This window comes from Kaistella sp. (assembly GCF_032060305.1).
Lineage (GTDB): Bacteria > Bacteroidota > Bacteroidia > Flavobacteriales > Weeksellaceae > Kaistella > Kaistella yananensis.
The window spans coordinates 1-48,596 of sequence record NZ_DAMBHK010000007.1; the positions used below are offsets into that span (position 1 = coordinate 1).

Sequence of the window (48,596 nt, forward strand, 5' to 3'; positions counted from 1 at the left end):
TTGGAATGTCGATAGGCTTTGGTGAGGTTTATATTGCATTTACTTTTCTTATTTCAGCCATTATTATCATTAATTCTGCAGAATATGTCACCAGGTATTTTTTGCCGCAGCATCACAGCAAACTCCTGAGACTGCAGCTTTCTGCTGAAAACTTCTCACATAAGGAAGGAATTCTCAGGGAAATTAAGAACATCACCAAAGATGTTTCAGCAATTTCGCTCGAGAAAAAAAACAACAGCATTCTTATTACACTCGATATTCACATCAAAAATAAAGATATCCAGAAGCTGGAAACTTATCTTCTCAGCAACAGTGATCTGGAATATTTCAGCTACTGATTTTGAATAAGAATTCCACAAAAAAATCCGTTCTGCATTTACAGAACGGATTTTCTATTTATTGAAGTGAAATTACTTTTTCAGTTCTTCTAAAAACTCATCGTGAGAGATTTTAGTGGCTTTTTTAGTTGCTTTCTCCAGGATTACATCTTTCAGTTTTGCCATTCCAACTTCTGCGGAAATCTGACGAACCTGCTCTTGGTCTTTCAGCATTTCAACTGCATATTTCTGAATTTCTTCATCTGATAAATGGTGGATTCCGTAGATTGCCAACTGGTTTTTCACCAACTGCTCAGCCTGAGAAAGGATATCAGCATACTCCAGTTTAATCTCGTTATCGTTCATCAGTTTACCTTCAAGAATCTGGTATTTTAACTGATTTCTTTCCGCTTCAAGAACTTCTTTAGCTTGCTCTTCAGACTTGATGTTTTCGTTGCTGAACATTAAGAATTTAACCAAGAAATTCTCAGGAAGTTTTACTTCTTCTTTTTCGTTGATCTGCTCAAGAACTTTGTTCACGAAATGTACATCTGCATTTTGCTGGAAATACTCATCCAACTCGCTCTTTACTTTTGCTTTAAGCTCCTCTTCAGATTTAATGTTTCCTTCGCCATATACTTTATCGAATAAATCCTGATCAAGTTTTGCCAAATCCAAACCATAGAAATCTTTCACTTTCACTTCAAGCTGATCGTGGTGAAGATGCTCTACTTCCGCTTTGCTGAAACCTAATTCTGTAGCCAAAGTTTCGTTTTTCAGTAAATCTTCTTTAGAAACTTTTACGGTTTCATCCATTTTCAAAGCTTTAACAAGGTTGAAAGCTTCTTTTTTCTCTGCGTTAATTACAACAGATTTTGGAGCGTGGTTATGCTCTCCTTCTGCATTTTCTTCAACAACCTGGCTGATTTCAAGGGCTACATGAGAATCATCTCCGATTACTTCTTGTGGAACCTGAGTTGCGAAACGCTTCTGCATATTTTCAATGCTTTGTCCGATTTCTTTATCAGAAGCTTCTACCTGATAGTGTGGCGCTTCATACTTACTTAAGTCGACGGTGAAATCTGGCTCGTAACCAACTTCAAAAGCAACAGAAAGCTGCTCTGCATTAAGGTTAAGGTCATCTACCGGTTGTGGTACAGGCTGGCCAACCAATCTAAGTTTGTTCTCGTTTACATAGTTATTCAGTGCATCAGAAACCTGCTTGTTGATTTCTTCAAAAGCGATACCAGCTTCATACTGCTTTCTTACCATGCTCAATGGCACTTTTCCTTTTCTGAATCCAGGAACCTGTGCATTTTTAGCATAATTGATCAGTTGTTTTTCAACTTTATCTTTGTAATCCGACTTATCTATCGTAACTGTAAGTAACGCGCTTACTTCATCGTGGTTTGTCGCTGTAACGTTCATTGTTATGTTTTGAAAATTTAGGTTGCAAAAATAGGAATTATTTTTTAGATTTTAACATTCATATAATACTAAAGAACGTTAAAAATCAATTACTCATGCCAAAAACAGCAACAGCGTCTGTTTCACCGCCTTCCGCTGTTCCGAATGCAGAGCCGGATTGCTCTTCGCTTACCGAAACTGCATCGTGAATTAAAAGCAATTCCAGCTTTGGCGAAGTTGCGTTTACCGCTTTGATAACGTTCCATTTTGTATGGAGTCCGACTTTATTCCCGTCGGTTCTTGTGGAGGACTCGTCGTCTTCCCGTGTTAACTCAACCTGCGAACCCTGAAAATCGAAAATCAGGAAATGTTCGTCTTTAGCAGATTTTATACTTTCGGTTTCATCTTCGTTACCGTTTTTAAAAATGGCTTCAACGGTATAGGTTTTTCCGTCTTCCAGCTTTATGACAGGATTTGTTGCAGCATTTACCGTATAATTATAGGTTTTTACGATTCCTGTAACATCATCCTTAATGTTGAGAATGATATTCGAAATATCTTCCTGCGAAAGTACATCTTCATCTTCATCTGCTCTGCTGCAGGCGATGGAAACCAAAGAAAAGAAAACGATGAGTAAATATTTTATATTTTTTAATGATTGCATGCTGTAATTTTTAGAAGTTGTATTTTACATTGAAAATGATGTTTCTGCCCATTTCATAAGAGAAAAAACGCATCCTGTTAAGGTAATCCCTGTAGTTTTTATCGAAAAGATTCGTCACATTCAAACCGGCAGAAAAATGCTTATTTAATCTGAAGCCAGTCTGTATGCTCCACAATGCATAAGCTGGTGGCGGCGTAGATAAATCGAGGGTTTTCTCTACTTCTTCCCCATTTTCATAAACGTTTATGGTAGGATTGAAAAGCGGATATTCCTTTTGCTGCAGGAAGGTTTGGTTTTCGATTTTGAAATAGAAGTTTTTCCATTCTGGTTTAGAAAACTCAATACTGTTCGCAAAATTCGGCGGCAGCATGAGGATCAAAGGCTGATCATTCGTCTCATCCGTACCTTTTACATAAGCAAAGCGGCCTTTGTAAGTAAACTTTTCATTAATTTTCAGCTGTGCATCGAAATCAACTCCGAACATTCTCGCATCAATCTGTTCATAACTCCAAACCGGGAAAACGCCGCGGATGGTGTTCTGAATACCCGTCGGAATTTGGTTGATAAAGTTTTTGGTAAGAAACAAATAAGGATTCACTGAAAGCTGCAGACCTCCCAAAACATTAAATTTAGAATCGATGTTAAGATTGAACTGGTTGCCTTCTTCATTTTTCAGGCGCATGTTCCCAAGTTCCAGAACCGCGGCAGAATGATGGAGTCCGTCCGCAAAAAGTTCAGCAATATTGGGTGTTCTTGCTGCTTTCGCGTAATTGAATTTGAGACTGAAATTTTCTGAGGGATTTAAATCTATACCCGCGTTAAAAGACAGATTTCTGTACGTTAAAACCGGCTTTGTAAAAACCCTGTTTCCATCGGTTTCTACATAAAATTCTTCGAAATCTCCATCATAAAGGTTATTCCAGTCATTTTCATCGTACCATTTTTTTACCTTATACTTTGTGTGGTCATAACGCAAACCGCCTTCAACATTCAGTTTTGGATTAATTCTGTATTTGAGGACAGAATACATTCCACCCGCATATTTCGTGTAATTGGGAACGAGCCTTCTCGCCATAGTTTCTGGTGTGGAATAATTATACTGGTAGGTTAAATCGATTCCAGTTTCCAGATTCCAGTTTTTTCTTTCAATTAAGTTGGTAATATTCAGATTATTGGTGAAAAGCTCCAGGTCGAGCGACGGAATTTCTGAAAGTTCGCCTCTTCTTAAATCATACTCTTTGCGGTGATTGTACTGAAAACTGTAATCGACAGAAAATTTTCCCAAATCTTTAAATCTTTTGTAAGCTGAAATTTTAGCCAAATGATGCTGGATCTGCTGTTTCGGATTGTCGATCGAATAAGAAAAATCCCTCGTGTAAATGGGCAGGTCAGAATTTAATACCGTATAAAAATCCTCAAGATTACCAATATGGGAACCACGGAAAATACCGATTTCCTGATCCGTCATGCTGTAATCCGCCGATATTCCCTGAAGGAAACTGTTGTTTTGCACCGTAAAACCAAAAGAATTAAAACTCATCCCCGTGTTCATCAACAGATAATCGGGAGTTTCCAGGTCGCCAAGTTTTTTATAGCCTCCGTTAGCTTTCACGGCCCAGCCATTTTCCCAGGTTTTCATCACATTCAGGTCAACACCGATTCCGCGTCCGTTGGAAATCCCGGAGACATTCGCAGACCCTTTCAGCGTATCAATTTTTTTGAAGGTTTCAGGAACCAGCAAAACAACACCGCCGATTGCATCACTGCCATATTTCAGCGCAGATGCACCTTTAATGACATCGATATGTTCGAAATGGGTAATGTCGACATTCGGTGCATGCTCCACGCCCCATTCCTGTTCGGCCATCTTCACCCCGTTATTGATGATTGAAATCCGGCTTCCGTAAAGTCCATGAATAATAGGTTTTGCGATATTATTTCCGGTTTTCAGAGCGCTGACTCCCGAAATTCCCGATAAAACATTCCCCAGATTTTCGGTGGAATTTCTTTCGATTTCTTTTTTATCTAATGTCCTGATAATTAAAGGAGTCGACTTTTTATGCGCGGCGTGAATGGTCACCGTTTCGATATCTGATATATGATGTTCAAGATTAAGGGTAATTTCTAGATTATTATTTACAGTGATCTGATCAGTATAGGCCTCACAATCGGGATGGGTTGCGGTAATGGCATACTTCCCTTTTTTCACGGAACTGAAACTGAAAAACCCGTTATGGTCCGAAGTTTCGGTATAATTTCCTATTTTGATAACGGCGTTTTTGAGCGGAATTTTATCATGAAAATCGATAATTTTGCCCTTAATTTTAAATGTTTGCTGTGCGCTGATGAGCGTTAATCCGAAAAAGATTAACAGGATATTGAAAGTAAATTTCATTTAAATGTAAATTTCAAATTAATTAAATACGAAAAATTTAAAGATTTAATCAAAAACCTTTAACAATACATTTCACTGGAAATGTGTAATTTAAATGAAATTTGAAGGCGGACCCCGAAGTTGGAAAGAGAAGAATTCAAGCTTAGAAAACCGCTGGGTATACGCAGATATTTCTTTCTGAAAATCATCGGGCTGTACAAATTTGAACTGAAAATCCTCCGGAACCAGAGAATGACCGTCGTGAAGCAGATGACAGGACAAGCAGTCGGTAAATTCCTGTGAAAAATGACCTGGCGAATAAGTTTTTTCTGTTTTCTTAAAATTAAATTCCTTGAAAACTTCACCGCTGCTGTGATTGTGAAAATTCTGTGAGAACAAAGCCACGAAAAGATAAACCGCTGTAAAAATTACGGCTGCCAATCGCTGATATGTTTTATTTCTCAACATTCCGCAAAATTAATCAATATTTGCAGATTAAAAAATTAAACCTGAGGTTTACCGCCCATTTGGGTGATGATATTAATTTTAAATGATATTCCAAAGCTGTTAAATGTTAGGCCAATATTTGAGAGAGATTTTGTAAATTTGTCCTGAAATTTTAATATATGGAAGAAAGTGCAGTAAAAAAGATAGCGGTTTTCACCTCAGGTGGTGATGCCCCAGGGATGAACGCCGCATTGAGAGCGGTAGTACGAACTGCAAGTCATTTTAAAATAGAATGTTATGGTGTAAGAGAAGGCTACAATGGTCTTATTAATGATGATTTTACCAAAATGGGACCACGGTCGGTGAAAAACATCATCGGAGCCGGGGGCACCATCCTGAGATCAGCCAGATCTCTGGAATTCAAAACCAAAGAAGGGCGGCAAAAGGCTTACGATAACTTGGTAAAACGCGGAATCGACGGTTTAGTATGCATCGGCGGTGACGGAACTTTTACCGGAGCAAAAATTTTCAACGAAGAATTTGGAATTAAAGTAATCGGTATTCCGGGAACTATAGACAACGATATTTTCGGGACCGACAATACCATTGGTTATGATACCGCGCTGAACACCGCGATGGAAGCCATCGACAAAATCCGGGATACAGCAACCTCTCACAACCGGGTATTTTTTGTAGAAGTAATGGGCCGTGACGCAGGATTTATTGCCTTGAACAGCGGGCTTGCTACCGGAGCAGTTGATATTCTGATTCCTGAACGAAAAGACAGCATCGATGATCTTTTCGAAACATTTGAAAAAGCAGAAAAAGCCGGAAAAACTTCAAGTATTGTAGTCGTTGCCGAAGGTGAAAAACTGGGCAGCATCTACGATCTGGCAAAAGCTACAAAAGCAGGATTCCCGGATTATGATATCCGTGTAGCAATTCTGGGGCATATCCAGAGAGGTGGCTCACCAAGCTGTGCCGACCGGGTTTTAGCAAGCCGCCTGGGATATGGCGCGGTAATAGGTTTAATGGCAGGAAAAACCAACAAGATGGCAGGAATGCAGTCCAATAACCTGGTGTATACCCCTTTTGAAGAAGCCATTAAAAAACATAACGAGATTGATCAGAATTTGCTGAAGCTTTCAGAAATACTGGCGATATAGCAGGAAAACCTGTCTTTAAAATAATAAACGTTAAATAAATTTATAAACAAAGTATTATGTCAACAATCAAAGTAGGAATCAACGGATTCGGCAGAATTGGGCGTCTTGTGTTCCGAGCAATGACCGAAAGAGAAAACATCGAAGTTGTAGGAATCAACGACCTTATCAATGCAGAATACATGGCTTATATGCTGAAGTATGATTCTGTACACGGCGAGTTTAAAGGGACGGTTTCTGTAGAAGGAAACGACCTTATCGTAAACGGTAAAAAAATTAGAGTTACCGCCGAGAAAGACCCTAACAACCTGAAATGGAACGAAGTAGGTGCAGAATATATCGTAGAATCTACAGGATTGTTCCTTTCTAAAGAATCTGCGCATGCTCACATCAATGCAGGTGCAAAAAAAGTAATCCTTTCTGCTCCTTCAAAAGATGATACGCCGATGTTTGTGATGGGAGTAAATCACAAAGAATTAACAGACGATATCAAAATTTTCTCTAACGCTTCATGTACCACCAACTGCCTGGCTCCATTGGCAAAAGTAATTCACGATAATTTCGGAATTGTAGAAGGCTTAATGACAACCGTTCACGCAACTACAGCTACTCAGAAAACCGTTGACGGACCATCAATGAAAGACTGGAGAGGCGGCCGTTCTGCTTTGAACAACATCATCCCTTCTTCTACAGGTGCTGCAAAAGCAGTAGGAAAAGTAATTCCTTCGCTAAATGGTAAACTTACAGGAATGTCTTTCAGAGTTCCTACCGCCGACGTTTCTGTTGTGGATTTAACAGTAAGATTAGAAAAACCAACTTCTTACGAAGAAATCTGTGCAGCAATGAAAGCCGCTTCTGAAGGCGAACTGAAAGGAATTTTAGGTTACACTGAAGACGCAGTAGTTTCTCAGGACTTTGTGGGCGAAAAAAGAACTTCAGTATTCGATAAAGATGCCGGAATTATGCTTTCACCAACTTTCGTGAAATTAGTTTCATGGTACGATAATGAAATGGGATATTCTAACAAATTGGTAGATATGCTGGTTCATTCCGCTTCTTTGTAAGAACTGAACAAACAATCCAAAACAATAAAAACCTCTCAGCTTTGAGAGGTTTTTTATGTTTTTCGGTTAATATCCGTGAAGATTAATGTCTTCCGTTCTTATAAGTTCTACCCTTTTGCCCATCTTTTTCTGGATCACCCGGAAATGCTGCAGTTCGTCGTCCGTGAGCAGAGTAATTGCAGTTCCGGACTCCAACGCACGCCCGGTTCTACCGATACGGTGCACATAATCAAGCGGTGAACGTGGAAGCTCGTAATTGATGACGTATTCCAAAGAATCAATGTGAATTCCACGCCCAATAAGATCTGTAGCGACAAGGATTTGAGTTTCGCCTTCTTTAAAATCTCTTAAATTTCCGGATCTCGAACCCTGGGATTTTTTACCGTGAACAGCGGTTGCAGGAATTTTATTTTTCTTGAGTTTTTCTGCCAGATTGTCGGCACTTCTTGTGGACGAAGTAAAAACTAAAGCCTGCCTGATCTTTTTTTCTTTTAGTAAATATCTTAAAAACGGACCTTTTCTTTCTTCAGCAACATGATAAGCAAGTTGCGTAATCTTATCGAGATCAACTTCTTCGGCTTTAATTTCTACGAGGACCGGATTGATGGTCAGACGTTTTTTGATTTCTTCCACTTTATCGTTCAGCGTTGCGGAAAATAAAACCGTCTGTTTTTTGGAAGGCATCATGGCGAAGAGCTTATTCATTTCATCTTCAAATCCCAGCTGGAACATTTTGTCGGCTTCATCAATAACGAGGTGACTGATTTGAGAAATACTCAATGCTTTATGCTCAATTAAATCAAGTAATCTTCCCGGTGTCGCGACCAAAACTTCTACACCGAACATTCCTTTCATTTGCGGATTGATTGAAACCCCGCCGTAAACTGCCATGGTTCGGATTTCCCGCCTCAGATTTTCTGCAAAAGCCCTGAAAACCTCATCAATCTGAATCACCAGTTCCCGTGTCGGTGCTAAAACCAAAACTTTAATATTTCTGTCTTTTTTAACTTCTTCGTCCTGAAGTTTTTCCAGAATTGGCATTACAAAACAGGCCGTTTTACCCGATCCTGTTTGGGCAATTCCCATCAGGTCTTTCCCCGATAAAATCACCGGAACGGTTTGCTCCTGGATTGGAAAAGGTTTCAGAAAACCAAGTTTTCTTACCGATTTTATAATATTGTGTGACAAGCCTAAAGATTCAAAAGACATATAATTTTAGTTTAATTTGCAAAGATAACCTATTCAAAACAGCATTTCTGCTTTTAGGATTTTACTTTAATAGAGTATCAATAATTTGTAACTTTAATGGCTTGAAGATTGCAATCCTGTAATTTAATTTTTTGAACCGAAATTGTAAAAACACGAATTAATGAAGGCTGAACCCCGATTTCACAACGCTCCGCATTTCAAAAATTTTTGGGAAAAAGGCAATGGAAAAGAACTTTTGGATTGGGCAGATGTTACACCCGATCTCGGTAATTTCGAAAAATATGCGTCACTTTATCATGAGGTGGATGTTTTGAGTGATGATTTGGTGCAAGAAACATACCTGAAACTTCCTTATCCGGAAGCCAGTGCCCTGATTAAGAAATATTCAACCTCAAAGATCTCCGAAAACGCTGATGAGCCAGAAAGTTTAAAAAGATTTTTTCTCCATATGCAGGAGGTCCCAAACTGGTTTGATGAAGATTTAGCCAACAGCGGCGCAAGACTCTGCATGAGAAGCGGAACCAACGCACTGATTATTCTTCGGGATTTTGTCCTCATGGGCGGCTATGACTATGCCTATCTCAACAAACCCTTAATTTTTACGGGAGCACTTAAAAAAGGCGCCGTAAAACGTCTGAAAGATACGCTCGAATTCTGGATTCATGTGACCCGGGAAGATGCTCTGAAAGTCAATTCTGAAGCCTACCAGCTCATTATAAGAACAAGACTCATGCATTCTTACGCAAGACTGAAAATTAAAGAAAAAGGAAAAAACTGGGATTACGAAATTTGGGGAGAACCGATCAACTTCTGGGACATGATTGCGACTTATACGGGCTTCAGCCTCGTGTTGATGCAGGGACTTAAGAAACTCGGCGTTAAGATTTCAGAAAAAGAAGAAGCAGGTGTTTTTCATCTCTGGAAATATATTGGTTATCTTCTCGGGATTCCCACGGAATTCCTTCCGGAAAACAGGCAGCAGGCCGTGGAACAGCTCTATTTATGGAGCACCCTTCAGGATCAAGGAGACGAAGATTCTGTACAGCTTGCTCAGGCACTTCTGGCAGAAAACCTGGAAAGCACGATTTACAAATATCCTTTTCAGCGCAAACTTCTGCTGAATCTTCACCAGAGCATGAACTGGTTTCTGCTCGACAGGGAAATTAACGAAAGGCTGCAGATTCCAAAGGTGGCGGTGACTGCGTTTTTTCCTAAATTCATCATTAAAGCCAATCAGATTGCACAGCAGATTTGTAATCTTGACGATCCCAGGAAATACAGAAAACTGGTTGAAATTGGCCATAAAGACCAGATGAAAGTTCTGGAAGACTATATCAAACACACTCCAAAAGATTTTCAGTATTAAAAAAAACGGTCCGCAAATCTGCGGACCGTTTCTCTCTTTTATTTTAATGTGATTATTTCACCATCATTTTGGTAACAGCAACTCCTTTGTCGGATTTCAGCTGAATTAAATACATTCCTGATTTCAATCCGCTGATGGAAATAGCTTCATCACCGTTATCTTTCGTTACTTTCACTGTTTTTACCAAAGCGCCGGTTAAGTCATAAATGGCCACTGTTCCGTTTTTCGCGTTGGTATATCTCAGGTTTGCGGTTCCGTTCGTCACCGGATTCTGAGTCAGGGTTAAAGAAACTTCATTTTTAACAGATCCGGTTTCATCCGTTGCCAAAGCAGAGGCATTTCCGAAAATCCTGAAACCTCCCGGCTCAATGGTAATCGGCGCCGTGGTACTTGAAACAGAAACTGAAGTATTGTCCATTAAATTCACCCAACTTCCGGTATAAGGAAAATCCGGAACGATGTTTTGCGGCGTTAAAGTAAAGTTGGCAAGAATCACCACATTTTTCAGCGCACTGGCTGCAGCGTTATTCCAGATATAAATCCGCGGCATCAGATTACCGGATTCTACCGTGAAAGTTTTTGTATTGAAAACTTCGTTGGCAAGTCTGAGTTCCAAAATTTTCGCCCAGGTATCGTAAACCGATTTTCTGGCGGCATCAGTATCATAACCTAATCCGAATGCTGTAGGTTTCGGGCTTAGTTTACAGTCGCCGGGAATCGCATCGCTTTCAGTGTTTACGGTAACACCGTCTTCACAGGTATAGATGCTTTTATCAAAACCTAATTCCGCGAACTGCCAAATCATTTTGGGTCCTGGAACATTTAAGAATACGGCCCCATAAGCCTTTTGTCTCTGAAGTGCATTGTTAAGGTCTCTCGTGCTGTAACCCGCGGTAGAAGCACCGAAATTGATGTTTTTGTACATGATTCTTTCTTCATCATGACTTTCGCCATAACTCATCGCTCTTCTCTCGGAGAAACCGTGGGCTTCAAAATCTACCCTGCTGAAATTGCTGCTTGCGGCAAATCCCATGGTATTCTGGTTATAAGCGTTCGTATGTTTATCCCACATCATCACTCCTTTTCCCTCTGCTGTGCGGTAATTTGCCCATTGCGCTTCTTCAGAATCCGTTCCTAAATGTTCAAAAATAATATAGGAAGTAGGATCATAGCTCCACTGTTTGTCAGCATATCCTCTTAAAATATTCACCCTGTCCTGTTGGTAAGCGTTGGTACACGCATCATCACCTGCAGTACAGTTTTGCGTAAATCCTTTCGTTAAATCCCAACGGAATCCGTCAACTTTGTATTCTTTAATCCAATGTTCAATAACACGGTCTACATAATATTTGGTTTCAGCTTTTGAGTGGTTAAAGTCATTAAATACGCTGTAAGAATGTTTTGCTACCTGGTTGAAATAAGGATTATCCGCAGCAGGATCACCAAAACCGTCGCCATCAGGATCTACCATCCACATTCTTTCGATAGGGCTACGTCCGGTCGCATGATTCAATGCAATATCAAGAATAACTGCGATACCGTTCTGGTGGCATAGATCGATAAATTCTTTAAATTTTTCCGGAGTTCCGTACGCTTTGTCAAGGGCATAATGGAAACCGGTATTATAACCCCAGGAATTGTTCCCGTCGAATTCCATCACCGGCATCAGTTCCACTGCGTTAATTTTCAGGGATTTTAAATATGGAATTTTATCAATGAGAGACTGCCATGTTTTCTGAGTAGTGAAATCCCTTACCAGAAGTTCATATACAATTAAATTCTCTTTTGCAGGTTTATTGAAATTGTTTACTACCCACGGATAAGCCGGTTTTGCAGTTTGAATTACAGAAACTTCAAAACTCTGTCCGGCAGGATAAGCCGGTAAATCAGGATAAACCATCGCGTTCTGATTGATATACGGATCATCGTAAGGCGAAAGCACCAAAGGCGAAAAAGGATCAGCTACTTTAATTCCATCAGCAGTTCTGTACTGGAAAGTATAAATCTGCTGCGGTGTAAGACCGGTAATTTCAATCCAGTAAAGATTAGGATTGGTCGTATCTCTTTTCATGAGATAATTCGCACTCACCGTCCAGTTATTGAAACTTCCGATGACGTGGACATAAGCTTTGCCGGGAGCATAAAGCGCAAGACCAACTTTGGTTGGGTCTGCAGGATCATAACTTATTCCTTGTTTCATATAAGCGGGAATTGGTGCCGTTTGAACCGGAAGCGCCAGCGAAACTGTAAAAGTTTTCACAACAGAACTCGCATCAGCTGGATTGGTAGCGGTAACTTCCATCGTTGCATCCTGGGTAACAGTGTACGGAAAATTCAGTGTGGTAGATGGCGCAGCGCTGGTATAAACCACAGCACCATTAGCTTTTACCTGGTAATTCGCAGCCAGAGAAGAAGTTCCGGTGATATTAATCACGGTACCGGAATTTACAACATTGGTACTTCCCGGTTGCGGATTGGTAAGGTTAAACTGAAACTTTCCTACATTCAGCACGATATCCTGGGACTGAACCGAACCATCTACCGTTTTTACCAGAAAACCGATTTTTGAAAGTGGATTGGTACGGTTTCCATAAAAAGATTTCACGGTATTCATCGTGAAAGTATAAGTTCCTGTTGTTCCAGAACTCGAAACATACGTGAGTTTATTGGCAGGATTAGAGGACGACCAGGTTCCGTTCGTCGGCGCATCAGCATTTACATTGTTCGAATCGTAAGACCACGCCCATAAGTAAAGCGCATGCGAAGTTCCTACGCCGAAATTGGCTTCATTTACAGTAAAAGTTACGGTAATCGCATCGGTTTCATCAAAAGTTGCCGGATTTACCGAATACGAAACAACTTGCTGTGCGACAGCAAAATACGGTAAAAGTAGGGCTAAAATGAGGGTGTAAAAATATTTCATTGGATAAAATTTAAGAATGTAAAAATAGTGAAAGTTATGACAAAACCAGCATTTAAACATTAATATTCCAAAGCCGTTTAATACTGCTTTTCATCATCTAAATAATTACTTACGCTGCTGCACTTACTGGCTGCCGTGCATCTTTCTGTAATCGATAAGATTCTTGGTTTCAGCGATTTTAGCAGGATTCTCCAGAACAAAATTTTTACCCGCCAACAGTTCGGTAAGCAAAGTGCGCATCTGTTCGGCAGCGACCTCGGGAAGGTGCGATTTTTTCGCAGCTTCAATCACCTGCTGTTTACCGTTTTGCTGAACTTTTGCGAGATCATCTTTGCTGAAAAGATTAAAGAACTGCTCTTCAATATTGTAATATTTGTAATCGGTTTCGGTGGAAATAATCTCTGGTGCAGGAAAATCCACAAGTTTCACGGTACGGTTCTGTTCATCGATCTGCCATTTGAATTTCTCGAAATCGTAACCCACCAGAACTTTAGCCTGAATAATGACCAGCGCTTTCTTTTTCGACGGTATAAAGTTGAAAATCTTCGAACTTTCTTCGTAATTGTAAATTTCATTGAAATGTCCCTCCGCAGAAACGATTTTGAAAACCTTGCGCATGCTTTCGGCAACCGTATGCGAACTTTCTTTTACTACAGCGGGATCGGCAGTTAATTTTTTAGAAGCCAGAAAAGCGATCACACCGCCAAGAATCAATCCGAGAACCAACATCAGCAAAGTCATCACTGAATTTACCGATTCGGCCTGCGTTAACTGATAAAGAAAAAAACCTAGAAAAATCAGCAGTAAAATCCCGACTGACCAAAGTATAATTCTGAATTTATTTGAAGCCATGCTGTGCGTTTTATTGTAAAGTTAGTAAATACATACTTTTAAACATCAAAAGCAGTGCTACATTTGCCTGGGAAAGCTTATTTTTTTCCAGAGACAGGAGGGGGCAAAATCAGTTCCTCCAGTTTCCCCTTCACTTCAAGTTTTTTGTAATAGTAATTACGCGCCATCATTTTAAGCATCAAATCTTTATCCACGAGATTCCAGAATTGTTCTTCGTGAACTTTTTTGGGTTTACGGATTTCATGAAAAGTGGTTTTCCAACTGTCAGGATTGTGGTCAAATTCGATGATTCCGCAGTGTTCAGGAATCAAATTTGCATCAATCATTCCCATGGGCAAAAGGAAACTGAAGTGGTTGCAGATATAATCTCCACAAGAAATTTTATCGTGTTTCAGGAACTTTTCCTTTGTCTTGGCATTCTTGTAATGTTTTTTGAAATCATTTTTGAAATCGGCTTTCGAGAATTTAATTTCAAACTCATGACTGAAACCTTCGGAACTTACGACCATAATATCCGCTTCCCAATCGGAATGAAAATGATTGGTCAGCACCAAATCTTTCTCGAAATCATAAAATTGGGAAATGAAATTATAAGTAAGCTCTTCTATTTTAATCATCAAATTAAAGAATTAAGACACCAAAAGGCTGCACCCGCGAATATCCGAATGATCGATCCTTCCCAAAACCTGAAATTTGTCATTGCGAAGAAACGAAGTTGATGAAGCCATCTCAAAATCGTTTATTATTTTGCCTAAATCCTGGGTCGCAATAAAACTGCAGGAATGGATATTCGCCAGATCGATGATATTGATAGCGCCGGTTCGGCCGTCTTCAAGGTAAGAAAACGGATCTTCGGTGTTGCGGATTAAAATGCGCATCCATTTCGGACTTTCGTAAATATTTTTTCCCAGCGAATAAGCCTGCGACAATAATTCCGTCATCGAATACTCAGAATAAATGTTTTCGGTTCCGAAACCGTTCTGCAAAATCCGGAGCAGTTCGTCTTTCGTCATTTCCTCTTTACGGCCTTTCATTCCGCCCGTTTCAATAACGGTTAAATTCTCCGAGTTTATATGTTTAAGGAATTCCGCATCACAAAAATCCAGATAATCGAGCAACGCGAAAGAAACACCGAACAGAATAACTTTCTTGTTCTCGGCTGAAAGCTGCTTCAGCAAATCAAAAAGTTCCTGATGATTATACAGAAAGTAGCCGTTTTCCGGTTTAGCCGATTTCTTCATGAGAAAATCGACCATATAAATTAAGGAAGAATGCGGATTTTCAGAATAATTGGGCAGTAAACCCACGAAAATATAGTCTTCCGGTTTACCGATAAACTGTGCGAAACTTTGGTAAATACTTTGTTCGTAAAGTCCAAAATCAGCAATAAAATGCCTGGAACGCGTCATTTGAGTCGTCCCGGAACTTTGAAAATAGTTTTCAGTGTTTGAATTTTTATCTAAAACCAAATGATTTTTGAACATCTCAATCGGCAGAAACGGAATTTTTTCCACAGCATCAATTTCAGCTGGACTAATGTTCAGATAACCAACAAATTTCCGGTAAACCTCCACGTTTTCATATTGATAACGGAAAGTTTCCAGACATTTTTTCTCAAAATCAGCTTCGGTTTGTATGTTGAAAATGTTTTGCATTATTTTTAACCACTAAGTGCACTAAGAACCTCACAAAGAACACAAATGGACTATAACTTTCCGTTGATTACCCGTTTGATTCCATTTTTAAATAATATAGTATTGAAATTAATAAGAAGACCCAATTTGCATTGACTTAATTTAAGATAAGTGAGAACCTGCGCTAAGTGAATATCATTTAGCGCTTCAACAGATTTTATTTCGATCACCAACTTGCGTTCTACCATAATATCGATTCTGTAACCAACATCTAACTTGACTTCGTCGTATATAAGCGGCATCACTTTTTGTTTTTCTATTAAAAGCCCTGATTTACACAGCTCATAATAGAGACATTCTTCGTACGCAGATTCCAAAAGCCCAGGACCAAGGCTGCGGTGCACCCTTAAGCCTGCATCAAAAATCAGCTTTGAAATTTCATTCTCGTTCATGCCTAATCCTAGTGTTCTTTGTGTAAATCCTTGTGAGCTTTGTGGTTTTCATGAGCAAAAGAAAGTAGTTCAAAATTCTGCCCGTTAAAAACACCATAAGTAAAATACGAAATCCAGTCACCGAGGTTGATGTATTTTGCCGTATTTTTATCAGAGTTTAAATCCAGTATCATCGGTAAATGCCGGTGACCGTAGATGAAATAATCAATTTTTTCGGTTCTCAGTTTTTCTTTGGAGTAGATGATGAGAAACTCCTTGTCTTCCCCCATAAATTGCTTGTCTTCTTCCCCGGAAATCATTTTGTTTTTGGTAGAAAAATAAATCGCCACCTTCATCGCGATATCCGGATGAAGCCATTTGAATCCCCACTGCGCAAAAGGATTTGTGAACAGTTTCTTCATTCTCTTGTAGCCTTTATCTCCCGGACCCAACCCGTCACCATGAGCAAGCAGGAAATTTTTTCCGTTAATCTCGAAGTACTGTTTATCAAAAAAAACTTTGCAGCCAATTTCTTCCTCGAAATAATTTTTCATCCAAAGATCGTGGTTTCCAACAAACATATAAAGTTCAATCCCTGAATCTTTGAGTTCAGCCAGTTTGCCCAAAACCCGCACATAGCCTTTCGGGATTACGTGATTCCACTCGTGCCAGAAATCGAATAGATCGCCCATGAGAAAAAGAACCTGCGCGTCGGCTTTAATTTCATCGAGCCAGCGGATGAATTTTTCTTCCCTGATCTTGCTTTCTTTGGCTGTTGGCGCGCCAAAATGCTGATCAGATGCGAAATAAACTTTTTTATCGGGCTGTAAACTGATTTTCATACTTTTGATAATAGATCGAAATTTACCTTTTTAAGCTTGGTCTTCTGCAAACCATTCTCCATAGGAGTTTTCGGTTTCGTGAAGTTTGAGGTAAGCCAAAGTGACATCGCCCGAAAGTTTGTTCTTAATTTTTTCTGCAATATCGTAGAGCATATTCTCGCAGGTCGGCTGGTAGTCGCAGAAAATCACTTTATGGCCTTTCTGTCGCAGATCTGAGCCCAGTTCTTGGTGAGGAGAAGTACCGTTCACCAAAACTGCGTGATCCCAAACATCGATGATTTCAGATTTTACAATCTTCTTGATGTCGCCAAAATCCACAACCATTCCGTTTTTAGGATTTTCCAGATCGTTGATCGGCGTTCCTTTGACAGTAACAAAAAGCTTATAGGAATGTCCGTGCATATTTTTGCATTTACCATCGTAATTGTAAAGGACATGTGCGGTTTCGAAGGTGAAAATTTTGGTAATTCTAATCATTTTGCAAAGATAAGATTTTGAGGTGATAATGTGATGATTTAGAATTTGATGATTTGTACAGGCAAGATTAAAGTCTAAAAAATCCTCCCACAAAAATGCGGGAGGATGAATTAACAATTACAAATTAAACGATAGTATCTTAATGGAACTGTGCTGTTTCGGTAGAATCTTTCATCGCAACTACAGAAGAATTTCCTGCTGTAATCACGGTTTGCAGTGCATCGAAATAGGAAGTTCCCACAAAATTCTGGTGTTTAACCGCACGGAAACCTTCTTTCTGCAAAGCGAATTCTCTTTCCTGAAGTTCGCTGTAACCGGCCATTCCGTGCTTTTTGTAAGCCAGAGCAAGTTCGAACATCGAAGTATTTAAAGCATGGAATCCTGCAAGCGTGATAAATTGGAATTTGTATCCCATTTTTGCCAATTCTTCACGGAACGTTTCCATTTCCGGAACGGTAAGTTTTGCAGCCCAGTTGAACGATGGTGAGCAGTTATATGCCAACATTTTTCCAGGGAATTTGGCGTGGATTCCTTCTGCAAATTTTCTTGCGTAGTCCAAATCCGGATTACTGGTTTCCATCCAGATCAGATCCGCATAAGGTGCGTAAGAAAGACCTCTGTCAATACCCTGCTCTACACCGTTTTTCACTTCAAAAAAACCTTCCGTCGTTCTTTTCCCGGTTACAAATTTCTGGTCGCGTTCATCGATATCCGATGTCAGCAAATCAGCCGCATCAGCATCAGTACGGGCAACAACAACCGTCGGAACTCCGCAAACATCTGCGGCCAAACGCGCAGCAATAAGCTTGTTGACAGCTTCCTGCGTTGGCACAAGAACTTTTCCGCCTAAATGCCCACACTTTTTAGCTGAAGACAACTGGTCTTCAAAATGAACTCCTGCCGCACCGGCTTCAATCATTTGCTTCATCAGTTCGTAAGCATTTAAATTTCCCCCGAAACCGGCTTCAGCATCCGCAACAATCGGAACAAGATATTCTTTCCGGTCGGCTTCTGCCACACCATTTACCGACTGAATCTGATCTGCTCTCAACAGCGCATTATTAATTCTTTTCACCACACTTGGGACGGAATTCGCGGGATAAAGACTTTGGTCAGGATACATTTCTCCGGAAAGGTTCGCGTCTGCGGCCACCTGCCAACCGGAAAGATAAATGGCTTCCAAGCCGGCATCCACTTCCTGAACGGCCTGATTTCCTGTTAGCGCGCCCAATCCGGCTACAAAATCCTGATTGTTGAGTTTCTCCCATAATTTTTCAGACATCATTTTTGCGATGGTGTAATCGAGTTGGTAAGAACCTCTCAGTTTTAAAACTTCTTCTGCGGAATATGGTCTTTCAACACCTTTCCATCTTGGGTTTTCGAGCCAGTCCTGTTCAAGCTGGCGAATTTGTTCCTGGTTTTTCATTGTATTTTGGATTTGATTATTATTGGATTTAAATAAAATTATAAGCTTTTAAGGTTAAAAATTCTTCAAAATCGTCATTAAGGACCAGATCATCGAAAATCTCGGTGGCTAAAGCGAATTTTCCGTTTTTGTAACGCTCTTCACCCACATAATTCTTAATATTTTGAAGTTCTTCTTCCTGCCATTTCAACACCATGTCTTTGGTTAACGTTCTGCCGTCATCAAGTTTTGCCTCATTTTTCAGCCACTGCCAAACCTGAGTACGCGAAATTTCTGCGGTCGCGGCATCTTCCATTAGGTTGTAAAGTGCCGCTGCACCCACACCCATCAGCCAGGATTCAATATAAAGAATTCCGACATTGATGTTTTTTCTTACGCCATTTTCAGTGATTGTCCCTTTTGGAATTTCGAGCAAGTCGCTTTCTGAAATCTGGTATTCTTCGAATTTTTTGTGAATCTGGTTTTTTTCAGGCATCAGGTCATCGAAGATTTTCTTCGCAACAGGAACCAGTCCCGGATGCGCAACCCAAGTTCCATCATGCCCATTTCTCACCTCTCTTTCCTTGTCTGCACGAACTTTCGCATAGGCTATCTCATTCTGCTCTTCATTATTTTTTACGGGAATCTGTGCTGCCATTCCACCCATCGCGTGAACATTTCTTTTGTGGCAAATCTGAATTACCCGTTTCGAATAAGAACTCATAAAAGGTGAAGTCATGGTCACCTGATCTCTGTCGGGAACGAGAAATTCGGGCAGATTTCTGAATTTTTTGATGTAGGAAAAAATATAATCCCAGCGTCCGCAATTGAGCCCGGAACTGTGCTCTTTAAGTTCATATAGGATCTCGTCGAGCTGAAAAGCCGCGGTAACGGTTTCAATAAGAACGGTTGCCTTAATGGTTCCCTGTGGAATCTTGAGGTAATCCTGAGAAAATTTAAAAACTTCATTCCACCATCGGGCTTCTTTGTAATGTTCCAGTTTTGGAAGATAAAAATAAGGTCCGCTACCGTTTTCAATCAGTTTCTTGGCATTTCTGAAAAAGTAGATTCCAAAATCAATTAAAGAACCCGAAGCTTTTTCTCCGTCAATTTCTATATTTTTTTCTTCAAGATGCAGACCTCTTGGACGAACCAACAGAACTGCAGTGTGGTCATTGAGTTGGTAGACTTTGCCGGCTTCATTTTCAAAACTGATGGAGCGGTTTACAGCATCAGAAAGATTTATCTGTCCTTCCATGCAGTTTTCCCAGGTCGGCGAATTGCTGTCCTCAAAATCTGCCATGAATGTTGAAGCGCCTGAATTTAGGGCATTGATGATCATTTTACGTTCCACCGGACCGGTAATTTCCACTCTTCTGTCGAGCAAATCTTCAGGAAGCGCGCTGCATACCCAATCCGTTTCTCTTATTTCTTTGGTTTCAGGTAAAAAAACGGGAAGCTGATGATGATCGAACTCCACCTGTTTCATTGTTCTGGCAGCAAGGAGCTTTTTTCTTTCTTCATTGAATCTTACTTGAAGTTCATAAAGAAACTCAATCATTTCCGAAGTGAAAATATCGTGATGAGGTCTGTCTGCCAGAATTTTAAATGTTGTTGCCGTCTCCATATCAATTAATATTTTGTGATTTTGATTCAACAAATCTAAATAAAATTTTTCACCTACAGCGAACGTTCGCTATTTTTTAAAATAAATAATTATGCGAACAACAGTTCTTTTTTAATTAACTTTGTATCCATCGTATTTCTAAAACTATTTAGAAAGATTATAAATTTAAAACGCAACCATGACGCACGACGGCGAATTCATAAAAACCGTTTTTGGACTGAAAATGAAACAGTTCCGGCAGAAAAGAAACATTTCTTTGCAGGAACTTTCAAATCAAACCGGATTATCAAAATCGTATCTCAATGAGATCGAAAACGGAAAAAAATATCCGAAACACGACAAAATTGCCCAGCTTGCCACCGCACTGAACTGCAGCTATAACGATTTGGTATCCACAAAACTGGATAAAAGCCTGTCACCGATTGTGGAAATCATACAGTCGGATTTTTTCAAGGAAATCCCGCTGGATCTTTTCGGAATCAACAAAAACAACCTCATCAGCATCATCAGCGACGCACCGAAAAAAGTGACGGCTTTCGTAAACACACTCATCGAAATTTCCAAGAACTATAACCTGAGCAAAGAGCGGTTTTACTTTGCGGTAGTGAGAAGTTTTCAGGAACTTTATGATAATTATTTTCCTGAAATCGAGGAAAAAGCCGTTGCCTATTCTATCGAAAATCAAATTCCACATAAACCAAACTCCAGTGATCTGGAAAAAATTCTGACGGAAAAACTTCAATATGAAATCAGAAATCTGGATTTTGAAAAATATGGCGCAACCGGAAAACTCCGGTCTCTTTTTATCCCTGAAAAGAAACTGCTGTTACTGAATGAACTCTTAGACGAAGACCAGAAAACCTTCATTTTTGCCAAAGAAATCGGCTACAACGTCTTAAATCTCAACCCCAGACCCAACACGTATTCCTGGCTTGATTTTACCAGTTTCGAGGAACTGCTCAGCAATTATTACGCATCGTATTTCGCAGGCTGTCTGCTGATACACAAAGGAATTTTAACGGAAAAAATTTCATCTTTTTTTAAATCCCATGAATGGGAACCACAGAATTTTGAGAATCTTATCGAGGAATTTACAAATTCTCCGGAAACTTTTTATTACCGGATGACCAACATTCTGCCTCAGGAGCACGGAATTAAAGATCTTTTCTATCTGTGTTTTACGAAGAAGAAAAATTCAGATAAGCTTGAAATTTTAAAGGAACTTCACCTGAACCAGCAGCAGGCACCACATGCCAACGCGACCAACGAACATTACTGCAGAAGATGGATTGCCGTGAAAAACCTGATGAATCTGAAAGAAAACGAAACCGTAACCGATGCTCAGATTTCCCATTATAAAGACAGCGGACTTACTTATCTGGTCCTGTCAACGTCGCAGAAAAATCCGTTCTCTGATGGAACAAACAGGAGTTACTGCCTCGGAATTTTACTGAATTCAAACTCTTTAAAGAAGATAAATTTTGCGAAAAGCGACCGGATTAAAACTGTGAATGTAGGCGTAACCTGCGAATTCTGCAGCATCCCGAACTGCGAAGTTAGGCAGGCACCGCCGCTCCGTCTGGAAAAAGAAATTTTTAATGAAAAGATGAAGAAAGCCATCCAGATGATTAAAAAAGAGGTGATGTAGATGGTGGTAAAGTAAAATTTGTAACTTTAAAATACCTAAACAATACATGTGATTTTAAATTTACTTTTCCCCAACCGCTGTCTGGAATGTAGCCGAATCATTGGTTCCGGTGAATTGGTTTGTGGGATCTGCATCGGTCAGGTTCTTTTTACCCATCACGATTTTTCCCGGGAAAACCTTCTAAAAGAGCGCTGCTCCTTACTTTTTCCTGTGGAGAATGCATTTGCACTGATGCAGTTTGAGGAAGAAAGTGTAAGCCGCAAAATTGTTCACCAACTTAAATACGGAAGTCGCGAAAAGACAGGAAAAATATTGGCGGAATGGACTGCGGAAAGAATAAAATTTCCCGAGGACAAACCTGATCTCATGGTTTCCGTGCCGTTACATCCGAAAAAACTGAAGGAAAGAGGTTACAACCAGCTTCATCTTTTTACCGAAACTCTCTCAAAAAAACTGGATATTCCTTTTGACCATCAGGTAATCAAAAGAAATTTTTACCGCAAAGCCCAGGCTCAGAAAGACAAATCGCATCGTGCAGAAACCGAAAATCTTTTTTCACTTACACAGGAAATTTCAGACAGTCATGTGTTACTGATCGATGATGTTTTCACCACAGGAAATACGATGAGTTCTGTTGCGTGGGAAATCCTGAAAGCAGGAAACAATAAAGTTTCGGTTCTCGTAATGGCGGTGGACTAAATCCGAGTTGAATTAAATATTATCGCTGGAGTTTTTCGCCATAACTTAAATCGCCGGCATCGCCAAGGCCTGGAGTGATATAACCTTTAGAAGTCAGCTGCTCATCAATAACTCCCACCCAGATATGTGCATCGGGATATTCATTTTTGATGGTTTCTACGCCCTGTTTCGAAGCAATGGCTGCCACGATATGAAGTTGAGAAGGTTTTCCGTGATTCAATAAATCTTTAATCGCTTCAATTAGACTTGCTCCTGTAGCCAACATCGGATCGGCAACAATTAATGGTCTTCCGTCCACATTCGGACAGGTTAAATAATCCTGTTTGATAGAGAAATAATCGTTGGCATCGTGTTTTCGGTAAGCGGCAACGAAACCGCAGTCTGCTTTATCAAGATAATTCAGAATTCCCTGGAACAGCGGTACACCAGCTCTTAAAATTGTGGTAATTACGGGCTGCACCGCAACTTCTTTTACTTTGAGTTTATCCAGAGGCGTGGTAATTTCTATTTCTTTCTGCTCCAGACTTTTGCTGATTTCAAAAGCTGCAATTTCGCCAATGCGCTCCATATTTCTACGGAATCTCATTCGGTCATTTTGCACTTCAACATTTCGGAGTTCATTGATCCAGGTATTTACAAGGGAGAATTGATCGGATAAAACAGTAACCATAGTGCTAATTTATGCTGTAAAGTTCGGGAAAATTTAATGTATTAAAAAGCCTTTCAGAATTTTTCTGAAAGGCCTAAGTTTTTTTTTACTTTTGACGGAAATAGATTTCAATAGGAACACCCGTAAAACCAAACTCTTTTCTAAGTTGATTTTCGGTAAACCTCTTATAACTTTCTTTTACGTACTGTGGTAAATTACAGAAAAATACAAACTGTGGACTTGGCGTAGGAAGCTGTACACAGTATTTAATCTTCACGTACTTTCCTTTAATCGCCGGTGGCGGCGTATGTTCGAAAATCGGAAGCATCACTTCGTTAAGTTTTGAAGTTTTAATTTTCTTCGCGCGGTTTTCGTAAACTTCCATGGCTACTTCCACGGCTTTCAGGATGCGCTGTTTGGTAAGTGCAGAAATAAATAAAATCGGAATATCGGTAAACTGACCGATTCTTTCCTTAATCTGGTTTTCGAAATCGCGGGTACTGTTGGTGCTTTTATCTTCCACCAAATCCCATTTATTCACTAGAATTACGATTCCTTTTCTGTTTTTCTGAGCCAATCCGAAGATATTCATATCCTGAGATTCCCATCCTAAAGTAGCATCCACCATGATGATCACCACATCTGAATATTCGATAGAACGGATAGACCGCATCACGGAATAAAATTCCAGATCTTCTTTCACTTTGGCTTTACGGCGCATTCCCGCGGTGTCTACAAGGACAAACTCATGTCCGAATTTGTTATATAAAGTTTCGATAGAATCTCTTGTCGTTCCTGCGATGTCGGTCACGATATTTCTTTCAACATCCAACAAAGCGTTAGTCAAGGTTGATTTTCCCACGTTCGGTCTTCCCGCAATGGTAATTTTTGGCAAACCTTCGAAAGGATCTTTGTATTCGGTTGTTGGAAATTCTTTAACAATATCATCCAACAACTCGCCGGTTCCGGAACCTGTGGCAGAAGATAAAGTATAGTATTTTTCGATTCCTAACTGATAAAATTCGGTAGCCGCAAGTTCTTCAGTGGCAGAATCTACTTTGTTTACCGTTACATACACCGGCTTGTTGGAGCGGCGCAGCATTTCGAAAATCTCCTGATCTGTGTCCGTTAAACCTTCTTCTACATTCAGCATGAAAATTATGGAAGTAGCTTCATCAACAGCCAGCTGAACCTGTTTGGAGATTTCTTCCTGAAAGATATCTTCGTTATTTACTTCGTAACCACCGGTATCAATCACGGTGAATTCTACTCCGTTCCAGTCAGATTTACCGTAATGGCGGTCTCTGGTAACTCCGGAAGTAGAATCTACGATAGCTTCTCTTCTTTCTAAAAATCGGTTAAAAAGGGTTGATTTTCCTACGTTGGGGCGCCCAACGATCGCAACGATATTGCTCATTAAATTTTGTTTAATAATGTAATTATTAATGGGTTACTCGAACTTTTCGAGCCCAAAAATTTTTGCAAAGATAGTTTTTTTAAATTTAGGATTACAGAAGGAATCTACTAAAACTTGATAGCCCCGATGGAAACGGTATCCTTTTTTGGTGATAGAGCGGAAGCGAAATCACCAAAAAAGATAAAGTGGACAGTGGGTGAAGACATGAAGAGAGAACTAAACCTTGTTGCTCCCCATAAAAAAAAGCCATTTCACTGAGAAAATGGCTTTTTATGTTTAATGAATTTCTGAACTAAACTCTCTCGATTTCTGCGCCGAGTGCTTTCAGTCTTCCGTCGATATTTTCGTACCCACGGTCGATCTGCTCGATGTTGTGGATGGTTGAATTTCCTTCTGCAGAAAGTGCTGCGATCAGCAGGGCGTTGCCGGCTCTGATATCAGGGGAAATCATCGTTGTGCCCCGAAGTGGAGATTCGTGATTTAAACCTACCACCGTTGCCCTGTGCGGATCACACAGAATAATCTGCGCGCCCATATCGATGAGTTTATCAACAAAGAAGAGGCGGGATTCAAACATTTTCTGGTGAACCAGAACGGTTCCTTTTGCCTGTGTAGCTACAACCAGAATGATGGAAAGCAAATCAGGTGTAAAGCCCGGCCACGGAGCATCGGAAACAGTTAAAATAGAACCATCGATAAATTTCTGTATTTTGTAATTTTCCTGTGCCGGGATAAAGATATCGTCGCCACGTTTCTCCAGCTGTATTCCCAATTTCCTGAAGGTATTCGGAATTACGCCGAGTTCATCCCAGTGTACATTTTTAATGGTGATTTCAGATTTTGTCATTGCGGCAAGACCTATCCAGGAACCGATTTCAACCATATCAGGCAGCATGGTGTGTTCTGTTCCGTGAAGCGTATCAACTCCCTCAATGATGAGTAAATTTGAACCAATTCCAGAGATATTGGCGCCCATTCTGTTAAGCATTTTGCAGAGCTGTTGCAGATAAGGTTCGCAGGCAGCATTGTAAATACTGGTTTTTCCTTTGGCTAAAACGGCCGCCATCACAACATTGGCTGTTCCGGTAACTGAAGCTTCTTCCAAGAGGATAAATTTCCCGTGAAGTTCTTTAGCTTTTAAGGAGTACAGATATTCTTTTTCATCGTAATGAAATTCCGCACCCAGTTCCACAAATCCCTGGAAATGCGTATCAAGACGTCTTCTTCCGATTTTATCACCGCCCGGAGTCGGCATATAAGCTTCGCCAAATCTTGCTAACATGGGGCCGAGAAGCATAATGGAACCTCGGAGTTTGGAACCATCTTTCTTAAAATCATTTGATTTAATATAATCAAAATTTACAGCATCTGATTTAAAAGTGTAATCACCATGAGCGTTTTTCGTAATCTTTACGCCAAAATCGCCCAAGATTTCAATCAGCCTGTTTACATCATGGATATCGGGAATATTCTTTACCCTTACTTCTTCGTCGGTAAGCAAAACCGCACATAAAATCTGAAGCGCTTCATTTTTCGCTCCCTGTGGAGTGATTTCACCATGCAACCTTTTTCCGCCTTTTATTTTAAATGATCCGCTCATCTTTTACTTCCGGTTTTTATTGTTATGAAAATTTCTTCTTTTGTTCTGGCTGTTCTGTGCCTGGTTTTGGTTGGTTCTCCCGTTATTTTTGTTGGTTCTTCCGCTTGCGTAGTAAATCTTGCTTTTCTCCAGCGAGTCTAGACCGGTAAGATCAAGACGGTTTTCTGATAGATCCTTCAGATGCCTAAAAATTACTTCATCCTGCACATGTTCTTTATTATAAACATTGTAAGATTTTTTCATATTGTTTGCAATGACCTGAATGAGGGCGTCTTTTTCGTCGCCTGCTTCCAGTTCAATGGCTTTTTCGATCAGCTGAAGAATACTTTTGCCGTAAAATTTAAAATCTCCCTGAAGTTTGGGATATTCCATTTTCTTGGGTTTTTCATTCAGTTCTTCCACCGTAGGGAAAGGATAAGGAGAATCTACATCCAGATCGTAATTGGAAAGAATAAAAAGATGGTCCCAAAGTTTATGTTTATAATTCTCTTCGTCGCGAAGTTGGGGATTTCTCTGCCCCATAAAATCTACTATTGCTACTGCCATTTCGTTCCGCTCTTCTTTTGTAGCCAGTTCTTTGCAGCGCTCAACAAGCTGCTGTATAATTCTTCCGTATTCGGGCATGTGCAGCTGTGGTCTGTTGGTATTGTATTCCATGGGTGCAAATATAAGAATTAGTTTATGTTTTTTGCTGACGGGGCAGCGTAATTTTAGACCTTTTTCAAGCCTGAATTTTCAAGGAGAATCAACACTTCTGCGATGTTATTTTTCGATAAACCGGCCCTGTTCTTCTGCCGTTGGCAAAGCACATTGCTGAACTGAAAAACGCTTTCTGTTGGCGGCAACCCGATCATAAAAAAAATCGGTCACCGGCCTGGGCAATGCATTCAGATATCCGAAAAGAACATATTTTCCGCCGAGAATTTTGCCAATCTTAAAAACAGCATGAGATTTTGTTTCATAAAACGCGTTGGGCTTCCAAAGGTATAAAGTGCTGAGCTGCCTGTTCTCCAAATTTCTTTCGTTTAAGAAATTTTGCCCGAACTCCGACTGCAATGCGGAAAAGAGAAACTGCTTCTTCCGGTCGTTTTTGAGAATCCACTGGACCCAATAGTTGCACATGCCGCAGTCGCCATCGTAAAAAACATAGTATTTGGAAGAATCTGTCATTTTTTCGCAGTTTCAGCCGGCAGGTCATTCATAACGCGGATTTCTTTTTCCAACGATTTCAAATACTGGATCACCTCCTGCTTTTGTGCTTCGGTGTATTTGGCTTCCGGATGGGCTAAAATATAAGAATCAAGAGGCATTTCACCTTTTTCAATCATTTCTACGGCTTCAAAAAGTTTATGTGCCTGACGTTTGGGTTCATAAGTCGCAAAGGTAGAGAAATTAAGTTCTTTTCTCCCTTCATCAATATGGTCTTTAAGAAACCACGCAATAGGCTGTACATTGGAATACCATGGATATTTTGATTCGTTGCTGTGACAGTCGTAGCAACCGTTTCTGATGAGTGTCGCAGTGGCTTCCGGCGTGTTTTTAATCTTTAATAAATCCATGCCCGGTGTGGGTGCTGGATTATTTTTATCAATCGGAAAAAACTGAATGAGCACCAGCGCTACTAAGAGAATGACCAGTATTTTTTTCATAGCTTTTTATTTTTATTTAGTGAATTTACTCATTTATTTTCAAACTTTAATGAGAATATAAAAACATCAGAGATTCCTTTTATGAAGAGATTCATTCTAATAGATTTTATAAATCGAAAGTTACTTTTTTAATTGATGAAAACATGGTATCTTTGCACCATAGAAATTTAAAAAAAATATAATATGTCATTAGTAGGAAAAAAATTCCCAAACATCGAGATTGATGCAATGAGTGAAATGGGTGATGATTTAAGAATTAACATCTTTGAAGAGGCTACAAAAAACGAGCAGAAAGTATTACTGTTCTGGTACCCGAAAGACTTTACTTTCGTTTGCCCGACTGAACTTCACGCTTTTCAGGAAGCTTTGGGTGAATTCGAAAAAAGAAACACCAAAGTGATCGGTGCTTCATGTGACACCAACGAAGTACACTTTGCCTGGTTAAATACCGCAAAAGAAAACGGAGGAATCGAAGGCGTAACTTACCCGATCCTTGCAGATACCCACAGACAGCTTGCCAACATCCTGGGAATCGTAGATCAGGATTTCGAATACGATGCAGAAGGAAACGAAATCTTCACAGGTTCTAACGTTACTTACAGAGCAACTTACCTGATCGATGAAACAGGAAAAATCTTCCACGAAGCGGTAAACGATATGCCTCTGGGAAGAAACGTAAAAGAATTCTTAAGACTGATCGATGCTTACACCCACGTTCAGAAACACGGTGAAGTTTGCCCTGCTAACTGGGAAGAAGGTAAAGATGCAATGCAGGCTAACAGAGCTTCAACCGCGGAATACCTTGCAAATCACCAAAACTAATTAAAAAACAGCTGAAATGTACACAGAATTAACAGAAGACGCTTTGCAGCAGATTGTTGCAGATAATGAAAAAGTAGTGGTACAGTACGGTGCAACATGGTGCGGAAACTGCAGAATCATGAAGCCGAAGTTCAAGAAGCTTGCCGCCGAAAACGAAGATATTCCGTTCTATTATGTAGACGCAGAAAAACTTCCGGAAAGTAGAAAACTGGCGAAAGTTGACAATCTGCCGACCTTTGCAATCTTTAGGAACGGAGAACTTGTAAACCAGGTTCAGACCAACCAGGCAGAAAGCCTTATTAATCTTTTTAAAGAATTAAATTAATGAAACTACCTATAATCAGACAGTTTTATCAGACCCAAAGTGCTGAAAACCTCGAAAAAACTTTGGAAGTTTTGGAGGCGTTTACAGAATTCCGCGGAACCACTGAAGAAGACTTAAATGTTGCGGGAGAATTAATTACCAATATTTGCGGAGCGCTCGAAGTTCACAGCAGCGTAAATAACGGAATGACGGAAAGGGATGCACTGAATGGTTTTGCCCAGAAAGTACTGGGTTCCATAGATAAATAAGCAATATGTTATACAGAAAAATGGCGGGAAAATTTCCCGCCATTTTTCTTTTATAGCTGTTAATCGTTACGTTTGCCTTTCCCTTTCTTGAATTTTTTATTGTTCTTGTCAGACTTGTCACTGAATTTTCTGTACTCTTTGGTGTTTTTCCTGTCGTCATCATATCTCCAGTCCTCATTACGGTTGTTATTCCAGTTAGCGTTTCTTTTTTTTACCTGACCGGGCGCATAATCTTTAGCATTTCCACCGTAGATTTTCTTAGCCTGTCCCGGAGGCATATTCCGGTTATTACGCGGATAATATCCTGTATTGTCACCTCTTCTGGTAATGATTCCCGGTCTGCCGTATACATCACCTGTTCTTACAACCCTGCCGTTCTGGTAAACGTTTCCGTTACGATCCCGGTACACATCGCCCTGTCTGTAAACGGTACCGTCCGGAGTTCTGTAAACACCACCGTTGGGATAATTGTTTGGATAATTGTTTCCGTAAACATCATTAGCAGCACCACAGGAGGCTAAAGTAAAAGCAAGCCCTGCCGCTGCTATTATTTTAAATAGATTTTTCATTTTTTATGAGATTTAATTTAAGATAACATCTCAATACTAATGCCAAACTTTAAAATTTATTGTGCACACAGAAAAAATCATGCTAAATTCCTACCACAGAACTCCGTCTTTCGAGGAGAACCACGTCGCGCCATACACCGTTCATCTGCGCCAGACGCTCGCGTCTGCCCACTGTTCTGAATCCAAATCTTTCATGAATAATAATACTAGGCTGATTTTCCGGGAAAATGCTGGCCTGCAGCATCCAGAATTCCTCTTCTTCGCTTGCAAGAATCAATTTCTGTAGCAGCATGGAGCCCAACCCTTTGCCCTGTGCAGCGTTCCGGAGATAAATACTCACTTCTGCCACGCCTTTGTAGCAGTCGCGCGCGCTTATCGGCTGCAGCGCTGCCCAACCCATCACCTCATCATTGGCATCTTCCAGAACGAACCGGCAACTGTTGAAATATTTATCGTCCCAAGCTTCCCACGAAGGCGCATGCTGATCGAACGTGGCATTTCCACCCGCGATTCCTTCCTCAAATATGGCAATGACAGCAGCGCCATCCTCAGGCTGCATGCTTCGTATTTCGTAACTCATCCCTCAATTTTTTTCTCGTGATTAGCGGGAATAAAATTAAATAAAAAACCGGAAATGATGCTCCGGTTTAAAGATATTACGCTACCTGTTGATTGAATTTTATTCAAGTTCCCTCTTAAGGAATCTGGCGGTGAGGCTCTTGCGGGATTTCGCGACTTCCTCCGGTGTTCCTTTGGCGATAATTTCACCGCCTTTGTTACCGCCTTCCATACCGACATCGATAATGTGGTCGGCAAGCTTGATGACATCCAGATTATGCTCAATTATTACAAAAGAGTTTCCTAAGTCCACGAGTTTATTGATGGCTTCCATGAGCACTTTTACATCTTCAAAATGAAGTCCGGTGGTAGGTTCATCCAGGATATAAAGGGTGTTTCCGGTCTGTCTTTTCGCCAGCTCCGTGGCCAGTTTAATCCGCTGTGCTTCCCCGCCCGAAAGCGTGGTCGACTGCTGCCCGAGCGTAATATAACCCAACCCCACATCCTGCAAAGTTTTCACTTTGGCGTAGATCTTCGGCAGCGGCTGGAAGAACTCCGTAGCTTCATCAATCGTCATATCCAGCACATCGGAGATCGATTTACCCTTATAACGCACTTCCAGGGTTTCGCGGTTGAAACGTTTTCCGTTGCAGGTCTCGCAGTGTACATACACATCGGGAAGGAAATTCATTTCAATCACCTTCAGACCTCCGCCTTGGCAGGTCTCGCACCGGCCGCCTTTTACATTAAAGGAGAACCGTCCGGGTTTATAGCCGCGGATCTTCGACTCCGGATGTTCAGCGAAGAGGTTCCTGATGTCAGTAAACATGCCGGTATAGGTAGCGGGGTTCGAGCGTGGCGTTCGCCCGATCGGCGCCTGGTCCACATCCACGATCTTGTCGATATGCTCGATTCCTTCAATCTTTTTATAGGGTAAAGGCTCCTGCACCGCCCTGTAGAAGTGACGGTTAAGGATTGGGTACAGCGTCCCGTTGATGAGGGACGACTTTCCGCTGCCGGAAATACCGGTGACGACCACGAGTTTCCCCAGGGGGATTTCAAGCGTGACGTTTTTCAGGTTATTGCCCGTGGCACCTTTCAGGACAATGGATTTTCCGTTGCCTTCGCGGCGGGTTTCAGGGATTTCAATCTTCCGCTTACCGGTCATATAATCCGCCGTTACGGTATCTGCTTTCAGCAGGTCTTTAGGATTCCCCTGCCAGAGAATTTCTCCGCCAAACTTCCCTGCACGTGGCCCAATATCCAGCACCTCATCGGCTTCCAGAATCATGTCTTTATCGTGTTCAACTACAATTACCGAATTACCGATATCGCGCAGATTTTTAAGCGAATTGATGAGTCTTTCATTATCCCGCTGATGAAGCCCAATTGAAGGTTCATCCAGGATATAAAGCACATTCACCAGTTGGGACCCAATCTGCGTTGCCAGACGGATTCTCTGTGATTCACCGCCGGACAGGGTGCGCGAACTCCTGCTCAGACTCAGGTAATCCAGCCCCACATCGAGGAGGAACTGAAGGCGGGTCTTGATCTCTTTGAGGATCTCGTGGGCAATGACTTTATTCTTTTCACTGAACTTGTCTTCCACTGCTTCAAGCCAGTCTTTCAGATCGAGCAGAGACAGGGCGTTGATTTCGGCGATATTCTTGCCGTCAATCTTGAAACTGAGGCTTGAAGGCTGAAGCCGGGTACCTTTACACTCTGGGCAGACTTCTTCAGTCGTGAAATGTCTTTCGAGAAGAATGGCATCGTAGCTTTCCTTGTCTTCGATCATTTCGTTGATCAGGGGAACCAGACCATCGAAGTTCACTTTTATCTTCTTGGTGATTCCTGCGTACTTGAGGTCTTTACTGAATTCTTTATGGCAGCCGTGGTAGATATAATCCAGGGCTTCGGCAGGAATATCGTTAAAGGGAGTCGCCAGCCCGAGTCCGAAGATCTCGAGGATATTTTTAATCTGGCCAAGAATCCATTTGTTTGATTTAATATCCTCTAATGGAAGCAGACCACCCTGACTGATGGAAAGTTTAGGATTTTCAACAAAGTAATCCGTATTGACTTTTTTTACAGTCCCAAGGCCTTTACAGTAAGGGCAGCTGCCTTTGGGGGAGTTGAATGAGAAGGTATTCGGTTCCGGGAGGGCAAGAGAATGCCCGCTCTCCGAATCCATTAAGTTTTTGGAGAAATATTCGATATCTGTGCTGCCGAGGATCTGAATCCCGATGGTTCCCTCGCCCATCTGCATGGCGGTACGCAGGGATTTTTCCATCCTGTTTTCGGAAGCGTTTTCACCGATGATCCACCGGTCGATCACAATGTCGATATCGTGGGTCTTATAGCGGTCGAGTTTCAGGTCGGCTTCAATATCCACCAGTTCACCGTCGATCCTTGCCTGGCCGTAGCCTTTTTTGGACATCTGGATGAAGAGCTCATGGTAATGACCTTTACGGGAACGTACCACGGGTGCCAGCAGCATTAGTTTCTCGCCGCTGTAATTTTCCTTGATAACCTCAATGATCTGCTCTTCGGAATAGCTGACGAGTTTTTTACCTGAAGTGAGGGAATACGCGTCGGATACCCGGGCAAAAAGCAACCGGAGAAAGTCGTATAATTCGGTCACGGTACCTACCGTGGAGCGCGGGTTTTTGTTGGTGGTTTTCTGCTCTATGGCGATTACAGGAGAGAGACCGTCGATTTTATCGACATCGGGTCTTTCGAGGCCACCGAGGAACTGCCGTGCGTAGGCAGAAAAAGTTTCGATATACCTCCGCTGGCCTTCAGCAAAGATGGTATCAAAGGCAAGGGAAGATTTTCCGCTGCCGGAAAGTCCGGTAATCACCACGAGTTCGTTGCGCGGGATTTTGACGGAAATATTTTTAAGGTTGTGTTCACGGGCACCGTAAACTTCAATATATTCTTTGGAATCTTTCATTTTTAAGCTCCCGGTATCTGGATATTTGGGATTTGCAAAAATACGGAATTTTTAGGGCATACTCAACTGAGACTTAAAATTGTAAATAAAATAAACGCGCAATTTCCCTCCGTATTTTCTAAAGGCGCAGTCTAAAAACCATGCTGAATAATTGGCATGCTCCTAAGCAACGTCATCCTGAAGAACTGTTTCCCATCAACGAGATTAAATATTTCCGTGCACTGCGTGTCTCCACAAAAGAACTCTGCGGCATGAAGGTTCAGCTGATTTAATTTCAAGCTGCTTTGCGGAAGAAATTCCCGATCTGATCAGGCGTGAGCCCCAACTACTCGGATACCTTTTTGCAGTTCTTTCATATTAGCGAGTTGCTGTACATCCAATCCGCCATATATGCTTTTCCATTTATAAAAAGTAAGGCTGACTGATGCCGTGGTCCCGGCAAATCTCATTCACTGCTTCTTCTTGATTTTGTTCAGATAAAACCTTAATGATCTGAACTTCTCACTAAAGCCGTAAATAATACCTCTACCCTTTTATCATAACTTTACAGCCGAAAACACCGCATATAATAATCTATTTAATACAAGAAGAAATAAGGAATTAAATAGCTTATTGTGTAAGGAGTTTTTTTAGAATCAGTAAAATTTATGAGGATTCTTCAACAAAAATTACGGAAATTAGTAATAATAAAGAATTGTAAATCTGCGTAACCACCCATTAGCAGACATTTTACAGAGACAAAAAAAATAAACCAACACACGAAAATAGTAAAAAAATAGTAAAAAAACATGTGTTTTTAATCACATTCAATTACCATAACTTACTGATTATCAGTGTTGGTTTATTCAGTGGAGGATATCGGGATCGAACCGACCACCTTTAGACTGCCAGTCTAACGCTCTAGCCAGATGAGCTAATCCCCCATTTTCTGAAATTTTAGATTATAAATTCTAAATTTTAGATTTGCAATAATACAAATTTTTATCATAAATCGTAAGGGTTAGTGGATTTTTTTATTGGGAAAAGTGGGTTAAGGTTAAGGTTAAGGTTAAGGTTAAGGTTAAGGTTAAGGTTCAGAAAACTTCTTTTCGGCGACGAGAGAAAATACATGTGGCACCTTACTCCCAAACTGAGGAATCCGATATTTCCCTTTCTCAAATTCTTCGTTATGTCGGAAACAGGCATAAGGCGACCAGTTGTACTCGAGGAAGGATTTAATTTCCAGACTGTGGGCAATAAGGCTGGTGAGAACTTCTGAGGTGGCGTAGTTCCACATCACGTAATCCTGCACGAGAGGGGCCGACGGGTCGGCATAGGTACCTTCGTAAGTTTCTATAATGGGTTTTTCGTTGAAATACGAGTATTTGATGTGCGTGAAATCGTCATCATACATCCACACCACGGGATGAAACTCCACGAACCCCAGTTTGCCGCCGGGTTTCAGGAAGTGGGCAATCACTGCCGCCCATTGGTCGAGATCGGGAAGCCATCCGATGGTTCCGTAACTGGTATAAACGATGTCGAATTCGCCTTCCAACAAGTTCGGAAGTTCATATACATCGGAAACAATAAATTCGGTATCGGTACCGCACTGCGTGGCGAGATCTTTGGCAGTTTCAATGGCTTTGTCGGAAAGATCGATGCCCGTGACTTTCGCGCCCAGTCGGGAAAGCGAAATGGAATCCTGCCCGAAATGACACTGAAGATGAAGAATCTTTTTGCCGCGGAGGTCGCCAAGGAGATCCAGTTCAATGGAGTTCAGGGAGCTGCGGCCTTTGAGAAACTCGTCCACGAAGTAGAAATCGGATTTGAGGTGAGGTTCTACTTTGGCGTTCCACGATTTGCGGTTGATTTCGAGGTAGTTCATGGTGAGGTTGTGGTTTAAATTATCATCCCGACGAAGGAGGGATTTTCAAGCTTTTAAAGTTAAGCGATATTTATTTCCAGATTAAAAACAAGCAAAGCATCGAGCTAGCAAATTGTTAAGATTGCGATAAATAGCTAACGAAACACGAAATAGTACAGCAAAACCCACATGGAAATAAAAACCAGCCCGGGATACAGTACCGCGCGAAATTTCATGATATCCCGTTTCCAGAAAAAAAGATAGACCAGATAAGCAATATAAACTACCGTAAGCAACGCAGGAAGAATCAGGTAAACCATCGTAAATTATTTATGGATCGTGAGATAAATATAGGTCTTTCTGCAGAATAATCTGTTGATTTTCCGTAAAATTTATTGATCCTATAAATGCTTCCTGTCCAGATTCGGGGCTGATCACCAGAGTTTAGGCGTTTACTTTACCCCAAGAAAATCAGAAATAGAGCTGGTTTCCTGTTCTCCGGTGAGAAGGTTTTTTATGGTAACATTCCCCGCTTCGATTTCCTGCTCGCCGTAGAACACCAGATTCGGGATTCCTTTCTTTTCGGCATAGGTAAACTGTTTTTTCAGTTTTGCAGCTTCGGGATAAAGTTCAGCTGCGGTACCGTTTCCGCGGAGCTGCGCAATGATTTTTAAAGCCTCAACGGACTCTTTTTCTCCGTAATTGGCAAAAAGATATTTCACCGAACTTTCTGCACTGTCGATAAACATTCGGAGTTCTTCCATCACGAGGTAAATCCTGTCGAGGCCGAAAGAAATTCCGATTCCGGGAATGTTTTTTACACCAAAAACTTCAGTAAGGTTATCATACCTTCCGCCGCCACCGATGGATCCCATGGCCACACCTTTTGCCTTGACTTCGAAGATCGCTCCGGTATAATAGTCGAGACCTCTGGCCAAGGTGATATCGAACTTCAGGTTTTCTGAAGAAATGCCCAAATCCAGACATTTTGTAAGCACGAATTCCAGTTCATTTACGCCGGCAGTTCCTGTTTCAATTCCGGCAAATTTTTCTTTGAGCTGAAGAACATTTTCCAATGCATCTTCATTTTGGCTAAAAAGAAAATCGAGTTTATCAATAGAATCCTGCGAAATATTTTTTTCCAGGAGTTCCTTTACGACGCCATCCTTACCGATTTTATCCAACTTGTCCAAAGCAACGGTAAAGTCGATCAGCTGATCAGAAATTCCCGCATATTCGGCTAATCCCGAAAGTATTTTCCGGTTGTTGAGATGAATGGTTACGGGGATTTTAAGTTCAGAAAATGATTTTAAATAAAGCTGCACAAGCTCTACTTCCTGCCAAAGGCTTTCGCTGCCCACCACATCGGCGTCACACTGGTAAAACTCTCTGAACCGGCCTTTCTGCGGTCGGTCGGCTCTCCAAACCGGCTGAATCTGGTATCTTTTGAAGGGAAAAACCAGCTGCCCGTGATTCATCGCTACAAATCTTGCAAAAGGTACGGTAAGGTCGTAACGGAGGGCTTTTTCAGAGATCTGCGAAATCAGTTTCTGGGAGTTTTTAGCCTGCCAGTCTTCTTCTTTTGTTTTTGAAGCATAGTCGCCTGAATTCAGGATTTTAAAAATCAACCGGTCGCCTTCTTCCCCATATTTACCGGTTAATGTTGAAAGATTCTCAAAACTCGGGGTTTCCAGAGGCTGAAACCCGAAGAGTTCGAAATTTTTCTGTAAGGTATTGATGATCATCCGTCTGTTGATGACTTCTTTTGCGGTAAAATCGCGAGTTCCTTTGGCTAAGCTTGGCTTCATGCTGGTTTGTAATACGTAAAGATTAATTAGCAATTTCGAATTGCTTTTCGGTCGCAAAAATAAGGAATTGCAAAGGATTTTTCATCACAAAAAGCCGAAGAATACCATCAACGGCTTTAATAAAATATATAGGAATTTGTGTTTTTGTGGAGCTAAAACAAACTAAAACAAGATTATTACCCTAGACCGATTCTAAAATCTCAATAATTTCTTCGCCGTAATTTTCGATCTTGTGCTTGCCAAAACCTTTGATATCGAGCAGTTCCTCTTTTTTTACCGGTTTGTATTTGGCGATGGAAAGCAGCTCTTTATTGGTGGCAATAAAATACACCGGGAGATTTTGGTTTTTGGCTTTTTCGGTACGCCAGAGTTTCAGCGAATCGAGGATTTTAATTTCGTCAGCATTCAGTTCGGCATCATTTTCTGCCGAATATTTGGGCGTTTTGGAATCATTGACGGTCATTTTCAGTTCTTCATAATAGAGAATCACCGACCAGTAACCATTATCGTCTTTCACAAAGGCTGATTCGAATTTCAGGACATTATTTTCTCCCAGAAAACGGTCGAGTACCTTTTGGTCGTGCTCAATAAAATCATCAGACAGGCGGACTTTTAAAACTTTAACTTTCATGACATTGTGTTTTTTGAGATTAAAAAAGCTTCCTCAATGTTAATCCGGAAAACCAGGTCCTCTGAGGAAGCGCAAATTTATTTACCGCCCAGCAGTACGAGTTCTTCCACACGGATTTCGGTAATATAATGTTTTATTCCTTCTTTGTCGTCCCAGCTTCTGTACACGATTTTGCCTTCTACTGCGATTTCTTTTCCTTTTTCTACATATTTTTCGACGATATCTACTGTTTTTCCGAAAAACACCAAATTGTGCCATTGGGTTTCTTCCACTTTTTCGCCGAGTGCGTTGGTGTAAAAATCGCTGGTTGCGAGACTTACTTTACCAATTCTTCCGTTTTCAAATTTTACAAATTCAACGTCTTTTCCTGTTCTACCAATTAAGGTAACTCTGTTTCTTAGTGACATGGCTTTAAAATTTTATAATTAAACATCAGAAACGGGTCTCACTGATTTTTCCCCGAATCTCTGATGCAAAGATTCAACGGGCCTCAAAATATAGCCGGTAAAGAATTGCTTATTACCATTTACAGTCGTTTGCAACGGATATAGTATTGATTTTCAAATAAATAAAAATAACAATAGTAGCTGACTCTTGCGTCAACATTGAGATATTAACCTCTCCACTTACCGGCTTCAGCATTTAAGGCCGTATGGATGAACTTTTAATACATTTAAATTTCAAAAACATTATATTTGTCAACTTCTGTAATTAAACCAGTAACAAAATGATCCTGATTGTTGACGATGCTCCGGAGAATATAATTTCCCTTAAAAAAGTACTTGAAGTAAACGGCTTCGAGGTAGACACCGCTTCATCAGGGGAAGAAGCACTGAAAAAAATCCTTAAAAAATCCTATGTCCTTATCATATTGGATGTACAGATGCCTGAGATGGACGGCTTTGAAGTAGCAGAAGCCATTTCCGGTTACAGCAAGGCCAAAGAAACGGCCATTATCTTTCTTTCTGCCGCCAGCGCCAATGTGAACCTCATCACCCGCGGATACTCCTCCGGAGGTTTAGATTATATTAGCAAGCCGGTGGATATGAATGTACTTTTGCTGAAAGTGAAAACCTTTTACCGCATCTACGAACAGAGCCGCGCCCTGAACGAAATGCAGACCAAGCTCCTCGAAGAAATCGAATTCCGTAAAGAGGCTGAAAGAAAAAAAGACGAGTTCATTAGTATTGCCAGCCACGAACTGAAAACGCCCATGACGAGTATCAAAGGATATATTCAGCTGCTTGAGCGGAGCCTCAACAAAGAAGATCTGGAAACTACCAGAATCCGTCTGCACAAAGTACAGAATCAGGTTGAAAAACTGAACCTGCTTGTTGCAGACCTACTCGATATCTCTAAAATTGAAAGCGGCAAACTCAAATTCAATAAAAAATACTTCAGTTTCGATAAGATTCTAGATCATATTGTGGAGATCATGCAGCATGACAATCCCAAAGTGAAGTTCATTAAAAAAGGAGGTATCGATACTGAAATTTTTGGTGACGAAATGCGCATTGAGCAGGTCATCATTAATTTTATGACCAACGCGATTAAATATGCACCCGACAGCGACGAAGTTCACATCACAGCAGAACGACGTGGAGATGAAATTTATTTCTCGGTAAGGGATTTTGGCATTGGAATGGCAAAGGAACACCAACAGCAGATTTTCGGTAAATTTTACCGCGTGGAGGAAACTTCCGAACGCTTCCAGGGGCTGGGCATCGGCCTCTACATCTGTCTTGAAATCATAGAAAGACATCAAGGCAAAATTGGCGTCAACAGTGAGCCAGGCAAAGGTTCTGAATTTTATTTTACAATCCCCGTACATCCCGAAAAGGATGCGAACTCATAATTAAAGTGTATGAATTTTAAAAACAACCTTCTTTACGGACTCGGCTTTTCGATGTTGCTTTTGCTCATAAGCTCCACGGCCTCTTTTATCAGTATAAAAAACCTGATCGAGAGTTCGAAAATGGTGCGCGAAAGCAACGAAACCATAAAAAATCTGAGCAACGTTTTCTCTCTTGTTAAAGATGCCGAGACCGGCCAGCGCGGGTATCTTCTTTCCGGCGACGAAGCTTTTCTCACACCTTATAATAATGCCAAGGCTAAAATTGCGCAGGCAATTACAGAGCTCAAAAGCGAAATTACCCCATCCTTAGTACAGGCCCAGAATCTTGAACACCTAAGGGTAAATATCGAATCCAGACTGGTGATTCTGGACAAGAATCTGGAACATAAACGTAAAGCGAATCTGGAAGTAACAGCAGAACAACTGCTGTCGGGTAAAAAACACATGGACGCGATCCGCGCCACGGTAGGTGCCATGCAGACTGAAGAAGAAAGGCTTCTGCAGGAACGTACCGATACCATGAATACATTTGCTGCGTACACCCCTTTCCTCATCATTGCTTCCGCACTGCTCGCCATTCTCATTACGCTGGTATTCTTCCGTAAAGTGCTTCAGGATTTCAATGAGAAAAACAAACTGACCAACGAACTCGAAGAAAAAAATAAAGAGACCGTAAACCGTCTGATCGCAATCGAGAAAGTAACCGCACAGATCTCGAACGGTGATTACGATATTCTTTCAGACGACAACGCGCAGCAAAGCCTGGGGAACGTGGCCGACCCGCTAAACCGTATGGCCAAATCGCTTCAAACCTCCTTCAACTCACTGGAGGAAAAAGAATGGCTGAGCACCTCGATAGCCCAACTGAATGACCGCATGATGGGCGAAAAAACCATCAGTGTGCTTGCCGCAGATATTTTAAACCACATTACTGATAAAACCAACAGCCACGTGGCAGCCCTCTACGTGCAGCAGGAAGACAACCGCCTTCATCTCGAAGGAAGCTATGCCCTCGCCGAGCGGGACACCAGAAGAACTCTGCAGATCGGCGAAGGAATTGCCGGACAGGCATTCCAGTCCAGGCAGCAGCTTGTTGTTGAAGATATCCCGGATCGCGAAACCACCATCAGTTTTGCGACCGGAAATACCAGACCCCGCAACATTGTGGCCGTACCGATTACAAGATATAACATTCCTTTAGGTGTACTGGAACTGGGCAGCACCCAGGAATATACTCCGCTGCAGCTCGAATTTCTTTCCTCTGTTGCGGGAAATATCGGTCTTGCATTCTACAGCGCGCAGAGCCGTGTAAAACTTCAGGAACTTTTGGAAGAAACCCAGGCACAGTCCGAGGAACTGCAGTCCCAGCATTCCGAACTCGAAAACATAAATGCAGAACTCGAGGCCCAGTCGCAGAAACTTCTGGCTTCGGAGGAAGAACTGCGCGTGCAGCAGGAAGAACTCCTGCAGAGCAACCAGGAGCTTGAAGAACGTACAAGCCTCCTCGAAGAAAAGAACGCGCTGATTGAAGAACGGAATATCGACATTCAGCAGAAATCCAGAGAGCTGGAACAGAGCACCAGATACAAATCGGAATTCCTCGCCAACATGTCGCACGAACTCCGCACCCCGCTGAACTCCATTTTACTGCTTTCGAAACTGATGTCGGAAAGTGAGGATCTTGATGAGCAGTATGTAGAATATGCAGAAGTAATGCAGAGTTCGGGTCAGGGCTTGCTCACACTGATCGATGAAATCCTGGATCTTTCAAAAATTGAATCCGGAAAAATGACGCTCGAATTCAATGATGTTCCTTTAAAGGAAATTACGGCAGACATGCGGATGCTGTTCAGCCCGATGGCGAAAGATAAAAACCTGGATCTCAACATCGAAACCGGTACCGGCGCTGTGCAAATGCTGCGAACAGATAAACTCCGCCTCGAACAAATCCTTAAAAATCTGCTTTCCAACGCGATTAAGTTCACTTCTGAAGGAAGCATCACGCTGAAGGTTTTAGCGGATCCATCGAAGGATAAAGTCATCTTTAAAGTCATCGACACCGGAATTGGCATTGCTAAAGATAAGATGAGGCTTGTTTTTGAGGCTTTCCAGCAGGCCGACGGATCAACACAGCGTAAATATGGCGGTACCGGACTGGGACTCTCCATCAGCCGTGAACTGGCAAGGCTTCTTGGCGGAGAAATTACCCTGGAGAGTACCGAAGGTAAAGGCAGTGAATTTGCCCTTATCGTTCCTGTAGACTCAGAAAAAGTACAGGACACTGAGCCGGAAACACCAAAAGAAACCGCAGTTTACATCCCGGAAACGAAACCACAGCCCGAACGTTATATCTCCAGCAGGATTCCTGAATCTGTTAACGATGACCGCGAAAATATTCAGGATGGTGATAAGGTTATTCTCATTATTGAAGACGATACGGCCTTTGCCAAGATTCTCGTAGATTTTTCGCGCACCAGAAATTATAAAGTATTGGTTGCCGTTCGCGGAGATGAAGGCATTGAAATGGCCCAGCATTTTAAACCGCTCGCCATACTTCTCGATATTCAGTTGCCAATAATGGATGGCTGGCAAGTCATGGAAGCCCTGAAATCCAATCCTGAAACCAAACCGATTCCGGTACATATTATGTCTTCAATGAAGTTCCGCCAGGAAAGTTTACTCCGTGGTGCGGTAGATTTCATCAATAAACCGTTTGCCCTGGAACAGATGCAGGAGATTTTCAAAAAACTCGAAAACGTACTGACCAAGGGCCCGAAAAAAGTGCTGATTGTAGAGGAAAATGAGCAGCATGCGAAAGCGCTGAGCTACTTTTTATCTGCCAACAACATCAATACCGACATCGCCAATAATGTAACTGAGAGTATCGACGCCCTTCAAAACCGTGAAATCGACTGTGTGATCCTCGATATGGGCGTACCGGATAAAACTGCTTACGAAACCCTGGAGACCATAAAGCAGAACAAAGGTCTGGAGCAACTTCCGATTATCGTATTTACAGGAAAAAACCTTTCACAGGGTGAAGAAAAAAGGATTAAAAAATATGCAGATTCCATTGTTGTGAAAACAGCATATTCTTACCAGCGTATTTTAGATGAAGCGGGTCTTTTCCTACACCTGGTAGAAGAAAAAACGAAAAAGAACAAGCAACAGAAGGGGGGCTTCGAAAATTTAGGCGAACTCCGCAACATCCTGAAAGACAAAACCGTACTGATTGCAGATGATGATGTAAGGAATATCTTTTCACTTACCAAAGCCCTGGAAATTCACGGCATGAAAGTGATTCCTGCGATGGATGGCAAAGAAGCACTGAATACGCTGAAGAAAGATCCATCAATCGACGTGGTGCTGATGGACATGATGATGCCCGAGATGGATGGATACGAAAGTATCCGCGAAATCCGCACCATGCCTGAGTTTAAAAACCTGCCGGTGTTGGCGGTAACCTCAAAAGCGATGATGGGAGACCGCGAGAAATGCATCGCAGTAGGCGCATCAGATTATATTTCGAAACCTGTAGATATCGATCAGCTGATTTCCCTTCTCCGGGTTTGGCTGTACGATAAAATTTAAAAATTCCTTATTATAATGAATACCGAAAAGGAAATACTTATCATCGACGACGACAGCCGAAATATCTTCGCGCTCACCGCAGTACTCAAAGCTAAAAAGTATCAATGTCTTTCCGCGTTAAGTGCAGTGAAAGGACTGGAACTTCTGGAGGAAAACAAAAACATCGGGGCTGTACTCATGGACATGATGATGCCTGAGATGGACGGTTATGAAGCCATCGGCAAAATGAAAAACGATACCGCCCTGAAGAACATACCTGTAATCGCCATTACCGCACAGGCCATGACCGGTGACCGCGAGAAATGTATGGAGGCAGGTGCCGACGGCTATATCAGCAAACCCGTAAATGTAGAAGAACTGCTTGTATTACTGAATAAACTAATTGACTGAAGTGTTGAAATCAACAGAACATAGCGATGAACTGATTGAAATTCTGCTTTCGGATGTGCTGGAAGTGTATGGCTACGATTTTACAGGCTATTCCAGAGCTTCCCTCAAACGCAGAATTCTGAGGCTTTATGAAATGGATAAGTTCGTGAGTTTTGCCGAATACCGGTATAAAATAAGAACCGAAACCGGCTATTTCAAACGTTTTCTTGAGGAAATCACGATTAATGTAACGGAAATGTTCCGCGATCCGGCTTTTTATAAAACCTTGAGAAACGAAATCCTGCCCAGACTCGGCACCTATCCGTTTATCCGAATTTGGGTCGCAGGCTGCAGTACCGGAGAAGAAGCCTACTCGGTAGCGATTTTTTTAAAGGAACTCAATCTGCTGCACAAATCCCTGATTTACGCCACCGACATTAACAGCGAGGTTGTAGCCAATGCTAACCAGGCGATGATTCCGCTCAATAAAATAAAACTCTACACCGAAAATTACATCGCAGCAGGCGGAAGCGAACATTTTATTGATTATTATACCGCAAATTATTCTCTGGGGAAACTGAAAGATGAACTGAAATCAAAGATTATTTTTTCGACCCACAACCTCGTGACCGATAATTCTTTTAATGAATTCCAGCTGATTCTCTGCCGCAACGTTCTGATCTATTTCGACCGGCCCCTGCAGAACAAGGTTTTCGAACTCTTTAACAACAGTCTGGAAAAATTCGGTTACCTGGCTTTAGGCACCAAGGAAACACTGGACTTCTCCAGCGTTGCCAAAAATTTTGAACGGTTGAAAGGTGAAAAAATCTGGCGCAAAATCCATGAATTATGAAACACTGTGAAGCATTGCTTATTGGCGGATCAGCCGGCAGCCTGGAGGTCATCCTGAAATTGCTTCCGGGACTGAACCCTGCACTTCGTTTCCCCATCATTCTGGTGTTGCACCGCAAACCCGGAAAAGACGATATTTTAACGAATCTGCTGGCTGCAAAAACCGAAATGAAGGTGAAAGAAGTAGAAGAAAAAGAAGTGATGCTGCCCGCAACCCTTTACATTGCGCCACCCAATTACCATCTGCTCATTGAAAATGACCACACTTTTTCTCTGGATGCCTCCGAAAAAGTAAACTTTTCACGGCCCTCGATTGATGTCACGTTCGAAAGTGCTGCGGAAGTATTTAAAGAAAACCTTGTTTGTCTTTTGCTTTCGGGAGCTAACAGTGATGGAACCGCAGGACTGAAAATTGTGAAGGAATTTGGAGGCATGGCCCTTGTGCAGGACCCGGCGACAGCGGTGGTAAGCTTTATGCCCGAAGCTGCACTGGCCAATGTGGACGTAGATGCCGTGCTGAAATCCAACGAAATGTCGGAATATATTAATAACTTACCTTAATCACTGAATATCCTATGAATAAAAAAGTATTTATTTTTGATGACAATATCGAAATTCTGGAGCTTTGCACAGAAATTCTCGAAGATCTTGGCCTGGAAGTGAAAACTTCGCCCACCACCAACAGTGTAGAAGAACAGGTCAGCAATTATATGCCCGACCTGATTTTCATGGACAACTGGCTGCCGGATATCAGCGGTATTGAAGCCACAAAGTTGATCAAAGCCAACGAAACACTGAAACACATTCCCGTGATCTATTTTTCAGCGAACAGCAACATCAGCGCACTGGCCAGTGAAGCAGGCGCAGACGAATTTCTTGCCAAGCCTTTCGATATCGATCTCTTCGAAAAAACAGTGAAGAAATATACCGGAGATTAAGTTGAGATTGAAATGAAGATGTAGTTTTCAATTTTAACTTTCACAAATAATCGTCATTTCGAATATCTATGCAAGCGAAGAATTTATGGAAAAAATTTTCCATAACTTTTCCGGATCAATTGCAAGATTATAATGATGAAAAAAGAACCCAATTCCCTAAACGGTTTTATATTTAAAAAACATACGCCGGAAGAAATCTCTCACTTCGACCGGGTTTTTGATGTCTTCAAAGATCTTCTCACCCACACTTCCGGTGATATTGAAGAAGCTTTTGAATGGCTGGAAATGCTCGATAAAGAATATGACATCTTTACCAATGAATATACGCTGGCCGATTTCGAAGAAGACCTGAAAAAACGTGGCTACATCAAAGAAGAAAAAGAACCTGAAGAAGGAAACACCGGAACAGGAAAGGGCAAAAACGTTTTAACACCCAAGCTTGAAAAAGCTTTGCGCGAATTTGCCCTCGATCAGATTTTCGGTAAACTGAAAAAAACCGGCATCGGTAATCACCGTACCTCCAAAATCGGTGTTGGCGATGAACGTGATGGAGAAACCCGCAACTTTCAGTATGGCGACGATCTGAACACGGTAAACATGACCGAAAGCCTTAAAAACGCCCAGATCAACAATGGCATCGCCGACCTCAGGCTTACTGAAGATGATTTGGTGGTAGAGGAAACCCGTCACAAAGCCCAGATGAGTACTGTACTGATGATCGACATCAGCCATTCGATGATTCTCTACGGTGAAGACCGCATCACACCAGCCAAAAAAGTAGCCATGGCGCTGGTTGAATTGATTAAACGTAAATATCCGAAGGATTCTATCGACATCATTGTTTTCGGAAACGAAGCCTGGCCGATAAAAATAAAAGACCTTCCCTATTTAAACGTCGGCCCGTACCACACCAATACCGTTGCCGGACTTGAGCTGGCGATGGATATTCTGCGAAGAAAACGAAATACAAACAAACAGATCTTCATGATTACCGACGGCAAACCCAGCTGCATTAAACTGCCAACCGGCGAACTGTATACGAACAGTTTTGGCCTCGATGAGATGATTGTTTCCCAATGTCTGACTAAAGCAGCACAGGCCAGAAGACTGAAAATACCCATCACCACCTTTATGATCGCCCAGGATCCTTATCTCCGGAAATTTGTGGAGGCGTTTACCGCACAAAATAAAGGAAAAGCATTTCTTACCGGACTTTCTAATTTGGGAGAAATGATTTTTGAGGATTACGAAAGAAACAGAATCAGAAGACTTTGAGAGGATGGATACTGGATGCTGTGTGACCGAAGTTCAGAAACATAAAAATTAGAAAGCGCTCATACAATAATTATTACTTAACCGAAATGAAAAACGATATTACATTTAAAGAATTAAAAAATTCCGGCTATACCCATAAAACCATCAGTCAGGAAATTCAGGCAAACCTTATCGCGAAGATCAAAGCCAAACAACCTGTATTTGAAGGGCTTTGGGGTTATGAAGACACCGTAATTCCGCAATTGAAGAAAGCCCTGCTCGCAGGTCACCACATTAATTTGCTTGGTTTGCGCGGGCAGGCAAAAACCCGTATTGCCAGAAGCATGGTGAGCCTTTTGGACGAATATATGCCGATTGTAAAAGGCTCTGAAATTAATGACAGTCCGTTTCAGCCTATCTCAAAAATGGCCCGCGACCTTATTGCAGAAATGGGCGATGAAACTCCTATTTCATGGGTTCACCGCAGCGACCGCTTCTTCGAAAAACTCGCCACACCGGATGTAAACGTGGCAGATTTGATTGGTGATATCGATCCGATTAAGGCTGCGACGCTAAAATTACCTTATTCAGATGAACGGGTGCTGCATTACGGCATGATTCCAAGGGCGAACCGCTGCATATTTGTTTTGAATGAATTACCGGATCTGCAGGCAAGAATTCAGGTTTCCCTTTTCAACATTCTACAGGAAGGTGATGTACAGATTCGCGGTTTCCAGCTCAGGATGCCACTGGACATACAGTTTCTGTTTACAGCCAATCCCGAAGATTACACAAACCGAGGCAGTATTGTAACTCCGCTCAAAGACAGAATCGGTTCTCAGATTTTCACGCACTACCCGAAAACCATCGCGCTGGCGCGGCAGATTACCGAGCAGGAAGCTCTGGTTTCCGCCGAAGATAAAGCACAGATTATGGTGCCCGGGTTGGCAAAAGACCTTTTGGAAGAAGTCGCCTTCGCAGCTCGTGAAAGCGAATTTGTGGATGCGAAAAGTGGCGTAAGTGCACGGCTCACAATTTCTGCGATGGAAAATCTTATGGCCGCCGCAAAACTCCGCCTCATTGAATCGGACGTCGAGAGAACTACTGTAAGACTTCTGGATTTCATGTCTATCATTCCTTCGATCACCGGAAAAATTGAACTGGTTTACGAAGGCGAACAGGAAGGCGCCGACCACGTCGCGAAACTGCTGATCGATCAGGCGGTAATGGTTCAGTTTGAACAGTTGTTCCCGCGCATCCCGAAACTGGAAAAAGAAAGCATTAAAACTCCGTACACGGATTTGATACAGTGGTTCAACCAAAATACAGTAGAACTTAATTATACTGATACAGATGAAGAATTTTATAACAAACTTGAAACCATAAAACCACTAACTGAATTTGTTCAGGAGTACGCCGACCAACTTGGCCACGAGGACCAGAACTTCAGTAAAGAACTGATTCTATGGGCACTTACCGTAAGTAAAAAGCTTGATCGGCTTGAAAATCATCATAATTTTACTTTCGATTCATCGGGAATTGGGAAATATTATAAAAATTAATGGATTTTAATGAAGACCAACATCAGGGATTTTCCGCAAGATAATCTCTGATTTCATTTTTGGGAATCAAATCCAGTAATTTTTTAACATCGATAATGCGGTGCTGGTCAATAATACTTTTCACTGCTTTTTCAGCATCAGGGTAGTTAACCAGACGCTCTAGAAGGCCATAAATATTGACCATCTTCTTATGCGTATTTTCCGCATCGCCGCCAAACCATGAACCGTTGAAGTGGTGACTCACATAATTCTTGGGTAAATCCTGAGAGAAATACACGGAGGGATAAAGAGTAACACCGTGTTTCAATTTTTGTATGGTATCACTGTACCGGTCACCGCCGTATTCCTTCTCGAGCATTTCTGAAAAGATATCGGTGTTGATGCGCTCCTTAAATCCCTCCTGGCTGTCGTACCAGTCCACAAAATCCTTTGCCAGCTGATGTTTCGGCGCGGCCATCCAGAAAGCCGAATACGGCACGCCCTTCACTTCGAAACCACAAACCGCTTCCTCATCCAGAAACTCATCCAGCGGGAGTTTCAGTTCCATATCG

At 41.5% G+C, this 48,596-nt stretch carries 45 protein-coding genes and 1 tRNA gene; 17 read left to right on the forward strand and 29 right to left on the reverse strand.

Annotated elements, in window-relative coordinates; genetic code table 11:
• On the forward strand, positions 1 to 338 hold a 338-nt coding region (locus V5N63_RS01715; protein WP_332032448.1), incomplete at its 5' end, for a hypothetical protein.
• A 72-nt stretch (positions 339 to 410) separates the two neighbouring features.
• Here the strand turns inward: V5N63_RS01715 and V5N63_RS01720 are convergent.
• The 4 genes from V5N63_RS01720 to V5N63_RS01735 form a co-directional block, all read right to left on the reverse strand.
• Complete coding sequence (locus V5N63_RS01720; protein WP_332032450.1) at positions 411 to 1,745, reverse strand: trigger factor; 1,335 nt, start codon at positions 1,743 to 1,745, stop codon at positions 411 to 413.
• Positions 1,746 to 1,830: 85 nt separating this feature from the next.
• On the reverse strand, positions 1,831 to 2,388 hold the full coding sequence (locus V5N63_RS01725; protein WP_332032452.1) for a hypothetical protein: 558 nt from the start codon (positions 2,386 to 2,388) through the stop codon (positions 1,831 to 1,833).
• Between the two features lie 10 nt (positions 2,389 to 2,398).
• Positions 2,399 to 4,783: a TonB-dependent receptor gene (locus V5N63_RS01730; RefSeq protein WP_332032454.1), complete on the reverse strand. Its 2,385-nt coding sequence runs from the start codon at positions 4,781 to 4,783 to the stop codon at positions 2,399 to 2,401.
• Between the two features lie 90 nt (positions 4,784 to 4,873).
• A complete protein-coding gene (locus V5N63_RS01735; protein WP_332032456.1) occupies positions 4,874 to 5,230 on the reverse strand; it encodes a hypothetical protein in 357 nt (118 codons plus the stop codon).
• A 158-nt stretch (positions 5,231 to 5,388) separates the two neighbouring features.
• On the opposite strand from V5N63_RS01735, the gene pfkA reads away from it, so the two are divergent.
• Both pfkA and gap read left to right on the forward strand, forming a co-directional pair.
• Positions 5,389 to 6,375, forward strand: coding sequence for a 6-phosphofructokinase (pfkA, locus tag V5N63_RS01740; RefSeq protein ID WP_332032458.1), 987 nt, complete (start codon positions 5,389 to 5,391; stop codon positions 6,373 to 6,375).
• 56 nt (positions 6,376 to 6,431) lie between these two features.
• Complete coding sequence (gap, locus tag V5N63_RS01745; protein ID WP_332032460.1) at positions 6,432 to 7,436, forward strand: type I glyceraldehyde-3-phosphate dehydrogenase; 1,005 nt, start codon at positions 6,432 to 6,434, stop codon at positions 7,434 to 7,436.
• 66 nt (positions 7,437 to 7,502) lie between these two features.
• Here gap and V5N63_RS01750 read toward each other — a convergent pair whose 3' ends face one another.
• Positions 7,503 to 8,645, reverse strand: coding sequence for a DEAD/DEAH box helicase (locus V5N63_RS01750; RefSeq protein ID WP_332032462.1), 1,143 nt, complete (start codon positions 8,643 to 8,645; stop codon positions 7,503 to 7,505).
• Positions 8,646 to 8,805: 160 nt separating this feature from the next.
• Here V5N63_RS01750 and V5N63_RS01755 point away from each other — a divergent pair, with 160 nt between their 5' ends.
• The gene (locus tag V5N63_RS01755) at positions 8,806 to 10,011 is read left to right on the forward strand and encodes an oxygenase MpaB family protein (RefSeq protein WP_332032464.1); all 1,206 of its coding nucleotides are present in this window, start codon (positions 8,806 to 8,808) and stop codon (positions 10,009 to 10,011) included.
• Positions 10,012 to 10,063: 52 nt separating this feature from the next.
• Here V5N63_RS01755 and V5N63_RS01760 read toward each other — a convergent pair whose 3' ends face one another.
• The 9 genes from V5N63_RS01760 to aceB form a co-directional block, all read right to left on the reverse strand.
• Positions 10,064 to 12,934, reverse strand: coding sequence for an alpha-amylase family glycosyl hydrolase (locus tag V5N63_RS01760; RefSeq protein WP_332032467.1), 2,871 nt, complete (start codon positions 12,932 to 12,934; stop codon positions 10,064 to 10,066).
• A gap of 123 nt (positions 12,935 to 13,057) precedes the next feature.
• Positions 13,058 to 13,786: a DUF4230 domain-containing protein gene (locus tag V5N63_RS01765; RefSeq protein ID WP_332032469.1), complete on the reverse strand. Its 729-nt coding sequence runs from the start codon at positions 13,784 to 13,786 to the stop codon at positions 13,058 to 13,060.
• Between the two features lie 77 nt (positions 13,787 to 13,863).
• Entirely contained in the window at positions 13,864 to 14,403 is a 540-nt protein-coding gene (locus tag V5N63_RS01770; RefSeq protein WP_332032471.1) for a hypothetical protein, read from the reverse strand.
• Between the two features lie 12 nt (positions 14,404 to 14,415).
• Positions 14,416 to 15,441, reverse strand: coding sequence for a LuxE/PaaK family acyltransferase (locus V5N63_RS01775; RefSeq protein WP_332032473.1), 1,026 nt, complete (start codon positions 15,439 to 15,441; stop codon positions 14,416 to 14,418).
• Between the two features lie 50 nt (positions 15,442 to 15,491).
• Complete coding sequence (locus V5N63_RS01780; protein ID WP_332032475.1) at positions 15,492 to 15,872, reverse strand: GxxExxY protein; 381 nt, start codon at positions 15,870 to 15,872, stop codon at positions 15,492 to 15,494.
• 8 nt (positions 15,873 to 15,880) lie between these two features.
• A complete protein-coding gene (locus V5N63_RS01785) occupies positions 15,881 to 16,693 on the reverse strand; it encodes a UDP-2,3-diacylglucosamine diphosphatase (RefSeq protein WP_332032477.1) in 813 nt (270 codons plus the stop codon).
• 30 nt (positions 16,694 to 16,723) lie between these two features.
• Positions 16,724 to 17,170: a 6-pyruvoyl trahydropterin synthase family protein gene (locus V5N63_RS01790; RefSeq protein WP_332032479.1), complete on the reverse strand. Its 447-nt coding sequence runs from the start codon at positions 17,168 to 17,170 to the stop codon at positions 16,724 to 16,726.
• A gap of 139 nt (positions 17,171 to 17,309) precedes the next feature.
• A complete protein-coding gene (gene aceA, locus V5N63_RS01795; RefSeq protein ID WP_332032481.1) occupies positions 17,310 to 18,596 on the reverse strand; it encodes an isocitrate lyase in 1,287 nt (428 codons plus the stop codon).
• Positions 18,597 to 18,624: 28 nt separating this feature from the next.
• Positions 18,625 to 20,202: a malate synthase A gene (gene aceB / locus V5N63_RS01800; protein WP_332032483.1), complete on the reverse strand. Its 1,578-nt coding sequence runs from the start codon at positions 20,200 to 20,202 to the stop codon at positions 18,625 to 18,627.
• Positions 20,203 to 20,380: 178 nt separating this feature from the next.
• Here aceB and V5N63_RS01805 point away from each other — a divergent pair, with 178 nt between their 5' ends.
• Positions 20,381 to 21,850: a helix-turn-helix transcriptional regulator gene (locus V5N63_RS01805; RefSeq protein ID WP_332032485.1), complete on the forward strand. Its 1,470-nt coding sequence runs from the start codon at positions 20,381 to 20,383 to the stop codon at positions 21,848 to 21,850.
• A 48-nt stretch (positions 21,851 to 21,898) separates the two neighbouring features.
• Entirely contained in the window at positions 21,899 to 22,549 is a 651-nt protein-coding gene (locus V5N63_RS01810) for a ComF family protein (protein WP_265143508.1), read from the forward strand.
• A gap of 19 nt (positions 22,550 to 22,568) precedes the next feature.
• Here the strand turns inward: V5N63_RS01810 and upp are convergent, their stop codons facing one another.
• The 6 genes from upp to V5N63_RS01840 form a co-directional block, all read right to left on the reverse strand.
• Entirely contained in the window at positions 22,569 to 23,219 is a 651-nt protein-coding gene (gene upp, locus V5N63_RS01815; protein WP_332022831.1) for a uracil phosphoribosyltransferase, read from the reverse strand.
• Positions 23,220 to 23,304: 85 nt separating this feature from the next.
• Positions 23,305 to 24,615 carry a ribosome biogenesis GTPase Der gene (der, locus tag V5N63_RS01820; RefSeq protein WP_088469956.1) on the reverse strand — a complete coding sequence of 437 codons (1,311 nt, stop codon included), beginning with the start codon at positions 24,613 to 24,615 and terminating at the stop codon, positions 23,305 to 23,307.
• Between the two features lie 292 nt (positions 24,616 to 24,907).
• The gene (gene murA / locus V5N63_RS01825; protein WP_332032488.1) at positions 24,908 to 26,215 is read right to left on the reverse strand and encodes a UDP-N-acetylglucosamine 1-carboxyvinyltransferase; all 1,308 of its coding nucleotides are present in this window, start codon (positions 26,213 to 26,215) and stop codon (positions 24,908 to 24,910) included.
• A gap of 3 nt (positions 26,216 to 26,218) precedes the next feature.
• Positions 26,219 to 26,872, reverse strand: coding sequence for a DUF4290 domain-containing protein (locus V5N63_RS01830; RefSeq protein ID WP_088469954.1), 654 nt, complete (start codon positions 26,870 to 26,872; stop codon positions 26,219 to 26,221).
• Between the two features lie 105 nt (positions 26,873 to 26,977).
• Positions 26,978 to 27,385, reverse strand: a complete 408-nt coding sequence (locus V5N63_RS01835; RefSeq protein ID WP_332032491.1) for a thiol-disulfide oxidoreductase DCC family protein — start codon at positions 27,383 to 27,385, stop codon at positions 26,978 to 26,980.
• Positions 27,382 to 27,864 carry a heme-binding domain-containing protein gene (locus V5N63_RS01840; RefSeq protein WP_332032493.1) on the reverse strand — a complete coding sequence of 161 codons (483 nt, stop codon included), beginning with the start codon at positions 27,862 to 27,864 and terminating at the stop codon, positions 27,382 to 27,384. Before V5N63_RS01840 ends, V5N63_RS01835 begins: the two co-directional genes overlap by 4 nt.
• A 183-nt stretch (positions 27,865 to 28,047) precedes the next feature.
• Here V5N63_RS01840 and V5N63_RS01845 point away from each other — a divergent pair, with 183 nt between their 5' ends.
• The 3 genes from V5N63_RS01845 to V5N63_RS01855 are packed head-to-tail and all read left to right on the forward strand — an operon-like array spanning position 28,048 to position 29,259.
• Positions 28,048 to 28,686 carry a peroxiredoxin gene (locus V5N63_RS01845; RefSeq protein WP_088469951.1) on the forward strand — a complete coding sequence of 213 codons (639 nt, stop codon included), beginning with the start codon at positions 28,048 to 28,050 and terminating at the stop codon, positions 28,684 to 28,686.
• A 16-nt stretch (positions 28,687 to 28,702) separates the two neighbouring features.
• A complete protein-coding gene (locus V5N63_RS01850) occupies positions 28,703 to 29,011 on the forward strand; it encodes a thioredoxin family protein (protein WP_332032495.1) in 309 nt (102 codons plus the stop codon).
• Entirely contained in the window at positions 29,011 to 29,259 is a 249-nt protein-coding gene (locus V5N63_RS01855) for a DUF6952 family protein (protein WP_088469949.1), read from the forward strand. Before V5N63_RS01850 ends, V5N63_RS01855 begins: the two co-directional genes overlap by 1 nt.
• A 59-nt stretch (positions 29,260 to 29,318) precedes the next feature.
• Here V5N63_RS01855 and V5N63_RS11895 read toward each other — a convergent pair whose 3' ends face one another.
• The 8 genes from V5N63_RS11895 to V5N63_RS01900 form a co-directional block, all read right to left on the reverse strand.
• Positions 29,319 to 29,828: an LptM family lipoprotein gene (locus V5N63_RS11895; protein WP_442905765.1), complete on the reverse strand. Its 510-nt coding sequence runs from the start codon at positions 29,826 to 29,828 to the stop codon at positions 29,319 to 29,321.
• A gap of 82 nt (positions 29,829 to 29,910) precedes the next feature.
• Positions 29,911 to 30,408 carry a GNAT family N-acetyltransferase gene (locus V5N63_RS01865; protein WP_332032496.1) on the reverse strand — a complete coding sequence of 166 codons (498 nt, stop codon included), beginning with the start codon at positions 30,406 to 30,408 and terminating at the stop codon, positions 29,911 to 29,913.
• Between the two features lie 99 nt (positions 30,409 to 30,507).
• Complete coding sequence (gene uvrA / locus V5N63_RS01870; RefSeq protein WP_332032498.1) at positions 30,508 to 33,339, reverse strand: excinuclease ABC subunit UvrA; 2,832 nt, start codon at positions 33,337 to 33,339, stop codon at positions 30,508 to 30,510.
• Between the two features lie 849 nt (positions 33,340 to 34,188).
• A tRNA-Ala gene (locus tag V5N63_RS01880) sits at positions 34,189 to 34,262 on the reverse strand.
• A gap of 143 nt (positions 34,263 to 34,405) precedes the next feature.
• A complete protein-coding gene (locus V5N63_RS01885) occupies positions 34,406 to 35,206 on the reverse strand; it encodes a class I SAM-dependent methyltransferase (RefSeq protein ID WP_332032500.1) in 801 nt (266 codons plus the stop codon).
• 431 nt (positions 35,207 to 35,637) lie between these two features.
• The gene (gene hisS / locus V5N63_RS01890; RefSeq protein WP_332032502.1) at positions 35,638 to 36,993 is read right to left on the reverse strand and encodes a histidine--tRNA ligase; all 1,356 of its coding nucleotides are present in this window, start codon (positions 36,991 to 36,993) and stop codon (positions 35,638 to 35,640) included.
• Positions 36,994 to 37,174: 181 nt separating this feature from the next.
• On the reverse strand, positions 37,175 to 37,624 hold the full coding sequence (locus tag V5N63_RS01895; protein ID WP_332032504.1) for an HRDC domain-containing protein: 450 nt from the start codon (positions 37,622 to 37,624) through the stop codon (positions 37,175 to 37,177).
• A gap of 77 nt (positions 37,625 to 37,701) precedes the next feature.
• Positions 37,702 to 38,031 (reverse strand): single-stranded DNA-binding protein, encoded by a 330-nt coding sequence (locus V5N63_RS01900; RefSeq protein ID WP_088469942.1) that lies wholly within the window; start codon positions 38,029 to 38,031, stop codon positions 37,702 to 37,704.
• A gap of 320 nt (positions 38,032 to 38,351) precedes the next feature.
• Here V5N63_RS01900 and V5N63_RS01905 point away from each other — a divergent pair, with 320 nt between their 5' ends.
• From V5N63_RS01905 to V5N63_RS01940, 8 genes are all read left to right on the forward strand, one after another.
• Positions 38,352 to 39,479 (forward strand): ATP-binding response regulator, encoded by a 1,128-nt coding sequence (locus V5N63_RS01905; protein ID WP_332032506.1) that lies wholly within the window; start codon positions 38,352 to 38,354, stop codon positions 39,477 to 39,479.
• A 9-nt stretch (positions 39,480 to 39,488) separates the two neighbouring features.
• Positions 39,489 to 43,070 (forward strand): response regulator, encoded by a 3,582-nt coding sequence (locus V5N63_RS01910; protein ID WP_332032508.1) that lies wholly within the window; start codon positions 39,489 to 39,491, stop codon positions 43,068 to 43,070.
• Between the two features lie 15 nt (positions 43,071 to 43,085).
• Positions 43,086 to 43,460, forward strand: coding sequence for a response regulator (locus V5N63_RS01915; RefSeq protein ID WP_332032510.1), 375 nt, complete (start codon positions 43,086 to 43,088; stop codon positions 43,458 to 43,460).
• 4 nt (positions 43,461 to 43,464) lie between these two features.
• A complete protein-coding gene (locus V5N63_RS01920) occupies positions 43,465 to 44,292 on the forward strand; it encodes a CheR family methyltransferase (RefSeq protein WP_442905767.1) in 828 nt (275 codons plus the stop codon).
• Complete coding sequence (locus V5N63_RS01925; RefSeq protein ID WP_179285944.1) at positions 44,289 to 44,852, forward strand: chemotaxis protein CheB; 564 nt, start codon at positions 44,289 to 44,291, stop codon at positions 44,850 to 44,852. Before V5N63_RS01920 ends, V5N63_RS01925 begins: the two co-directional genes overlap by 4 nt.
• Before the next feature lie 14 nt (positions 44,853 to 44,866).
• Complete coding sequence (locus V5N63_RS01930; RefSeq protein WP_088470025.1) at positions 44,867 to 45,229, forward strand: response regulator; 363 nt, start codon at positions 44,867 to 44,869, stop codon at positions 45,227 to 45,229.
• A 135-nt stretch (positions 45,230 to 45,364) separates the two neighbouring features.
• A complete protein-coding gene (locus tag V5N63_RS01935) occupies positions 45,365 to 46,504 on the forward strand; it encodes a vWA domain-containing protein (protein ID WP_088470024.1) in 1,140 nt (379 codons plus the stop codon).
• 86 nt (positions 46,505 to 46,590) lie between these two features.
• The gene (locus V5N63_RS01940) at positions 46,591 to 48,045 is read left to right on the forward strand and encodes a sigma 54-interacting transcriptional regulator (protein WP_332032514.1); all 1,455 of its coding nucleotides are present in this window, start codon (positions 46,591 to 46,593) and stop codon (positions 48,043 to 48,045) included.
• 22 nt (positions 48,046 to 48,067) lie between these two features.
• On the opposite strand, the gene V5N63_RS01945 is transcribed toward V5N63_RS01940, so the two are convergent.
• A partial coding sequence (locus tag V5N63_RS01945) for a glycosyl transferase (RefSeq protein ID WP_332032516.1) occupies positions 48,068 to 48,596 on the reverse strand: 529 nt, incomplete at its 5' end.

Excerpts from the sequence above, each read along its gene's own strand:
- V5N63_RS01720 (WP_332032450.1), bottom strand. The coding sequence starts at position 1,745 with ATGAACGTTACAGCGACAAACCACGATGAAGTAAGCGCGTTACTTACA.
- V5N63_RS01725 (WP_332032452.1), bottom strand. The coding sequence starts at position 2,388 with ATGCAATCATTAAAAAATATAAAATATTTACTCATCGTTTTCTTTTCT.
- V5N63_RS01730 (WP_332032454.1), bottom strand. The coding sequence starts at position 4,783 with ATGAAATTTACTTTCAATATCCTGTTAATCTTTTTCGGATTAACGCTC.
- V5N63_RS01735 (WP_332032456.1), bottom strand. The coding sequence starts at position 5,230 with ATGTTGAGAAATAAAACATATCAGCGATTGGCAGCCGTAATTTTTACA.
- pfkA (WP_332032458.1), top strand. The coding sequence starts at position 5,389 with ATGGAAGAAAGTGCAGTAAAAAAGATAGCGGTTTTCACCTCAGGTGGT.
- gap (WP_332032460.1), top strand. The coding sequence starts at position 6,432 with ATGTCAACAATCAAAGTAGGAATCAACGGATTCGGCAGAATTGGGCGT.
- V5N63_RS01750 (WP_332032462.1), bottom strand. The coding sequence starts at position 8,645 with ATGTCTTTTGAATCTTTAGGCTTGTCACACAATATTATAAAATCGGTA.
- V5N63_RS01755 (WP_332032464.1), top strand. The coding sequence starts at position 8,806 with ATGAAGGCTGAACCCCGATTTCACAACGCTCCGCATTTCAAAAATTTT.
- V5N63_RS01760 (WP_332032467.1), bottom strand. The coding sequence starts at position 12,934 with ATGAAATATTTTTACACCCTCATTTTAGCCCTACTTTTACCGTATTTT.
- V5N63_RS01765 (WP_332032469.1), bottom strand. The coding sequence starts at position 13,786 with ATGGCTTCAAATAAATTCAGAATTATACTTTGGTCAGTCGGGATTTTA.
- V5N63_RS01770 (WP_332032471.1), bottom strand. The coding sequence starts at position 14,403 with ATGATTAAAATAGAAGAGCTTACTTATAATTTCATTTCCCAATTTTAT.
- V5N63_RS01775 (WP_332032473.1), bottom strand. The coding sequence starts at position 15,441 with ATGCAAAACATTTTCAACATACAAACCGAAGCTGATTTTGAGAAAAAA.
- V5N63_RS01780 (WP_332032475.1), bottom strand. The coding sequence starts at position 15,872 with ATGAACGAGAATGAAATTTCAAAGCTGATTTTTGATGCAGGCTTAAGG.
- V5N63_RS01785 (WP_332032477.1), bottom strand. The coding sequence starts at position 16,693 with ATGAAAATCAGTTTACAGCCCGATAAAAAAGTTTATTTCGCATCTGAT.
- V5N63_RS01790 (WP_332032479.1), bottom strand. The coding sequence starts at position 17,170 with ATGATTAGAATTACCAAAATTTTCACCTTCGAAACCGCACATGTCCTT.
- aceA (WP_332032481.1), bottom strand. The coding sequence starts at position 18,596 with ATGAAAAACCAGGAACAAATTCGCCAGCTTGAACAGGACTGGCTCGAA.
- aceB (WP_332032483.1), bottom strand. The coding sequence starts at position 20,202 with ATGGAGACGGCAACAACATTTAAAATTCTGGCAGACAGACCTCATCAC.
- V5N63_RS01805 (WP_332032485.1), top strand. The coding sequence starts at position 20,381 with ATGACGCACGACGGCGAATTCATAAAAACCGTTTTTGGACTGAAAATG.
- upp (WP_332022831.1), bottom strand. The coding sequence starts at position 23,219 with ATGGTTACTGTTTTATCCGATCAATTCTCCCTTGTAAATACCTGGATC.
- der (WP_088469956.1), bottom strand. The coding sequence starts at position 24,615 with ATGAGCAATATCGTTGCGATCGTTGGGCGCCCCAACGTAGGAAAATCA.
- murA (WP_332032488.1), bottom strand. The coding sequence starts at position 26,215 with ATGAGCGGATCATTTAAAATAAAAGGCGGAAAAAGGTTGCATGGTGAA.
- V5N63_RS01830 (WP_088469954.1), bottom strand. The coding sequence starts at position 26,872 with ATGGAATACAATACCAACAGACCACAGCTGCACATGCCCGAATACGGA.
- V5N63_RS01835 (WP_332032491.1), bottom strand. The coding sequence starts at position 27,385 with ATGACAGATTCTTCCAAATACTATGTTTTTTACGATGGCGACTGCGGC.
- V5N63_RS01840 (WP_332032493.1), bottom strand. The coding sequence starts at position 27,864 with ATGAAAAAAATACTGGTCATTCTCTTAGTAGCGCTGGTGCTCATTCAG.
- V5N63_RS01845 (WP_088469951.1), top strand. The coding sequence starts at position 28,048 with ATGTCATTAGTAGGAAAAAAATTCCCAAACATCGAGATTGATGCAATG.
- V5N63_RS01850 (WP_332032495.1), top strand. The coding sequence starts at position 28,703 with ATGTACACAGAATTAACAGAAGACGCTTTGCAGCAGATTGTTGCAGAT.
- V5N63_RS01855 (WP_088469949.1), top strand. The coding sequence starts at position 29,011 with ATGAAACTACCTATAATCAGACAGTTTTATCAGACCCAAAGTGCTGAA.
- V5N63_RS11895 (WP_442905765.1), bottom strand. The coding sequence starts at position 29,828 with ATGAAAAATCTATTTAAAATAATAGCAGCGGCAGGGCTTGCTTTTACT.
- V5N63_RS01865 (WP_332032496.1), bottom strand. The coding sequence starts at position 30,408 with ATGAGTTACGAAATACGAAGCATGCAGCCTGAGGATGGCGCTGCTGTC.
- uvrA (WP_332032498.1), bottom strand. The coding sequence starts at position 33,339 with ATGAAAGATTCCAAAGAATATATTGAAGTTTACGGTGCCCGTGAACAC.
- V5N63_RS01885 (WP_332032500.1), bottom strand. The coding sequence starts at position 35,206 with ATGAACTACCTCGAAATCAACCGCAAATCGTGGAACGCCAAAGTAGAA.
- hisS (WP_332032502.1), bottom strand. The coding sequence starts at position 36,993 with ATGAAGCCAAGCTTAGCCAAAGGAACTCGCGATTTTACCGCAAAAGAA.
- V5N63_RS01895 (WP_332032504.1), bottom strand. The coding sequence starts at position 37,624 with ATGAAAGTTAAAGTTTTAAAAGTCCGCCTGTCTGATGATTTTATTGAG.
- V5N63_RS01900 (WP_088469942.1), bottom strand. The coding sequence starts at position 38,031 with ATGTCACTAAGAAACAGAGTTACCTTAATTGGTAGAACAGGAAAAGAC.
- V5N63_RS01905 (WP_332032506.1), top strand. The coding sequence starts at position 38,352 with ATGATCCTGATTGTTGACGATGCTCCGGAGAATATAATTTCCCTTAAA.
- V5N63_RS01910 (WP_332032508.1), top strand. The coding sequence starts at position 39,489 with ATGAATTTTAAAAACAACCTTCTTTACGGACTCGGCTTTTCGATGTTG.
- V5N63_RS01915 (WP_332032510.1), top strand. The coding sequence starts at position 43,086 with ATGAATACCGAAAAGGAAATACTTATCATCGACGACGACAGCCGAAAT.
- V5N63_RS01925 (WP_179285944.1), top strand. The coding sequence starts at position 44,289 with ATGAAACACTGTGAAGCATTGCTTATTGGCGGATCAGCCGGCAGCCTG.
- V5N63_RS01930 (WP_088470025.1), top strand. The coding sequence starts at position 44,867 with ATGAATAAAAAAGTATTTATTTTTGATGACAATATCGAAATTCTGGAG.
- V5N63_RS01935 (WP_088470024.1), top strand. The coding sequence starts at position 45,365 with ATGAAAAAAGAACCCAATTCCCTAAACGGTTTTATATTTAAAAAACAT.
- V5N63_RS01940 (WP_332032514.1), top strand. The coding sequence starts at position 46,591 with ATGAAAAACGATATTACATTTAAAGAATTAAAAAATTCCGGCTATACC.